This window comes from Streptomyces sp. UC4497 (assembly GCF_054871485.1).
In genome coordinates this window covers 1-55118 of record NZ_JBTYHB010000047.1, presented here as the reverse complement: position 1 = coordinate 55118, position 55118 = coordinate 1, and the positions used below count along the sequence as shown (strand labels likewise).

General features: G+C 70.9%; 55 protein-coding genes and 2 pseudogenes (1 of these 57 running past the window's edge). 15 read left to right on the top strand and 42 right to left on the bottom strand.

The annotated features are described in order from the left end of the window. The 3 genes in view from ACYSUO_RS38080 to ACYSUO_RS38070 are tightly spaced (each overlapping or abutting the next) and all read left to right on the top strand, a layout consistent with a single transcriptional unit that may run on beyond the window. Positions 1-1107: the 3' portion of a xanthine dehydrogenase family protein molybdopterin-binding subunit gene (locus ACYSUO_RS38080; protein ID WP_461780782.1), read on the top strand. It extends 1287 nt beyond the left edge of the window; only the last 1107 of its 2394 coding nucleotides appear in the window; the start codon falls outside the window, past its left edge; it ends in the stop codon at positions 1105-1107. Beyond that, complete coding sequence (locus ACYSUO_RS38075; RefSeq protein WP_461780781.1) at positions 1104-1652, top strand: (2Fe-2S)-binding protein; 549 nt, start codon at positions 1104-1106, stop codon at positions 1650-1652. The genes ACYSUO_RS38080 and ACYSUO_RS38075 overlap by 4 nt, the downstream gene beginning before the upstream one ends. Further along, complete coding sequence (locus tag ACYSUO_RS38070; protein WP_461780780.1) at positions 1643-2332, top strand: SRPBCC family protein; 690 nt, start codon at positions 1643-1645, stop codon at positions 2330-2332. The genes ACYSUO_RS38075 and ACYSUO_RS38070 overlap by 10 nt, the downstream gene beginning before the upstream one ends. A gap of 12 nt (positions 2333-2344) precedes the next feature. Here ACYSUO_RS38070 and ACYSUO_RS38065 read toward each other — a convergent pair whose 3' ends face one another. Further along, a complete protein-coding gene (locus tag ACYSUO_RS38065; RefSeq protein WP_461780779.1) occupies positions 2345-3097 on the bottom strand; it encodes an IclR family transcriptional regulator in 753 nt (250 codons plus the stop codon). A 63-nt stretch (positions 3098-3160) separates the two neighbouring features. After that, a complete protein-coding gene (locus ACYSUO_RS38060) occupies positions 3161-4477 on the bottom strand; it encodes an MFS transporter (protein ID WP_461780778.1) in 1317 nt (438 codons plus the stop codon). 182 nt (positions 4478-4659) lie between these two features. Between ACYSUO_RS38060 and ACYSUO_RS38055 the strand changes: the two genes are divergently transcribed. Further along, positions 4660-5631, top strand: a complete 972-nt coding sequence (locus tag ACYSUO_RS38055; protein ID WP_461780777.1) for a 2-hydroxyacid dehydrogenase — start codon at positions 4660-4662, stop codon at positions 5629-5631. 15 nt (positions 5632-5646) lie between these two features. Here ACYSUO_RS38055 and ACYSUO_RS38050 read toward each other — a convergent pair whose 3' ends face one another. The 3 genes from ACYSUO_RS38050 to ACYSUO_RS38040 are packed head-to-tail and all read right to left on the bottom strand — an operon-like array spanning position 5647 to position 7274. After that, positions 5647-6057 (bottom strand): (R)-mandelonitrile lyase, encoded by a 411-nt coding sequence (locus ACYSUO_RS38050; RefSeq protein WP_461780776.1) that lies wholly within the window; start codon positions 6055-6057, stop codon positions 5647-5649. 33 nt (positions 6058-6090) lie between these two features. Further along, a complete protein-coding gene (locus tag ACYSUO_RS38045) occupies positions 6091-6927 on the bottom strand; it encodes an SDR family oxidoreductase (protein WP_327658112.1) in 837 nt (278 codons plus the stop codon). 32 nt (positions 6928-6959) lie between these two features. After that, positions 6960-7274, bottom strand: coding sequence for a carboxymuconolactone decarboxylase family protein (locus tag ACYSUO_RS38040; protein WP_461780775.1), 315 nt, complete (start codon positions 7272-7274; stop codon positions 6960-6962). A 134-nt stretch (positions 7275-7408) separates the two neighbouring features. Between ACYSUO_RS38040 and ACYSUO_RS38035 the strand changes: the two genes are divergently transcribed. Continuing rightward, a complete protein-coding gene (locus ACYSUO_RS38035) occupies positions 7409-8275 on the top strand; it encodes a helix-turn-helix transcriptional regulator (protein WP_461780774.1) in 867 nt (288 codons plus the stop codon). Between the two features lie 44 nt (positions 8276-8319). On the opposite strand, the gene ACYSUO_RS38030 is transcribed toward ACYSUO_RS38035, so the two are convergent. Genes ACYSUO_RS38030 through ACYSUO_RS38020 form a run of 3 tightly spaced genes read right to left on the bottom strand, consistent with a single transcriptional unit; the run spans position 8320 to position 11882 of the window. Next, on the bottom strand, positions 8320-9822 hold the full coding sequence (locus tag ACYSUO_RS38030; protein ID WP_461780773.1) for a peptide MFS transporter: 1503 nt from the start codon (positions 9820-9822) through the stop codon (positions 8320-8322). After that, complete coding sequence (locus ACYSUO_RS38025; protein WP_461780772.1) at positions 9819-11258, bottom strand: NAD(P)/FAD-dependent oxidoreductase; 1440 nt, start codon at positions 11256-11258, stop codon at positions 9819-9821. The genes ACYSUO_RS38030 and ACYSUO_RS38025 overlap by 4 nt, the downstream gene beginning before the upstream one ends. A gap of 51 nt (positions 11259-11309) precedes the next feature. After that, positions 11310-11882, bottom strand: coding sequence for a helix-turn-helix domain-containing protein (locus tag ACYSUO_RS38020; protein ID WP_461780771.1), 573 nt, complete (start codon positions 11880-11882; stop codon positions 11310-11312). A 187-nt stretch (positions 11883-12069) separates the two neighbouring features. On the opposite strand from ACYSUO_RS38020, the gene ACYSUO_RS38015 reads away from it, so the two are divergent. Genes ACYSUO_RS38015 through ACYSUO_RS38000 form a run of 4 tightly spaced genes read left to right on the top strand, consistent with a single transcriptional unit; the run spans position 12070 to position 14682 of the window. Continuing rightward, positions 12070-12582, top strand: coding sequence for a hypothetical protein (locus tag ACYSUO_RS38015; RefSeq protein ID WP_461780770.1), 513 nt, complete (start codon positions 12070-12072; stop codon positions 12580-12582). Further along, a complete protein-coding gene (locus ACYSUO_RS38010; protein ID WP_461780769.1) occupies positions 12579-12908 on the top strand; it encodes a transcriptional regulator in 330 nt (109 codons plus the stop codon). Before ACYSUO_RS38015 ends, ACYSUO_RS38010 begins: the two co-directional genes overlap by 4 nt. Further along, the gene (locus tag ACYSUO_RS38005; RefSeq protein WP_461780768.1) at positions 12905-13831 is read left to right on the top strand and encodes an ABC transporter ATP-binding protein; all 927 of its coding nucleotides are present in this window, start codon (positions 12905-12907) and stop codon (positions 13829-13831) included. The genes ACYSUO_RS38010 and ACYSUO_RS38005 overlap by 4 nt, the downstream gene beginning before the upstream one ends. After that, on the top strand, positions 13828-14682 hold the full coding sequence (locus ACYSUO_RS38000) for an ABC transporter permease (RefSeq protein WP_461780767.1): 855 nt from the start codon (positions 13828-13830) through the stop codon (positions 14680-14682). The genes ACYSUO_RS38005 and ACYSUO_RS38000 overlap by 4 nt, the downstream gene beginning before the upstream one ends. 197 nt (positions 14683-14879) lie before the next feature. Here ACYSUO_RS38000 and ACYSUO_RS37995 read toward each other — a convergent pair whose 3' ends face one another. The 3 genes from ACYSUO_RS37995 to ACYSUO_RS37985 all read right to left on the bottom strand — a co-directional run bounded on the left by ACYSUO_RS37995 (position 14880) and on the right by ACYSUO_RS37985 (position 17336). Next, positions 14880-15695 carry an SAM-dependent methyltransferase gene (locus ACYSUO_RS37995; protein WP_461780766.1) on the bottom strand — a complete coding sequence of 272 codons (816 nt, stop codon included), beginning with the start codon at positions 15693-15695 and terminating at the stop codon, positions 14880-14882. 116 nt (positions 15696-15811) lie between these two features. Continuing rightward, on the bottom strand, positions 15812-16378 hold the full coding sequence (locus ACYSUO_RS37990) for a DinB family protein (RefSeq protein ID WP_461780765.1): 567 nt from the start codon (positions 16376-16378) through the stop codon (positions 15812-15814). 79 nt (positions 16379-16457) lie between these two features. After that, positions 16458-17336: an NADP-dependent oxidoreductase gene (locus tag ACYSUO_RS37985; protein ID WP_461780764.1), complete on the bottom strand. Its 879-nt coding sequence runs from the start codon at positions 17334-17336 to the stop codon at positions 16458-16460. Positions 17337-17486: 150 nt separating this feature from the next. Between ACYSUO_RS37985 and ACYSUO_RS37980 the strand changes: the two genes are divergently transcribed. Further along, positions 17487-17879, top strand: coding sequence for a MerR family transcriptional regulator (locus ACYSUO_RS37980; protein WP_461780763.1), 393 nt, complete (start codon positions 17487-17489; stop codon positions 17877-17879). Between the two features lie 3 nt (positions 17880-17882). Here the strand turns inward: ACYSUO_RS37980 and ssuE are convergent, their stop codons facing one another. From ssuE to ACYSUO_RS37930, 10 genes are all read right to left on the bottom strand, one after another. Next, complete coding sequence (gene ssuE / locus ACYSUO_RS37975) at positions 17883-18440, bottom strand: NADPH-dependent FMN reductase (RefSeq protein WP_461780762.1); 558 nt, start codon at positions 18438-18440, stop codon at positions 17883-17885. Between the two features lie 65 nt (positions 18441-18505). Further along, a complete protein-coding gene (locus ACYSUO_RS37970; RefSeq protein ID WP_461780761.1) occupies positions 18506-19282 on the bottom strand; it encodes an alpha/beta hydrolase in 777 nt (258 codons plus the stop codon). Next, a complete protein-coding gene (locus ACYSUO_RS37965) occupies positions 19279-20628 on the bottom strand; it encodes an LLM class flavin-dependent oxidoreductase (protein ID WP_461780760.1) in 1350 nt (449 codons plus the stop codon). Before ACYSUO_RS37965 ends, ACYSUO_RS37970 begins: the two co-directional genes overlap by 4 nt. A 37-nt stretch (positions 20629-20665) precedes the next feature. After that, on the bottom strand, positions 20666-21514 hold the full coding sequence (locus ACYSUO_RS37960) for an ABC transporter ATP-binding protein (RefSeq protein ID WP_461780759.1): 849 nt from the start codon (positions 21512-21514) through the stop codon (positions 20666-20668). Next, positions 21511-22401, bottom strand: a complete 891-nt coding sequence (locus tag ACYSUO_RS37955) for an ABC transporter ATP-binding protein (RefSeq protein WP_461780758.1) — start codon at positions 22399-22401, stop codon at positions 21511-21513. Before ACYSUO_RS37955 ends, ACYSUO_RS37960 begins: the two co-directional genes overlap by 4 nt. Continuing rightward, positions 22398-23273 carry an ABC transporter permease gene (locus tag ACYSUO_RS37950; RefSeq protein ID WP_461780757.1) on the bottom strand — a complete coding sequence of 292 codons (876 nt, stop codon included), beginning with the start codon at positions 23271-23273 and terminating at the stop codon, positions 22398-22400. Before ACYSUO_RS37950 ends, ACYSUO_RS37955 begins: the two co-directional genes overlap by 4 nt. Before the next feature lie 6 nt (positions 23274-23279). Next, complete coding sequence (locus ACYSUO_RS37945; RefSeq protein WP_461780796.1) at positions 23280-24311, bottom strand: ABC transporter permease; 1032 nt, start codon at positions 24309-24311, stop codon at positions 23280-23282. Between the two features lie 5 nt (positions 24312-24316). Then, on the bottom strand, positions 24317-25843 hold the full coding sequence (locus ACYSUO_RS37940) for an ABC transporter substrate-binding protein (protein ID WP_461780756.1): 1527 nt from the start codon (positions 25841-25843) through the stop codon (positions 24317-24319). 436 nt (positions 25844-26279) lie between these two features. Then, positions 26280-27239, bottom strand: a complete 960-nt coding sequence (locus tag ACYSUO_RS37935) for a DsbA family oxidoreductase (protein WP_461780755.1) — start codon at positions 27237-27239, stop codon at positions 26280-26282. Beyond that, a complete protein-coding gene (locus ACYSUO_RS37930) occupies positions 27236-27688 on the bottom strand; it encodes an RrF2 family transcriptional regulator (protein ID WP_461780754.1) in 453 nt (150 codons plus the stop codon). The genes ACYSUO_RS37935 and ACYSUO_RS37930 overlap by 4 nt, the downstream gene beginning before the upstream one ends. Before the next feature lie 138 nt (positions 27689-27826). On the opposite strand from ACYSUO_RS37930, the gene ACYSUO_RS37925 reads away from it, so the two are divergent. Then, positions 27827-28351, top strand: a complete 525-nt coding sequence (locus tag ACYSUO_RS37925; RefSeq protein ID WP_461780753.1) for a cupin domain-containing protein — start codon at positions 27827-27829, stop codon at positions 28349-28351. A 46-nt stretch (positions 28352-28397) separates the two neighbouring features. Further along, complete coding sequence (locus ACYSUO_RS37920) at positions 28398-29327, top strand: aldo/keto reductase (RefSeq protein ID WP_461780752.1); 930 nt, start codon at positions 28398-28400, stop codon at positions 29325-29327. A 66-nt stretch (positions 29328-29393) separates the two neighbouring features. On the opposite strand, the gene ACYSUO_RS37915 is transcribed toward ACYSUO_RS37920, so the two are convergent. From ACYSUO_RS37915 to ACYSUO_RS37900, 4 genes and pseudogenes are all read right to left on the bottom strand, one after another. Then, positions 29394-30623: an MFS transporter gene (locus tag ACYSUO_RS37915; protein ID WP_461780751.1), complete on the bottom strand. Its 1230-nt coding sequence runs from the start codon at positions 30621-30623 to the stop codon at positions 29394-29396. Positions 30624-30822: 199 nt separating this feature from the next. Continuing rightward, positions 30823-31689 (bottom strand): MSCRAMM family protein, encoded by an 867-nt coding sequence (locus tag ACYSUO_RS37910; protein ID WP_461780795.1) that lies wholly within the window; start codon positions 31687-31689, stop codon positions 30823-30825. Next, a pseudogene (locus ACYSUO_RS37905) lies at positions 31681-33966 on the bottom strand (MMPL family transporter); the annotation flags it as partial. The gene ACYSUO_RS37910 and the pseudogene ACYSUO_RS37905, both read right to left, overlap by 9 nt. A gap of 114 nt (positions 33967-34080) precedes the next feature. Next, complete coding sequence (locus tag ACYSUO_RS37900) at positions 34081-34671, bottom strand: TetR/AcrR family transcriptional regulator (protein ID WP_461780750.1); 591 nt, start codon at positions 34669-34671, stop codon at positions 34081-34083. A gap of 144 nt (positions 34672-34815) precedes the next feature. Here ACYSUO_RS37900 and ACYSUO_RS37895 point away from each other — a divergent pair, with 144 nt between their 5' ends. Continuing rightward, positions 34816-35220, top strand: coding sequence for a GNAT family N-acetyltransferase (locus ACYSUO_RS37895; protein ID WP_461780749.1), 405 nt, complete (start codon positions 34816-34818; stop codon positions 35218-35220). 20 nt (positions 35221-35240) lie between these two features. Here the strand turns inward: ACYSUO_RS37895 and ACYSUO_RS37890 are convergent, their stop codons facing one another. Genes ACYSUO_RS37890 through ureA form a run of 5 tightly spaced genes read right to left on the bottom strand, consistent with a single transcriptional unit; the run spans position 35241 to position 42275 of the window. After that, a complete protein-coding gene (locus tag ACYSUO_RS37890; protein WP_461780748.1) occupies positions 35241-36926 on the bottom strand; it encodes a thiamine pyrophosphate-binding protein in 1686 nt (561 codons plus the stop codon). After that, positions 36923-38257, bottom strand: coding sequence for an MFS transporter (locus ACYSUO_RS37885; protein ID WP_461780747.1), 1335 nt, complete (start codon positions 38255-38257; stop codon positions 36923-36925). Before ACYSUO_RS37885 ends, ACYSUO_RS37890 begins: the two co-directional genes overlap by 4 nt. After that, on the bottom strand, positions 38254-39972 hold the full coding sequence (locus tag ACYSUO_RS37880) for an amidohydrolase (protein ID WP_461780746.1): 1719 nt from the start codon (positions 39970-39972) through the stop codon (positions 38254-38256). Before ACYSUO_RS37880 ends, ACYSUO_RS37885 begins: the two co-directional genes overlap by 4 nt. A 21-nt stretch (positions 39973-39993) precedes the next feature. Then, on the bottom strand, positions 39994-41679 hold the full coding sequence (locus tag ACYSUO_RS37875) for an urease subunit alpha (RefSeq protein WP_461780745.1): 1686 nt from the start codon (positions 41677-41679) through the stop codon (positions 39994-39996). After that, complete coding sequence (ureA, locus tag ACYSUO_RS37870; RefSeq protein ID WP_461780744.1) at positions 41676-42275, bottom strand: urease subunit gamma; 600 nt, start codon at positions 42273-42275, stop codon at positions 41676-41678. The genes ACYSUO_RS37875 and ureA overlap by 4 nt, the downstream gene beginning before the upstream one ends. A gap of 124 nt (positions 42276-42399) precedes the next feature. Here ureA and ACYSUO_RS37865 point away from each other — a divergent pair, with 124 nt between their 5' ends. Further along, a complete protein-coding gene (locus ACYSUO_RS37865) occupies positions 42400-43584 on the top strand; it encodes a PucR family transcriptional regulator (RefSeq protein WP_461780743.1) in 1185 nt (394 codons plus the stop codon). A 36-nt stretch (positions 43585-43620) separates the two neighbouring features. Beyond that, positions 43621-44463: an endolytic transglycosylase MltG gene (mltG, locus tag ACYSUO_RS37860; protein WP_461780794.1), complete on the top strand. Its 843-nt coding sequence runs from the start codon at positions 43621-43623 to the stop codon at positions 44461-44463. Here the strand turns inward: mltG and ACYSUO_RS37855 are convergent. From ACYSUO_RS37855 to ACYSUO_RS37800, 12 genes and pseudogenes are all read right to left on the bottom strand, one after another. Continuing rightward, on the bottom strand, positions 44442-45152 hold the full coding sequence (locus tag ACYSUO_RS37855) for a glutathione S-transferase C-terminal domain-containing protein (RefSeq protein WP_461780742.1): 711 nt from the start codon (positions 45150-45152) through the stop codon (positions 44442-44444). The genes mltG and ACYSUO_RS37855 overlap by 22 nt on opposite strands. A gap of 53 nt (positions 45153-45205) precedes the next feature. Next, on the bottom strand, positions 45206-45361 hold the full coding sequence (locus ACYSUO_RS37850; protein WP_461780741.1) for a hypothetical protein: 156 nt from the start codon (positions 45359-45361) through the stop codon (positions 45206-45208). 60 nt (positions 45362-45421) lie between these two features. Then, complete coding sequence (locus ACYSUO_RS37845) at positions 45422-46549, bottom strand: MsnO8 family LLM class oxidoreductase (RefSeq protein WP_461780740.1); 1128 nt, start codon at positions 46547-46549, stop codon at positions 45422-45424. Beyond that, the gene (locus ACYSUO_RS37840; protein ID WP_461780739.1) at positions 46542-47924 is read right to left on the bottom strand and encodes an NtaA/DmoA family FMN-dependent monooxygenase; all 1383 of its coding nucleotides are present in this window, start codon (positions 47922-47924) and stop codon (positions 46542-46544) included. Before ACYSUO_RS37840 ends, ACYSUO_RS37845 begins: the two co-directional genes overlap by 8 nt. Positions 47925-47940: 16 nt before the next feature. After that, positions 47941-49143, bottom strand: coding sequence for an LLM class flavin-dependent oxidoreductase (locus ACYSUO_RS37835; RefSeq protein WP_461780738.1), 1203 nt, complete (start codon positions 49141-49143; stop codon positions 47941-47943). 52 nt (positions 49144-49195) lie between these two features. After that, the gene (locus tag ACYSUO_RS37830) at positions 49196-50185 is read right to left on the bottom strand and encodes an ABC transporter substrate-binding protein (RefSeq protein ID WP_461780737.1); all 990 of its coding nucleotides are present in this window, start codon (positions 50183-50185) and stop codon (positions 49196-49198) included. A gap of 47 nt (positions 50186-50232) precedes the next feature. Next, on the bottom strand, positions 50233-50997 hold the full coding sequence (locus tag ACYSUO_RS37825) for an amino acid ABC transporter ATP-binding protein (protein WP_461780736.1): 765 nt from the start codon (positions 50995-50997) through the stop codon (positions 50233-50235). Then, positions 50994-51911, bottom strand: coding sequence for an amino acid ABC transporter permease (locus ACYSUO_RS37820; RefSeq protein WP_461780793.1), 918 nt, complete (start codon positions 51909-51911; stop codon positions 50994-50996). The genes ACYSUO_RS37825 and ACYSUO_RS37820 overlap by 4 nt, the downstream gene beginning before the upstream one ends. A gap of 45 nt (positions 51912-51956) precedes the next feature. Further along, positions 51957-52388 (bottom strand): annotated as a pseudogene (locus tag ACYSUO_RS37815) (GNAT family N-acetyltransferase); the annotation flags it as partial. Next, entirely contained in the window at positions 52385-53521 is a 1137-nt protein-coding gene (locus ACYSUO_RS37810) for an LLM class flavin-dependent oxidoreductase (protein ID WP_461780735.1), read from the bottom strand. The gene ACYSUO_RS37810 and the pseudogene ACYSUO_RS37815, both read right to left, overlap by 4 nt. Before the next feature lie 505 nt (positions 53522-54026). Then, entirely contained in the window at positions 54027-54515 is a 489-nt protein-coding gene (locus tag ACYSUO_RS37805) for a DinB family protein (RefSeq protein ID WP_461780734.1), read from the bottom strand. 104 nt (positions 54516-54619) lie between these two features. Further along, a partial coding sequence (locus tag ACYSUO_RS37800) for a YdeI/OmpD-associated family protein (protein ID WP_461780733.1) occupies positions 54620-55118 on the bottom strand: 499 nt, incomplete at its 5' end.

Sequence of the window (55118 nt, the reverse complement as noted above, 5' to 3'; positions counted from 1 at the left end):
TCCTACCTGGAGTCGCTCGACCTGTGCGAGCAGCTGGTCAAGGACGAGGGCTGGTACGAGAAGCAGGCGGCCGCGGCCGCCGGGGGCCGGTACCTCGGCATCGGCTACTCCTGCTTCAGCGAGCGCACCGGATACGGGTCCACGGCCTTCGCCCAGCGCAAGATGCAGGTCGTCCCCGGCTTCGACATCTCCGAGGTGCGGATGGACACCAGCGGAGCGGTCACCGTCACCAGCGGCACGATGAGCCACGGGCAGAGCCACGAGACGACGTTCGCGCAGATCGTCGCCGACGAACTCGGCCTGGAACTCGGCAAGGTGAAGCTCCATCAGGGCGACACCGACCGCGTCACGTACGGCTACGGCACCTTCGCCAGCCGCTCCGTCACCATCGGCGGCAGCGCGGTGAGGATCGCCGCGGCCAAGCTCGGCGAGAAGCTGTGCCGGATCGCGGCGGCGCTCTGGGAGACCGAGCCGGCCGAGGTGGAGCTGACGCGCGGCGGCGTGCGGCGCAAGGACAGCAGTGACCCCGCGTACCTCACGTACGAGGAACTGGCCGACATCGCGTATCTCCGCGCCCACCTGCTGCCCCGTGACATCGAGCCGGGACTGAGCGCCACCGCCACCTTCGACGTGTTCAACGACGGCACCTTCTCCAACGCCACGCACGCCGTCGTCGTCGAACTCCACCAGGGCACCGGGCAGGTGGAGATCCTGCGGTACGTGTGCGTCGAGGACTGCGGCATCGCCATCAACCCGCAGGTCGTGGAGGGGCAGTGCCGTGGTGGCATCGCCCAGGGCATCGCGGGCGCGCTCTTCGAGCAGGTGACGTACGACGCGCAGGGCGAACCGTCGGCGACCAGTTTCATGGACTACAAGGTGCCGACCGCCCACGAGATCCCCGACGTGCTCATCCACCACCTCGAGACACCGTGCACGTTCAACGAGACCGGCGCCAAGGGCGCGGGCGAGGGCGGCACCATCGGCGCGCCCGCCGCGGTCCTCAACGCCGTCAACGACGCGCTGCGCCCCACCGGCACCGAACTCGACCACACCCCGATCACCCCGGAGACGGTGCACCGCGCCCTGAACCTGGAGCCCTCCACATGACCAGCCCCATGACCAGCTCCGACAACCTGCTGCTGCTCACCCTGAACGTCAACGGCGAGGAGCACGAGGTGATCACCGAGCCGCGCCGCACCCTCGTCGACGTACTCCGCCACGACCTGCGTCTGACCGGTACACACGTCGGCTGCGAGCACGGCATCTGCGGGGCCTGCACGGTCCTGGTCGACGACCGGCCGGCACGGGCCTGCCTGATGTTCGCCGCACAGGCCGAGGGCGCCCGGATACGTACCGTCGAGTCCCTCGCGGATCCGGCGACCGGTGAACTCAGCGATCTGCAACGGTCGTTCACCGAACACCACGGCCTGCAGTGCGGCTTCTGCACACCCGGATTCCTGATGCTCGCGGACGGGTTCCTCGCCGAGCGTCCGGAGGCCACCAAGGAGGAGATCCGGGAGGTCGTGGCCGCCAACCTGTGCCGGTGCACCGGCTACCAGACCATCGTCGAGGCGATCGACTCCTGCGCCACGGCCCGCCGCGCCGACTGCGCCAAGACCTGTACCGCGACCGAGGAGACAGCATGCAGCTGAGCAACACCGTCGTCGTAGGCGCCGCTCCGGACGCGGTGTTCGCGCTCGTCAGCGACGTGGAGAAGGTGGCGTCCTGCATGCCGGGCGCGACCCTCGAAGGCCGGGACGGCGATGCCTGGCGGGGCGCGGTCAAGGTCAAGGTGGGGCCGATCAGCGCCGCGTACGCGGGCACGGTGCGGTTCCTGGAGGTCGACGCCGAGAAGCGCCGGCTGCGTGTGCACGCAAGTGGCGCCGACACGCACGGCAACGGTGACGCCGAGGCCGAGGTGGTCCTGGACATCGGCGAGGCCCCGGAGGGCGCGCGTCTTGAGCTCAGTACGGATCTGCTGATCCGCGGCAAGCTGGCCCAGTTCGGCAAGGGCGCGATCGCCACGGTCTCGGACCGGATCCTGCAGCAGTTCGCGCAGAACCTCGGGAACCTGCTGCTCGACCAGGGGTCTGCCACGGGCGCCGCCCCTATCTCGACGGCACAGCCCAAGGCCGCGACCACCGGGACTCCCACCGCGCCCGCCGAACTCGACGGTCTGTCGCTCGTCGCGGGGCCGCTCCTGGCCAAGTACGGCCCGGTCGCCGCGGGTCTCGCCGTCGGGCTCGTCCAGGGGTGGCTGTTCGGCAAGCTGCGGGCACAGTCGGCCCAGCTGAAGGACCTGCGCCTGAAGGACCTGCGCCGGCAAGGGTGACCCGTACGGCGGTCACCTGCCGTACGCCGCCGCCTCCCGCGCCGCCGTCTGCAACAGCGGCACCATGTCGTGGAGTTCCTCGCGGCCCGTGAGGACGACGGTGGCACCGAGGGAGAGGGCGAGCTGCGGCGGCCCACCGTCGGGGTCGGCGGCGGGGACGCACACGGCGATGGAGCGGACCCCGCGCTCGTTCTCCTCCTCGGCCTCCGCCCACCCGAGTTTCCGGACGCGGGCCAGTTCGGCGCGCAGCTCGTCCGGGTCGCTGAGCGTGTTGGGCGCGCTGCGCGGCAGCGGACCGGCCAGCAGGCGCTCCTGGTCGGTCTCGGGCCGGGCGGCGACGAGCGCCTTGCCCAGCGAGGTGGCGTGCCAGGGGTTGCGGGTGCCCTCGTCGCTGCGCAGTTGCAGGTGCTGGCTGCCCTGCACGGAGCGGACGAGGAGGACCTGGTCGCCGTCGAGGATGCCCGCGATGACGACGAGGCCCGTGCGCTCCGCCAACTGCCGCATGGGGCCGAGGAGATGGTTGAACCCGGCCGGCGTCCGGTGGAAGCCGTGCGCCAGCTCCAGGGCGCGCAGCCCCAGGGCATAGGTGCGTGCGCTGGAGTCGTGGACGACGAAGCCCTCTTCGGTCATCCGGGCGAGCAGACGGTGGGCGCTGCTCACCGGCAGCTGCGCGGCGCGCGCGGCGGCGCTGACACCGAGCCCCTCGGGGTGCCGGGAGAGCGTGGTCAGCAGCCTGAGCCCGCGGCCGAGCATGTCATCGCTCATGGTTCACGCCCGCCCCCACCTGTGCCTTCGTCTCCGAGTTGCTTGGTTGTTCGCTGCCGAAGCTTACGTGGCGTGCTGTTCGGCGACCTTGGCAGCCGGTGCCTCGAGCTCCGCGGGCCGTCGTACGAAGGCCATCAGCGCGGCCGAGATCAGCGTGCCGATGGCCATGACGGCGAAGGCGCCCATGTCACCCATGGAGCTGCCGCGGATCCAGCCGACGAGGTACGTGCCGACGAACGAGCCGAGCGCGCCGAAGGAGTTGACGAGGGCGACGGCCGCTCCGGAGACGTTCTTGGGCGCCTGGTCGGCGACGAGCGCGAAGTACGGACCGTAGGGCGCGTACAGGCACAGTCCTGCGACGATCAGGAGCACGAACGACATCGCGAAGGAGGAGTGCGCGAGGTACGAGCCGTAGAGCGTGAGGGCCGCGACCACCAGCCAGGGCCAGATCGCGACGCGGCGCCTGCCGCTGCGGTCGGAGAGCTGGGAGTTGACGAGCATCGCGATCGAGGCGAAGAGGTACGGGACCGCCGAGAGCAGGCCGGTGGCGCCGATGCCCTGGCCCGACGCCTCCTTGATGATCGAGGGCAGCCAGAACACGAACCCGTACACGCCGATCGACCAGCAGAAGTACTGGGCGGCCAGGATGAGCACCGGACGCGAGGAGAGCACCTTGCGGTACTCGGCGGTGCGGGCCACGGCGACCGTGGGCTCCTTCGCCAACTCCGCGTCCAGCTCGGCCCGTTCACTCTCGGGCAGCCACGTGGCCTCCGCCGGGTGATCCTTGATCATCTTGAGGCAGAGCAGGCCCCACAGCACGGCCGGCAGGCCCTCGATGATGAACATCTCGCGCCAGCTGGTGGCCTCGATGATCAGTCCGGAGACGGCGGACAGCCACATCACGGTGACCGGGTTGCCCAGGATCAGGAAGGTGTTGGCACGCCCGCGCTCGCGCTGCGTGAACCAGCGCCCGAGCAGCATCACCATCGACGGCATGACCGCGCCCTCGACCACGCCGAGCAGAAAACGGACGGCCACCAGCAGGGCGGGGCTGTGCAGCAGTCCCTGGACGGCGGCGAGCACCCCCCAGGCGATGGTCGAGTACGCGACGAGGCGGCGGGCGCTGCGGCGCTCGGCGTAGATGGTGCCGGGGATCTGGAAGAAGAAGTAGCCCAGGAAGAAGGAGGCGGCGACCAGCGCGTCCATGCCGCTGGACATGTTGAGGTCCTCGGCCATGCCGCCCGCCGAGCCGAGCGAATAGTTGGACCGGTCCAGATACGCCAGCGAGTACGTGACGAACGCGATCGGGATCATGTGCTTGGTCCGCGTGGACGACCAGAATCCACTGCCGCGTGCGGCGCGGGACGACGTCGCTGTCATCCGTCACACCTCCTGCTTTCCGTGAGGGTTCTCCGAGACACTTTCCCGAAGCATTTTTCCGTGGGGCGGAAAGTGTTCTGTGGGACGGAAAGACGTTAGGGTCGACGCGTCGCCAGGTCAACAGCCTTGGCGCATCAATGATTTGCCGCGCTTCGGCCGAAGCCGCCCGGAAAGGTGCATGTATGCCCAGCCATGACTCCAGCCGCATCCCCGACCGGACCGGACCCGATTCCGAGGCGCCCGACGTGCTGGTGCCCTGGTCCGGTCTCGACCGCGCGCACGGCCCCTGGCCTGACGGGGTGCGCGTCCACGTGTGGGACGGGGTGGCGCCGGTCGGGCTCGACACGGAGCAGCTCGCCCGGATCGGCTACTGGGTCATGCCTTACGCGACGCCCGAGGCCACGAAGCTGCTCCCCGAGCTTTCGGGGCTGCGCGCCGTGCAGTCGTTGAGCGCGGGCGTGGAGAAGCTGCGGCCGCTGCTGCCCGAGGGCGTGGCGCTGCACAACGGGCGCGGGCTGCACGACGCGAGCGCCGCCGAGCACGCCCTCGCGCTGATCCTCGCCGCGCAGCGCGAGCTGCCGCGGTGGGTGCGCGACCAGGACGGGGGCCGCTGGGAGCCGCACTTCACGCGCTCCCTCGCGGACTCGCGGGTGGCGATCGTGGGCTACGGGTCCATCGGCGCGGCGCTCGAACAGCGCCTGCTCGCGTGCGAGGCCACCGTCGTGCGCGTGGCCCGCCGCGCCCGCCCCGACAGCGACGTCCACGCGGTCACGGATCTGCCGGAGCTCCTTCCGCACGTGGACATCGCGGTGCTCGTGCTGCCCGAGAACCCGTCCACGGTGGGCCTGTTCGGCGCGGCCGAGCTCGCCGCGCTCCCCGACGACGCGCTCGTCGTCAACATCGGCCGCGGCCGCACCCTGGACCCCGACGCGCTGCTCGCCGAGACCCGCACCGGCCGGCTCCGTGCGGCCCTCGACGTCACGTCCCCCGAACCGCTCCCCGCCGACCACCCGCTGCGCGCGCTGCCGGGCGTCCTCATCACTCCGCACGTGGGCGGCGGTTCGGCGACGTTCCGGCCGCGCGCCGAGCGCCTGATCGTCGACCAGGTACGCCGCTGGGCGAGCGGCGAACCCCTGGTCAACGCGATGGAGTAGGGCCTGTCGATTGGATCAGGCGGTGGCTGCCAGCGCGCTCTCGTACTGCTCGTCGGTGACCGGCTCCAGCCAGGTGGTGCCGTCGCCATCCGCGTCACCGACGACGATGGCGATGTGCGCCATGAACGTGGTATCGGTGGCGCCGTGCCAGTGTTCCTCGCCTGCCGGGCACTTGATGGTCTCGCCCGCGCTCGCGCGCACCACGTGGCCTTCGCGGGTGCCGACGAGGCCGACACCGTCGATGATGTGCAGGGTCTGGCCGTTCGCGTGGGAGTGCCAGTTGGTGCGGGCGCCGGGCGTGAACCGGACGTGACCCACGGCGAGGTGGGCCGGCGCGGCGGGGGCCTCGATGAGGTTGAGGTACACGTCGCCGGTGAAGCGTTCGGCGGGGGTCTTCACGGTGGGCGTGCTGGTGATGTGTTCCATGGCGCGTTTCCTAGAGGTAGGGGGTAGCGGTCGTCAGGAGGTGTGGTCGAGACCCGAGCCCAGCTCGCGGGAGGCCGCCACCTGGGCGAGCAGCTCGTTCGCCTTGGCCTCGACGGCGGCGAGGCAGTCGTCGCCCGCGACGAAGCGCAGCGGCGGCTCCTCCAGATCGGCCACCTTGAGCAGGGCATCCGCCAGCTTCGCAGGGTCGCCGGACTGCTGCCCGTTCATGGACTCCCACTGCTTCTTCGTGGCGGCGGTGCGCTCGGCGTAGTCGTCGATGGAGCCCTCCGCGTACGTGGTGGAGGCGTCGACGAGCAGCTCGGTGCGGAAGAAGCCCGGTTCGACGATGGTGGTGCGAATGCCGAACGGCTCCACGTCGTGGCGCAGGCTCTCCATGAAGCCCTCGACGCCGAACTTCGCGGCGGAGTACGCCACGCAGAAGTCGACCCCGATCGCGCCCGCGAGCGACGAGATGGTGATGACATGCCCGGAGCGCTGGGCGCGCAGCACGGGCAGGGCGGCGCGGGTGACATTCATCGGGCCGAACAGGTTGGTCTCGATCTGCGCGCGGACCTGCGCGTCGCTGAGCTCCTCGAAGAACCCGGCGTAGAAATTCGCCGCATTGTTGATCAGTACGTCGATGCGCCCGAAGCGTTCCACGGCGGCGCGGACGGCGCGCTCGGCGGCCTCGGGGTCGGTGATGTCGAGGGCGGTGGCCAGCAGGTTGTCCTGCTCCCCGCCGAGCGCCTCGACGACGCGCTCGGGCCGGCGTCCCGTGGCCACGACCTGGTGTCCCGCGGCGAGGGCCCGGCGCGCGATGTCGGCGCCGAGGCCACGGCCCGCGCCGGTGATGAAGAAGACCCTGGTCATGCTGGTGCTCCTGCGGCTGTTCGTGGGGCTGCTCATGCGGTTTCGGTGATCTGCTTGAGCTGGTTGATGGCGGTCATCGCGTTGGGCCAGCCCGCGTAGAACGCGAGGTGGGTGATGGCCTCGGACAGCTCCTCGACGGTCAGCCCGTTCTCCAGGGCGACACGGAGGTGGTAGCCGAGCTGCTCGCCGCGGTAGAGCGCCGCGAGCACACTGACGGTGACCAGGCTGCGGTCGCGGGGCGAGAGACCCGGCCGTTCCCAGACGTCACCGAACAGGACGTCATTGGTGACCTCGACCAGCTTCGGCGCGATCTCCGCGAGCTCCTGCGGGGCGGACTGCTTCGGCATGATGCTTCTCCTCGTTCTTCCGGCTTGGCTGCCGATATCGAGGAAACCGCAGGTCACCGGCGCGGAGAAGGGTCTGCCGTTACAGGTACTGACAGGACCCCCCACATGCGCACATCCCGCCTTAGCCTGGAAACGTGAGCACCGAGAGCGACATCCGCGAGTTCCTGGCCTCCCGCCGCGCCAAGATCACCCCGCAGCAGGCGGGCCTGCCCGCGTACGGCGGGAACCGGCGCGTGCCGGGGCTGCGGCGCGAGGAGGTCGCGCTGCTCGCGGGCGTGAGCATCGACTACTACGTGCGCCTGGAGCGCGGCCACCTGGCCGGTGCTTCCGAGGAGGTCCTCGACTCCGTCGCGGGCGCGCTCCAGCTCGACGACGCCGAGCGCGCGCACCTGTACGACCTGGCGCGCGCCGCCGCGAAGCGCCCCGCCCGGCGTACCAAGCGCAGCCGCGGCCCGCTGCCGGACAGCGTGGTGCGTGTAGTGAACTCGATGAGCGACTGCCCGGCCTTCATCCGCAACGGCCGCCTGGACATCCTCGCCACGAACCCGCTGTGCCGGGCCCTGTACAGCCCCCTCTACGCCGACGAGTCCCGGCAGCCGGTCAACATCGCCCGCTTCCAGTTCCTCGACCCGGCCGGGCGCGAGTTCTTCCCCGAGTGGGAGGAGTCCGTGAACACCACCGTGTCCCTGCTGCGCACCGAGGCAGGGCGGGCCCCCGGCGACAGCGACCTGACCGGCCTGATCGGCGAGCTCGTCACCCGCAGCGACGAGTTCCGCGTGGCGTGGGCGAAGCACAACGTCCGCCTGCACCGCACCGGCCGCAAGTCCTTCCGGCACCCCGTCGTGGGCGAGCTCGCCCTCGACTTCGACGCCATGGAGCTCCCCGCCCAGCCGGGCCTCACCCTCACCGCATACAGCAGCCCGCCGAACACCCCGGACCACGACAAGCTCCAGCTGCTCGCGGCGTGGGCGGCGACGCCGGAGACGTCCATCGAGCAGTAGACGCCGGAGACGTCCGTCGAGTCATAGGGACACCGGCGCGCCGGTCAGCTCTCCAGACCCGCGTTCAGCAGCCGGCCCAGCGGCTTGCGGGTGGCGATCAGCGCGAGCCCGATGCCGATGCCACACACGGCCGTGATGGTGAAGTACGAAGCGTTGTCGATCGCCGTGAACAGCTGGCCGAGCAGGCCCGCGAGGGATGAACCCAGGGCCAGTGTAAGGAAGTTGAGGCCGACCATCTGGGAGCGGAAGGTGCTCGGGCCGATCCGGGTGGCCAGGGATAGGCCGATGGGTCCGACGAAGACCTCCGAAGAACCGGCCGCTGCCATGAAGACGAGGATGAGGAACAGCGGGATCTGCGCGTTTCCTGTGGCCTCCGACAGCACCAGCAGGAACAGATAGGCACAGCCGATCTGCGTCAGTCCGATGGCGACCTTGGTGACCGGACCGGGCTGGCGCTCTCCCAGCCTGGTCCACAGCCGGGCGATCAGCGGCGTGATGAGCACCGCCGCGAGCGGGCTGACCGTCGTGATCCAGGCGACGGGGAAGGTCCAGCCACCGATGTGCAGGTCGATGCGCTCGGTGATGAGGATGGAGATCGCCGTGAACTTCTGGAAGAGGAACCCGAAGTAGATCCCGGAGGCCAGGAACAGCGGCAGATAGCCGAGGACGCGGCGGCGCTCGTCGCGGCTGACCGTCTTCGAGGTGGTCATGGTCAGGAAGTAGACGGCCGCGGCCACGAGCGCGGCGACGGTCACCACCGTGGACAGGTTCTCCGCCCGCAGCAGCCCGGCGCCTACGGCGCCGCCCACCACCGCGAGGAAGCCGACCGCCACGAGTGCGGCCAGGGGCCGACGGCCGGCCGGGAGCGGGTTGTTGACGGTGTGGGCCCGCGCGGGCAGGTGCTTCATCGACAGGAGGTACTGGACGAGCGCGCCGGCCATCCCGATCGCGGCGAGGCCGAAGCCGTAGTGGAACCCGAGTTCGTTCTGCGCGAGGCCCGTGGTGAGCGGGCCGACCACCGCGCCGATGTTGATGGCCATGTAGAAGTACGTGAATCCGGCGTCGCGGTAGCGTTCGTCGGGGTGCTGGTCCAGGACGAAGCCCACGATCGAGGTGATGTTCGTCTTCAGCGCGCCGGTGCCGAGCACGATGCACACCAGTCCGGCCGCGAGTCCCGTCAGGCCCGGGGCGAACGCGAGCACCACATGTCCGGCGGTGATGACCACGGCGCCGTACAGCACCATGTTCCGGGGGCTGACGAGCCGGTCCCCCAGCCAGGATCCCAGGATCTGCGACAGGTACACGGCGCCGCCGTACGCGCCGACGATGCCCGAGGCGACGGCCGGGTCGAGGGCGAGGCCGCCGTCGGCCACCTTGTACAGCAGGTAGAAGGAGAGGATGCCCTGCAGTCCGTAGAACGAATAGCGTTCCCACAGCTCGGTGAAGGCCATGCTCCACAGGCCGCGCCGCAGGGACCGCTCGTCGGCCGCTTCCCGGCGGGTTCCGTCTTCGCGAAGTGCCGTGTCCGGCACGGGAGTTCCGGTCATTCGCTGAGTCCTGCCAATCTCGATCCGACGCGGGCGATGAGCGAGGTGCTGTGGGAGTGCCGCTTCTCCTCCCAGCGGTCGGCGACGCCGAACAGCCGGTACATCGCGTGGACGCCGATCCAGCGCAGCGGTTCGGGTTCCCAGCGGCCCGAGTCGTGGTCGTTCCACGGCAGCCGCGTGAGGTCGGTGTCCCGGCCTTCGGCGCGGTCCAGGAGGGTGCGCGCGGCGAGTTGGGTGGCGGTGACCCCGTGTCCTGCGAAGCCGCGGACCACGCCGATGCGGGTGGCCGGGTCGAAGGTGACTCCGGCACACCAGTCGCGGGTCACGCCGATCGCGCCGCGCCATGCGTGGTCGACGGTGAACCGCACGTCGGGGAAGAAGAGTTGGATCCGCTCGCTCAGGGTGCGCACCGTGCGGGCGTCCACGCGGCCCTCGCCGGGCGTGCCGGAGTTGAACGCGTAGGGCGTGCCACGGCCGCCGATGGCGATGCGGCCGTCCTCGGTGCGCTGGGCGTAGACGAAGGTGTGGGCGGCGTCGCCCAGGCACTCCCGCCCCTCCCAGCCGATCCGCTCCCACACGTCGTCCGGGAGCCGATTGGTCACGATCATTGAGGAGTTGACCGGGATGACCTCGCGGGCGCCGAGCGCGGGGACGTCGCTCTCGACCTGTCCCGAATACGCTTCCAGGCACGTCAGGACGGTGGTGGCGCGCACGGTGCCGCGCGGTGTGGTGACGGCGCCGGGTGCGATGCGGGTGGCGCGGGTGTGCTCCAGGATGCGTACGCCCTTGGCGGTCACGACGTCGGCGAGCCCGTGGACGAGCTTGGCCGGGTCGACGCGCGCCGTGGTGCGGGTGTGCAGGCCGCCGAGCGCGGGGCCGATGGCGATGCGCTTCTTGACGGCTTCGGCGTCGAGGAGTTGCAGGTCGTCGGCGCGGTAGCCGTTCGCGAGGTCGGCGGCGTGGGTGAGTTCGAGGCGCTTCATCGCGGCGGGGGTGGTAGCGACGCGCAGGTGTCCGCCGCGCTGCTGGTCCGCCTTGATGCCCTCCTCGTCGAGGACGCGGAGGACGTCGTCGACGGCTCCGTCCATCGCGCGCTGGAACGCGGCGACGGCGGCGGCGCCGTCCTGGCCCCGCTTGCGGGCGGCCTTCGCGTAGACGGCGCGGTTGCCGGGGATGAGCGGGGAGAGCCAGCCGCCGTTGCGGCCGGAGGCCCCGTAGCCGACCTCTTCGGCCTCGAGGACGGTGATCTTCGCGGTGGGGTGTTCCAGGACAGCGTGATAGGCGGCCCAGAGGCCGGTGAGACCGCCGCCGACGATGACGAAATCCTGTGTCCCGTCGGGTAGTTGGTCGTCGCGTTCAGGCGGGGTGCCCGCGGTCCGGGAAGGCCGGGAGGCCTGCATCCAGTGCGATATCTCGCCGTTGCGGTAGACGGTCATCGGTGACTCCTTAGTGCACATGCGTACGCCCAGCAGGCGCTGAATGGGCGCTCAGTAGGTGGGAGGTGCCATCGCCCACAGGACCCTGGCCTCGCCGGTGCCCGTGGCCTCGGCGACGCGGTGGGGGTCACTGCTGCGGTAGTGGATGGAGTCGAGGGCGGACAGCCGGTGGTGCTGGCCGCGTACCCATACGTCCACCTCGCCGGTCAGGACGAGCAGCAACTCCTCCGAGCTGCCGTGCGTGTACGGCTCGACGCCCGTGGAGCCACCGGACGCGAAGTGGCCGAGGAGGACTTCGAGATGGTCGAAGGTCCCGGGGGTGAGCTTGATCTTCGTGGCGCCTTCGCCGAACGACATCCCGTGGGTGTCGCGGAACCGCAGGACGGGCCCGGCGGCGCTCCCCGCCTGGTCGAACAGGTCGCCCACCGTCAGTTTCAGTACCTCGCACAGCCGTTGAAGCGTGCGCACGCTCGCGTTCGCCTGATCGCGCTCGACCTGCGAGAGGTACCCCTCCGTGAGCCCTGTCTGCTCGGCCACTTCCTTCAGGGTGAGTTGGAGAGCTTTCCTGCGGCGGCGCAGCCGTGCGCCGACCTCGGCCGGAGGGCCGGAGTGATCGTTCGCCATGGCCGGAACCTAACAAGGCTGTGGCCAGACAACAATGGGTTGTGCTGCCATCAATTTTTTCTTTACTGGCGGGCGACCGCGGCGCCGACCACCTCAGGTGCCACCACGACCTTTACTTGCCTACCAGGAAAGTCGCGCGTAACTTTCCTCCTGGGAAAGTGGAGCGGGGAACGGGAGGGCGAGACGCGTGAGCACGTCGGTGGATGCCGAACAGGCCTGGAGGGACCTGCAGCGCATTCGTGTGCCGCAGGAGCGGGTGTACGACGAGGTGGAGCGGTCCGCGGCGGCCGGCTCGGGCAGCCCGTGGGCCACGGCCGCGATCATGTGGCTGTTCCTGGCCGGCCTGGGGCTTGAGCTGCCCGGATGGGGCGTGGGCCTGGTCATGGCGGCGTACGTCGCGCTGCTGGGCGGACTTGCCGTGCGCCATCAGCGGCGCAGCCGGGTGCGGCTGCACCACACGCGACACACATCACGGATGTTCGCCACCTTCATGGCGGGCGGGGTGGTGACCGGCGCGACGGTGCTGCTCTCCGGGCATCTGGTCGATTCGCTGGAGCCGCTGCACGGCAGCCTGATCCAGGCCACCGTCTCGGCAGCCGTGTTCGTGCTGTTCGTGGGGCCGACGAGCCGCTGGGCGGCCAGGTCCGCGCGGAACCACGAGGACCGTACGCCGGGCGCCAGGACGGAGGCCGGGCGATGAGTGTTCCCGCAGGTTTCGACGAGCTGATCCATCCCGCCACCCGGCTTTCGGTGGTCTCGCTGCTCGCCGCCACGGAGTGGGCGGAGTTCTCCTTCGTCCGCGACAGCCTCTCGCTCAGCGACTCCGCGCTCTCCAAGCAGCTGCACACCCTTGAGGAGGCGGAGTATCTGGAGCTCCGCAAGGAGGGCGGCGGCCGGGGCCGCCGCACCCGGGTGCGGTTGACGGCCCGTGGGCGCACCGCCTTCGAGGGACATGTCGCGGCACTCCGGGCGATCGTCGAGGGCGCCGGTTCCGCGGCCCCCGCAGCCTCGGGGGCACAGCGATGACGACGCGGCACACCACATCCGAAGGACCCGTCGTCCACGCCCGGGACATCACGATGACGTACGGCGACATCGACGTCCTGCACGGCGTGGACCTCGACATCCACCGCGGCGAGGTCTTCGCGCTGCTCGGCCCCAACGGGGCGGGGAAGACGACCACCGTCGAGATCCTGGAGGGCTTCCGGCGCCGGTCCGCCGGGGACGTGAGCGTGCTCGGTACGGACCCGGAGCGCGGCGACGACGCGTGGCGGGCGCGGATCGGCCTGGTCCTGCAGTCCTGGCGCGACCACGGCCGCTGGCGGGTCGGCGAGCTGCTGAGGCACTTCGCGACGTACTACCCCGACCCGCGCGACCCGGCCGAGCTGCTGGCCCTCGTCGGTCTCACCAACCAGGCCGACCGGCAGGTGGCCCGGCTCTCCGGCGGACAGCGTCGACGCCTCGACGTGGCGCTCGGCATCGTCGGGCGTCCCCGGCTCCTCTTCCTGGACGAGCCGACGACCGGTTTCGACCCGGAGGCGCGGTACGAGTTCCATGCCCTGGTCGAGCGGCTGGCCCGGGACGAAGGTGTCACCATCCTGCTCACGACCCACGACCTGGTGGAGGCCGAGCGGCTCGCGGACCGGATCGCCATGCTGGTCGGCGGCCGGATCCGGGCCTCGGGCACACCCGCGGAGCTGGCCCTGCGGGCAGCCGCCCGCGCCGAGGTCCGCTGGACGTCCGAGGACGGGACACCGCGCCGCGAGCGCACCGCGGACCCCTCGCAGCTCGTGTGGGAACTGCACCGCGACGCCCCCGGCCCGATCGCCGACCTGGAGGTACGGCGGCCGACGCTCGAGGACACGTATCTGCACATGGTGAACCTGGCGGCCGACGGCGCGGACCTGGGCGCGGAGCCGGACGAGGACGAGGAGGCACGGGCCGCATGAGGACGACACCCATGACGAACAGCTGGCGTGCCGGGATCCAGCGCGGCGGCATCGAGCTGCGGCACCTCGTGCGCAACGGCAAGGAGATGTCCGGCCACGTGACGAACGTCGTCGTGGCGCTGGTCATCGCCGCGTACATCAGCAGCAACGTACCCGGCACCGCGACACCCATGTCCCACCTGGTGGTGGCGGGCTTCGCCGCGTATCTCCTCTTCCAGGTCGGTCTTGTCACGCTGCCGCAGATCCTCGTGACGGAGCGGGAGGAGGGCGCTCTGCTGCGGCTGCGTGCCACGCCTGGCGGGATACCGGCGTATCTGGTCGCCAAGTGCCTGCTGATCGTGGTCGTTTCGGTCGCCACCCTGGCCCTGCTCCTGGCGGCCGCCGCGCTGCTGGCCGACGGGCCATTGCCGCAGGGGCCGGGCGGGTGGCTGACGCTGGCGTGGGTCACGACGCTCGGGCTGCTTGCCGTCGTGCCGCTCGGCGCCGCGATCGGCGCGGTGCTGCCCAACCCGCGTGAGGCGCTGGCCCTGATCATGCTGCCGGTGATGGGACTCCTCGTCACCTCCGGGGCGGTGTTCCCGATCACCGTGCTGCCCGTTCCCTTGCAGCAGGTGGCGTCGGTCTTCCCGCTCAAGTGGATGGCGCAGGGCCTGCGTTCGGCGCTCCTGCCGGATGCGGCACGGGCCGCCGAGCCGGCCGGATCCTGGGAACTGCCCATGGTCGCCCTGGTCCTGACCGCCTGGGCCGCCCTCGGCTTCCTCCTCGCGATCCCGCTGCTGCGCCGCGCCGCCCGCCGCGAATCCGGCTCCCGCCTGACGGAGCGCCACCGGAAGGCGGCGCTCCAGAGCTGAGGCGGCGGGCCCTAGGGTCCTTCTGACGGATCAGGCTGGATGCGGGCAGCCGTGAATGACCGGCTCCGCGAGCGGGGTCTGGTGCGTGCAGCTGCAAGGCGGAGGAGGGCGTCAACGCGGAGCGTTGGCAACCGACGACAACGCCGCAGATGGGCGTGCCAGGGCCCGCGACTGCAGCAAGATCCGTCAGAAGGGCCCTAAGCCTTCCGCCCGACCCCACCGAACATCGCGACCTCCGCGAGCTTCTCCGGGTCGCCCGACTCCGGACGCCAGCGCGTGCAGGAGACGACGCCCGGTTCCAGCAGCTCAAGACCGTCGAAGAACCGGGCGATCCGCTCCGGCGTGCGCTGGTTCAGCTTGGGGGTGCCGTTCTCGTTCCAGAACGCGACGGCCGCGTCCACGTCGGGCATGGTCGGGCTGGTGACGGTGTGCGAGAGCACGAGGTGGCTGCCCGAGGGCAGCGCGTCGAGGAGGCGTCGCACGAATCCGTACGGGTCCTCGTCGTCGCCGACGAAAATGATCACGCCAAGGAGCATCAGACCCACAGGACGGGTGAGGTCGAGGGTCTTGGCTGCCTGTTCGAGGATCTGGTCGACATCGCGCAGGTCGGCGTCGAGGTAGTCCGTGCGGCCCTCCGGCGTGCTCTTCAGCAGGGCCTGGGCGTGGCGCAGGACGATCGGGTCGTTGTCGACGTAGACGACCCGGGTGTCCGGGGCGATCCGCTGGGCGACCTCGTGGGTGTTGTCGACGGTGGGCAGTCCGGTGCCGATGTCGAGGAACTGGCGTATCCCCACGTCCTCGGTCAGGTTGCGCACGGCCCGCCCCAGGAACGCGCGGTCCGCGCGGGCGTACTCGGCGATCCCCGGGTGCAGCTTCCGGATCTGCTCGCCCGCGGCCTCGTCGACGGGGTAGAAGTCCTTGCCGCCCAGCCAGTAGTTCCAGATCCGGGCGGTGTGCGGCCTGCTGGTGTCGATACGGGTACGCAGGTTGTCGGGCTGCGCGGTGTCGGTCACGAGATGCGTCTCCCAGCGTGGGTGTGATCAGGCACGGGGCACTCACCCTAATTCGCGACGTGCAGGGAACGAACACGGGGCGGGACAACCCTCGCGCGACGAGGCACAGTTGGCCGCTACTGCCCGACCCTCCCGTCGACACACTCGCGCAGCAGATCGGCGTGCCCGCAGTGCCGGGCGTACTCCTCCACCCTGTGCACCATCAGCTCGCGGACGGCGATCCGTTCCCTGCCGACCTTCGCGCCCAGGTCCGCGTGCTCGGCCAAGGCCGCGTCGGTCGCGGCCTGTTCGCGTTCCAGGTCGGCGAACGCCGCGTCCACCACGGCCGGTTCGGCGACGGCGCCTTCGAAGTCCGTGTCCTTCTTGCCGTACAGCCTGGGCAGCGGTTCGCCCTCGGTGATCCAGTTGTGCCAGTCGCGTTCCACCTCGGCGAGGTGGCGCACCAGGCCGAGCAGCGACATCGTCGACGGTGGGACGGAACGCCGGGCGAGCTGTTCCGGGGTCAGGCCCGCGCACTTCAACCGCAGGGTGAGGCGATAGTTCGTCAGGAAGTCCACCAGCGTGGCGAGTTCGCCTTCGGGGCTGCTGTCGTTCTCGCGTGGGTCGTCGTCCGGGTCCGCCCACATGTCCGGGTAGACGGTGGCCTCGGTCCAGCGCGCGGGTTCGTCGGTCATGGGCTGCATGGTGGTCGGTGGCGGCCCCTGACCGCCACCGATATTGCGGCCCGGGACTGCCTGAGGCCGCCCCGGGCCGCCCCAGCGCTCAGAACGTGACCAGGATCTTCCCGAGCACTCCGCCCGCCTCGAAGCGTTCGTGGGCGGCCCTGATGTCCGCCAGCGGGTAGCGGGCGGCGACGCGCACACGGAGTTCCTCGCCGTCGACCAGCTTGGCGATCCACGCGAGGTCGGCCACGCTCTCCTGCACGTAGCTCTTGCGCGCTCCCGGCACGTCGGGCAACGGCTCGTCGGAGATCGACACGTAGCGGCCCGCGGCGGCGAGGGCGGCGGACGCGTCGAGCCCCGCGGTGTCGAGGACGACCGGATAGTGGGCGCGGGGCAGATCGGCCGCACGGTGCCAGACGTGTTCGGCGCCCAACTCCACCACCGACGACTCGTGTTCGGGGCGGGACACCAGGCCGTCGACGTGGGCGCCCATCGTACGGGCCAGTTGGACCGCCAGACCGCCGACCGCCCCGGCGGCTCCGACGACCAGGACCCGCTCCCCGCCCGCCAGTTCGGCGTTGCGCAGGGCCTGCAAGGCGGTCACTCCGGCCAGCGGCAGCGCCGCCGCGTCCGCCAGAGGGACGCCGGACGGCGCTGCCGTCACCAGGTGTCCCGGCAGGGCGACCAGGTCGGCCCATGTGCCCCGGCCCGTGGCGATCTGGGCGGACATCGCGAACACCTCGTCACCCACGTGGAACGACGCGTCGTTGCTGGCGACCACCCGGCCGGAGACGTCCCAGCCGAGCGTGGCCGGCAGCGGCGGTCCGACCTCCCAGGCCCGGGTCTTCCAGTCGACCGGGTTCAGACTGGTGGCGGTGGTACGGATGAGGACCTCGTCGACAGCGAGGACGGGCTCGGCGATGTCGTCGACGGTCAGGACGTCGGGGCCGCCGTGGCGGTCGATCCGGATGGCGCGCATGGCGTGAAGACCCTTCCAGGGATACGGGGTTGGACCACGTGACCGAGGAAGCTGCCGTCAGGCGGCCTCCCCCGCTCACACCCGGAACGGTAAAGTCTCACATCAATGTCAGAGTCAAGCTGAGAGCCAAGTCGCATCGAGGAGGATCACGTGCGGATCGGTGAGCTGTCCCGCAGGACGGGCGTCCACGAGCGGCTGCTGCGCTACTACGAAGAGCAGCAGCTCCTCGATCCCGTGCGCCGCCCCAGCGGATACCGCGAATACGACGAGGCCGACGTGCACACCGTGCGCCGTATCCGCAGCCTGCTCGCCGCGGGCCTGACCACGGCCACCATCGCCACGATCCTGCCCTGCCTGCGCGACGAGGACGAGCGTCTGGTGCCGACCTGCCCCGACCTCGTCGGCGATCTACTGAAAGAGCGGGACCGCATCTCCCGGGCCATCGACGACCTGCGGTCCTCCCGTTCCGCGCTCGACGACGTCATCGCCGCCGCCCCCGCCGACGTCGCCGAGCGCGCACGAGCTGCCCTCACCACGGGCTGAGCGTCACCCTGCCTGCGCCAGTGCCACCGTCCGCCCACCGAGCGCCGCGGAGAACCGGTCCGTGACCTCGGCGAGCGCCTCGGCGGACGGCTCGGCGACGACCAGCTCACCGCCCTCACCGACCGTGACATCACGGTCGAGGGTGAACCAACCCGGCAGGATGTGGTGCGGCCCCATCGAGTTCAGGACGGGACGCAGGGCGTAGTCGAGGGCCAGGACGTGGGCCGTGGTGCCGCCCGTGGCCAGGGGCAGCACGGTCTTTCCGGCCAGGGCGTACTGCGGGAGCAGGTCGAGGAGAGACTTCAACAGCCCCGAGTAGGCGGCCTTATAGACGGGCGTACCGATGACGATGCCGTCCGCCCGCTCGAACCGGGCGATGGCGTCGACGATGGCCGGGTGCCCGAACTCCGCGCCCAGCAGCGCGTCGGCCGGCAGGGTGCGTACCTGCAACGAGGTCACCTCGTGCCCCTGGTCGCGCAGCCGTTCGTCGAGATGTTCCAGGAGTCGCGCGGTGCGCGACGTGGCGGAGGGGCTGCCGGACACGGAAAGGATGGTGGCCATGGTGGGGCCTTTCGTGAGAGGTGAGAGGAGGGCGGGCGGCTACGGGCGCCGCCGGGCAGCGCGGTTCACCACGCGCTCGACACGACCGTGACCGCGGGCGTCAGGCCTTCGCGCAGCGCTTCGAGGAACGTCACGACCTCCGCGGCCACCGAACGGTGCTGCTTGTCGTTGAGTACGTCGTGGTGGGCGCCGTGGACCACGGCGAGCCGCGCCGAGGCCGACTTCTCCACCGTGAGCGCGAGGGCGTCGCGGTCCGCCAGCGGGTCGGCGTCACCGAAGAGGAACAGCCGCGGGAGGTCCCCCGCGCTGTCGTGGGCCAGCTCCAGGACCGGCGCCGGAACGGGTGTGTTCAGCTCTCCGCGGCGTACAAGGGTGTCGTCCGTGAGCACGCCACGGTGTGTCGGGCAGGAGGTGCGGACGTCGAGTTCCTCGTCCCACGCCTCGGTGCCGGCGGCCGCCCTGCCCGGCAGTCCCGCGAGGACCACGGCGTCCGCGCCAAGGCGGCGCGCCCGGGCCGGGTCCGCGACGAGGGCGGCGACCGCCGCGGCGCCGCTGTCGGAGCCCACCAGGACCAGCGGGGCGGCCGGGGCGCCGCCGGATTCGGACACTGTGCCGTCGGCCGCTTCGGCGAGCCGCGCCACCAGGGTGTCGAGGGTGGCGGCGAGGTCGTCGCCGCTCAGGTCCGGGGTGTCCACGACCCGTACGCGGTAGGCGTCCGCGGCGAGCCGCCTGCCGAACCGCTCGTACACGGCACGGCTCTCGCCGCGTCCGGGCACCACGATGACGGTGCCGCGGGTGAGCAGGCCCTCGGGGGCGAGGTGGTCGGTGTACTGGCTGGTCATCGCGGGGCTCCCAGGGAGGCGGTTTCGATGGTGTGGCGGTTGGCCGGGATCGGCAGGCCGAGGTGGCCGCGCAGGGTGTCGGCCTCGTACGCGGTGCGGAACAGGTCGCGCTTCTGGAGGATCGGTACGACGCCGTCGACGAAGAGCTCGAGTTCCTCCTCGGTGCGGAAGGCGAGGTTGATGCCGTCGAAGGTGCCGGCGTCGAACCACTCCTCGATCCGGTCGGCGACGGTCTCCGGCGCGCCGACGAACGGCGAGCGGCGGAACTCGGCCAGGGACTGGGCGACTTGACGGAGCGTGAGGTTTTCCGTCCGGGCCCGTTCGATGATCTTCGCGGCCCCCGTCCTGCCGCCCTTCTCGGCGAGGTGGGCGACGTCGGGGAAGGGCGCGTCGAGGTCGTGGACACTGAAGTCGTACGCGCCGAAGGAGCGGCCGAGCAGGGCGAGGTGGCGGTCGAAGTCGTTGTCCTCCTCGAAGATCTCGCGTTCACGGCGGCGGGCGGCCTCGTCGGTGGCGGCGACGACCGGGCCGCCGTGGATGAAGATCTTGATGTGTTCGGGGTCGCGGCCGTGGGCGGCGGTGCGGCGCTTGATGTCGGCGTAGTACTCCTGGGCCTGCTGGAGGGAGCCGCCGGGCGCGTAGATGCCCTCGGCGACGCGGGCGGCCAGGTCGCGGCCCTCCTCGGAGACACCGGCCTGGAAGATCACCGGCTGACCCTGCGGGGAGCGCGACAGGTTGAGCGGGCCCGCGACCCTGAAGTGCTCGCCCACGTGGTTCAGTTCGTGCAGCTTGGCCGGGTCGAGGAACACGTTCCGCTCGACGTCGGCGGGGAACGCGTCGTCCTCGTACGAGTCCCACAGGCCGCGTGCGACCTCGACGAACTCCAGGGCCCTGCCGTAGCGGGTGGCGTAGTCGAGGTGTTCCTCGAACCCGTAGTTGCGCGAGGTGCCGGTGTCGAAGCTGGTGACGACGTTCCAGCCGGCCCGGCCGCCACTGATGTGGTCGAGGGAGGCGAAGCGGCGGGCCAGGTTGAACGGCGAGTTGTACGTCGAGCTGGCCGTGCCCACGAGACCGACGTGCCGGGTGTGCGTCGCCACGGCGGAGAGCAGGGTGAGCGGTTCGAGCCGGTTGAGGTAGTGGGAGGGGTAGGTGGCGTTGATGAACTGGCTGTCGACGACGAACAGGGCGTCGAACAGGGCGTGTTCGGCGGCCTGGGCCTGGCGTATGTAGTAGTTGATGTCGATGCTGGCGTTGTTCGCGACGCGCGGGTCCTTCCACAGGCCGTGCTGGCCGGGGCCGCCGACGCCGTAGGGATGCAGCGCGAGGTGGATCTTCTTGCGGGGCATGGGTGTGCCTCTCTGTGGGAGCGGGGCGGCGGGTGGCTCAGGCGGGCAGCAGGGCGCGCAGCGCCTCGCGTTCGGCCCGGGTGGCCGGGGCGCCGTGCAGGGTGGGTGCGGAGCCGAGCAGGAGGCGCGTGTAGGGGTGCTGCGGCTCGTTGACGACGGAGTCCGTCGTACCGGTCTCGACTAGTTCGCCGCGGTACAGGACGGCGACACGGTCGGCGACGCCGGCGACGGAGCCGAGGTCGTGGGAGATGAAGACCAGGGCCGTGCCGTCCGCTCGCAGTTCCTTGAGGATCTCCAGGATCTGGACACGGTTGGCGGAGTCGAGGGCACTGACGGGCTCGTCGAGGATGACGAGGCGGGGGCGCGTCACCAACGCCCGCGCCACGGCGACGCGTTGACGCTGACCGCCGGAGAGCTCGCCGGGCAGTCGGCTCAGCAACTCCTCGCTCAGCCGCACCCGTTCGAGGTACTCGCGGATCCGCTCGGCCGCCTCCGCGCGCGGTACGCCCCCGACACGCAGTGGCTCGCTCAGGGACTCTTCGATGGTCAGGTCCGGGTCGAGGCTGCGCAGCGGGTCCTGGAAGACGTACTGGATGACGCCCCGGCGGCGCAGGCCGCGCCACTGGCGGCGGCTGTGGCCGGTGACGTCCGCTCCCCCGAAAGTGATGGTGCCGGATGTGGCGGGCACGAGGCCGAGGACGGCGCGGGCGAGCGTGGACTTCCCCGATCCCGTCTCGCCGATGAGACCGAGCGTCTCACCGGGCGCCACGCTGAGCGAGACCCCGTGCAGGGCTTGGCGGCGGCGCCTGCGGGGGCCGTAGTGGACGTCGAGCGAGGCGATGTCGAGGACCGACGTCGCCTTCTCCGTACGGTCGTTGTCACTCACACGTCCCCCTTGGCGGAAGCGGTCGACGTCCCCGTGCGGAATCTTTCGATGCCGTACAGCTCGTGTTCGGCGATGAGCAGCCGGGTGTACTCGTGCCGCGGGGCGTGCAGCACCTCGCTCGTAGGGCCCTGTTCGACGACCGTGCCCTCCCTCATCACCAGTACCTCGTCGCAGAGTTGGGCCACCACGGCGAGGTCGTGGGAGACGACCACGAGGGCCAGGCCCGCACGGTCGCGCAGGTCCGCCAGGAGGTCGAGGATCTCCGCCTGGACCGTGACGTCCAGTGCCGTCGTGGCCTCGTCGGCGATGAGGATGCGGGGCTCGGCGGCGATCGCGGTGGCGATCAGGACGCGTTGCAGCATGCCGCCGGAGAGTTCGTGGGGGTACTGGCCGTAGCTGAGTTCCGGGTCGCGCAGGTGCACGGTGCGCAGCAGCTCGATCGCCTTCACCCGTGCCTCGCGCCTGCTCAGACCCTTCTTCACTCGGAGCACCTCGGCGAGCTGTGCGCCGACGCGGATCGAGGGGTTGAGGTAGGAGGCCGGGTCCTGGAAGACGGCGGCGATGGTGGTGCCGCGCAGCCGGGTCCACTGCTTCGCGGTCAGGGTGGCGGTGTCGGTGCCGTCGAGTTCGACGTGGCCGCCGGTGATCTCGAAGTGCGGTGGCAGGATGCCGAGCGCGGCGCGGCAGGTGAGGGTCTTTCCGCTGCCGGACTCGCCGACGATGCCGACCGTCGTGCCGGGCCTGAGCTCGAAGCCGACGCCGTGCACGATCTCCCGGTCGGTGGCCGTGTCGGCGATGCGCACATCCCGCAGGGACATCACGGGCGCGGCCCGGACGCCGTCGTCGCGGTCCTGCTCGCGGGCGAGGTCGGTGGGCGCTGTGGTCATGTCGTACCTCCGGCGGGGGCGGTCTCGTCGAGGCGGTTCCGGCCGGCGGGGGCCCGGCCGCTCGTGGCCGTTCCGGACACGTCGCGGATCGCGTCGGCGAGCAGGTTCGCGGCCCACACCGTCGCCATGATCAGGAGGGCGGGCGGGAGCGGGGCCCAGGGCTGCTGGCCGAGGTAGCCGAGGTCGGAGGCGAGCAGCCCGCCCCAGGTGGGTTCGGGCGGCTGGACGCCGATGCCGAGGAACGTCAGGCTCGACACGATCACGAAGCCGGTGCCGATGGTCTGCGCGAGAGCGACCGCGAGTGGCGGCAGCACCTTCGCCCAGACATGGCGTCGCACGATCCAGCCGATCGAGGCCCCGGAGATCAACGCGGCCTCTACGTAAGGGGATCGGGCCACGGCCAGCGTGGCGGCGCGGGACACCCGGTAGAACAGCGGGGACACCAGCGCGCCGGTCACGAGCATCGCCTGTGTGATGCCGTTGCCGAGCAGCGCGATCACCGCGACGGCGAACAGGAGGAACGGCAGCGCGACGAGTGTGTCGGCGAGGCGCAGTGTCAGCCACTCGAAGACGCGGCCGAGGTACACCGACAGGATGCCCGGGATCGACCCCACGACCAGTGCGGTCAGGGCGACTTCGAGTGAGCCGAGGACGCTGACCCGGGACCCGTCGAGGAGCCGGCTGAGCACGTCGCGGCCGAGGTAGTCGGCGCCCAGCCAGTGCTCCCCGGAGGCGGCGGCGAGGGTGTCACCGCTCGTCGCCAGGGGGTTCTGCGGGGCAAGGAGGGGTCCGAGGAGCGCGAGCAGGGCGACGACGGTGAGGATGACGACGGCGATGCGGCCCGTGGTGAGGGCGAGGATGCGGCGCATCATGGTGGCTCACACTCCCCTCTGCGCGGCCGGCGTCACGCGCGCCAGGACCAGGTTGACGATCAGGTTGAAGCCGACGACGAGGACGATCGACACCACGAGCACTCCCTGGACGGCGGGTACGTCGCCGGCCTGCGCGGCGTCGTTGGCGAACCGGCCGAAGCCCTGCAGGCCGAAGATCCATTCGGTGACGACGGAGGCACCCACGAGGGCCGGGAACTTGAGGCCGAGGGTGGCGAGCGTCGGCCCGAGGGCGTTGCGCAGGACGTGTCCGAGGAAGATCCGCCGGGGGCTGAGGCCCCGGACCACGGCCCCGGTGACGTAGTTCTCGCGGGAGGCGGCGATCAGGCTCGTGCGCAGTTGGCGTGCCACGTCGGCGACGACGTCGCAGCTGAGCGCGAGGGCCGGCAGCAGGATGTGCAGGGCCCACGGCCCGAACCCCTGCGCCAGTGGCACATATCCGGCGGACGGGAACCAGCCGAGCCCGACGGCGAACACGGTGACCAGGACGATGCCGACGACGAACGCCGGCATCACCGAGATCACGGTGACGAAGCCGGTGACCGCCCGGTCGATCCAGGTGGTCCGGCGCAGCGCGGCCACGGTGCCGAGGACGAAGCCCAGGACCACGCCGATGACGAGCGCGGCGCCCGCAACGGACAGGCTCACGCCGAGGCCGGTGCCGATGAGGGTCGAGATGTCGGAGCCGTTGGTCCAGCTGGTGCCCAACTGCCCGTGCAGGACGCCGTTGAACCAGTCGCCGTACTGGGCGAGGAAGGGCCGGTCGAGGCCCCACTGGGCCTCGACGCGGGCGATGGCCTCCGGGGTCGCCTTCTCCCCCAACTGGATGCGGGCCGGGCTGAGTCCGCTCATCGAGCGCAGCGCGAACGTCACGAACGTCGCCACGACGAAGACGGGGATGAAGATGGCGACGGAGCGTCCGACGGTGGCCAGGACGCGGCCCAGTACATGCGCGGTTCTGCTCCGCGTGTGAGGGCTGCCGCTCACGGTGTCAGGTACGCCGCTCACGATGTCTGGCATGCCGCTCACGCCCCGGGTTTGATGGTGACGCCGGTCCAGTCGATGTGGGCCGGGTTCTTCGGGAGGTCGGATACCGTCTTGCTCTTGGCGATGAGGTTCGGCTGGGAGTACGTGAAGACCAGCGCCTTGCTGTGCAGGCCCGCGCGGGTCGCGGCCCGGAGGACCTTCGGGTAGTCGGGATCGTCGATGCGGGTCTCGCGGACCTTCGCGACGGCGTCCTCGAAGCCCTTCGGCTCGTACGGGGTGCTGAGGTTGAGCGGTCCGTCGGGACCGAAGTGCGCGGTGAGGGTCTGCGCGGCGGAGTCGCGGCCGGTCGTCGAGTACAGGGAGAACGTCAGGTCCTTGGCGAAGAACGGGGTCGCCCAGTTCTTGTCGATCTTGATGTTGACCTTGATGCCGACCTTGGCGAGCTGCGACTGGACGATCTCGGCCTCGGGCTGCTCTTCCGGGATGACGAGGTCGAGCTTGATGTCACCTGCCTTGTAGCCGGCCTGGGCGAGCAGCTTCTTCGACTTCGCCGGGTCGTACGGGTAGGCGTTCGCCGACGCGGGGTCGTAGGCCGTGTACCCCTTGGGGAACGGCTGGTCGGTCTCCTCGCCGTAGCCGAACGTCAGCTTGTCCACGAACTCCTGACGGTCGATCGCATGGCGGACCGCGTCGACGACCTTGTCGTTGTCAAAGGGCTTCTTGTTGACGTTCAGGCTGATGTTGGAGGCGTTGAAGCCGGGCTGGACGAAGACGTCGAGTCCGGCCTTCTTGGCGGCGTCGGCCTGGCTGGGCTCGATGTCGGCGAAGTTGTAGACGCCGGTCTGGAGGCCGGACACGACGGTGGAGGCGTCGGGCGCCGAGGTCAGTTCGACCTGGTCGATGTGGATGTTCTTGGCGTCCCAGTACTTCGGGTTCTTCTTCAGGACGGCCTTGGTGCCGGGGATGAGCTGGGTGACGGTGAACGGTCCGGCACCGACGGGCTGCTGGTCGAGCTTCGCGGGGGACTTCGCCGCCTTGGGGCTGGCTATCTGGAGGACGCGCTGGCCCAGCAACTGCGGTATCTGGTAGTCGACTTGCTTGAGTTCGACGACCGCGTCGAGGCCCTTCGCCCGCACCGACTCGATCGAGGTGAGGTCACCGAAGAGGGCCGAGTTCTTCTGCTTCTTGGCCCGGTCGATCGCCGCCTTGACCGCTGCCCCGTCTACGGGTTCGCCATCGCTGAACTTCTGTCCCGCGCGCAGATGGAAGGTGATCCGGTCGCCGCGCTTGTTGTAGTCCCAGCTCTTGGCGAGGTCGGGGACCGCGTCGCCCTTCTCGTCGGTGCGCGTCAACGAGGCGTAGACCATGGAGAGTTCACGGAACTGGGCGCCGCTCCCGCCGACCACCGGGTCCCAGTGGGTCGGGAAGTAGGTGGAGGTCCACTTCAAGGTGGCGCCCCCGCCCGCCGCCGAGGCGCCGTCGCCACCGCATCCGCTGAGGGTGGAGACGAGGAGGAGGGCGGCCCCCGCGGCCGGGGCGGCGGCCTTCAGGGATCGTCGGCGCATTCTGGGCATGGGGCGTCCGGACATGTGTGTCTCTCTGCGACGGCTCCCGCGCATCGAGGGCAGCGCGAAGGAGCGAAGGACAAGGCACGCGCAGCCACCCCGCGGCATGCGCCGGGGCACACCGATGGGCAGGGTGGAACGCGGTGAAGGAGGCATGACGGATGAGCGGCTCGAAGAGCCGGCCGTCAGGAAAGAGCGCCCGGGACGTCCTGGGCTCCCGGGAATTCCCAGGGAGAGCGTTCAGGCACGCGGGAGGCTACGTGGAGGGAGAGGAAGTCAGCGACAGAGTGCGCTACACGTGCGCCGCAGGTCCACGTAGCGGCACACCACGCCGGGGTGCGTCGTCAGCATGCTGCACATCCTGACCCGCCCGGCCCCCGGCTGTCAATGGACACCAATTGGTGTCTCATTACGCGGGACGCCTCGATGTCGCTGGTCAACGCGGTGCCAGGGGGCCGGAGTTGTCGTCGAGGCGGGTCGCCGGATGTGCCTCGGCCTCGCTCGGGCAGAGCCACAGCGGGCCGTTCGCGGTGTCGGCGCGGACCGCGTCCGGGGGCGGCCAGGGTCCGCACACCAGGGCCGAACGCTCGGGTTCGGTCAGGGTGCGGTGGCGGCGCAGCGCCTCGTCGGCGGGCAGCGGCCGCACCGGTGCCGTCAGGCCGGGGCTCAACTCCTCCACGGCCGCGACGTACTCGTCGTACGGCCGCCATCCCGGCACCACCCGATACCCCGCCTCCCCACGCACCAGCACCGTGGGCAGGGCGTACCGCAGCCCCGTCCCGTCGTCCGTCTCCTTGGCCGCGCCGGGGTGCGGCGAGTCACCGGGCGGTGGCGCGAGCACCTCCGCGACCGGCCGCCGGGCCTCGGCGCGATCCGCAAGGACCTTCGCCCGTACGGCTTCTGATGTGGCGTCACGCCGCAGGCGGTCGGAGTCGAGTCCGGGGACGTCACGTACCGCACTCAGGGCGAGGTCGAGCGTGTCGGCCGGCTCCCCGAGGACGAAAACGGTCTCCCGCAAGCGGCGCAGCGCCCACGCGGACACCTCCTCACCCTGGGACTCCGCCGCCTTCGCCACCAGGGACGAGGGCCAGGAGCTCGCGGCGACCCGGCTCAGGCGGGCGGCGTACGGGGCCCGGGTGTGCGCGCCGATCTCCTCGATGTAGCGCGCGTACCAGGCGGTCTCCGCGGCGGCGTCGGGGGCCGGGTCATCGTCGTCGTCGAAGAGGATGCAGTACACCCGACGCCAGCGGACCCGCCCCTCCAGCGCCTGCCGCAGCCTGCGGAGGGTCGGCTCGGAGCCCCAGGACCAGGGGCACAACGGGTCGGTGTACTCGACGACTTCGAGCCGCGGCGCCACTGGGACTTCGAGCCGCGAAGCCACCGGATCGCCGGTCACGCGGCGCCCTGCGCGGGGACGGGATCCGCCCCGCTCTCCACCCCGTCCTCGGCCTCCGCCAGCAGCGCCGCCACGGTCACCCCGCCCAGCACGGCCGCGGCGTCCGCCTCGATCCGCCGCCACACCCCCGGTAGCCCGCGCGCGGCGCCGGAGTAGCCGAGGCCGGACAGTGGCTCGCCGCGCAGGGTGATCAGCTCGCCGTCGACAGCGCGGGTGACATCGAGGAGCGTGATCGTGTCGGCCGGCACACCGAGCCAGTACCCGCCCACGCAGCCGCGCTGGCTGCGTACGAGTCCGGCCCTGCGCAGCTCGCCCACCACCGATTTGAGGAACCGGAACGGAATCCCCTGGGCGTCGGCGATGGCCTCGCAGGTGAGCGGTTGTTCGGGGGCGCGGGCGAGCTCGAGGAGCGCGCGCGTGGCGTAGTCCGCCTTCGCGGAGATATGCATGGCCACATGATGCCCGAAGACGGCCTTGGGGCAAGGTCCGTGCCTCCCCCTCCTCGAACATTGCGGGAACATTGCCGCAGGTGAGAGCCAATGGACACCTCTTGACATCTTTTCTCTCACCGCTCTAGCGTCGCCACCATGACCGAGCCGTTGACGACACCCGGTGAGGGCTTCCACCCCCATCTCCACGACGCCCCGAACTCCCCTTCCGCTTCCCTGCGTTCGCGGCTGCACCACGTCCGCGCCGACGCCCTGGACGGCGACACCGCGCAGAGCGGCGGCATGCGGCGCTTCGCCGCCGTCAGCGGGAACACTGTGGGGTCCGAGAAGCTGTGGATGGGCCAGACGCATGTCGCCCCGTCGACCGCGTCCTCCGATCACCACCACGGCGAGTCCGAGACCGCCATCTATGTGGTGAGCGGGCACCCGGAGTTCGTGTTCCTCGACGACTCGGGCGCCGGCGAGGAGGAGGTCAGGCTCCGCACCTCCCCCGGCGACTACATCTTCGTCCCGCCCTACGTGCCTCACCGCGAGGAGAACCCCGACCCCGCCGACGAGGCCGTGGTCGTCATCGCCCGCAGCACGCAGGAGGCCATCGTGGTCAACCTGCCGAAGCTGTACGCGCTTTCGGACACGGACACCGACACGGGCCAGGAAGCGTAGTCGCGGACACTGGCATCGGGGCGGGCCACTCGGACAGGATGGCCCCATGAAATCGATCTCTTTCCCCGGTGCCAAGGCGCCGTCCTCGAACGTCGTCCTGGGCCTGATGCGCGTCGCGGAGCTCGACGACAAGGACATCCGCGTCCTCTACGACAGCGCCCGCGACGCCGGGATCAACAGCTTCGACCACGCCGACATCTACGGGCCCACCCGGCACGCCTGCGAGGAGCGCTTCGGGCAGGCGGTCACGCTGAGCGCCGCGGAGCGCGAGTCGATCGTCATCCAGAGCAAGGTCGGCATCCGGTCCGGCTTCTTCGACTTCTCCCGTGAGCACATCGTGCGCACCGTCGACGAGTCGCTCGCGGCACTGCGCACCGACTACCTCGATGTCCTTCTCCTGCACCGCCCGGACACCCTCGTGGAGCCGGAGGAGGTCGCTGCGGCCTTCGACGAGCTGCACGCGGCGGGCAAGGTCGTGAACTTCGGTGTCTCCAACCACACGCCGGGGCAGGTCGAGCTGCTGAAGACGGCGGTGCGTCAGCCGCTGGTGGCCAACCAGGTCCAACTGAGCATCACGCACGCCCCGTTGATCGCCTCCGGTGTCGCCGCGAACATGGCCGGGCTCGACCAGTCGGTGAGCCGCGACAACGGGCTGCTCGACTACTCGCGTCTGCACAAGATGACCCTGCAGGCGTGGTCGCCGTTCCAGAAGGGCTTCTTCGACGGTGTCTTCATCGGCGACCGTGAGAACTACGCGGAGCTGAACACCGCGCTCGACGAGCTGGCCGCCAAGTACGAGGTGACCCCGACCGGCATCGCGGTCGCCTGGATCACCCGGCACCCGGCCGACATGCAGGTCGTGCTCGGCACCACCAACCCGGGCCGGGTCGCCGAGTCCGCGGCGGGCTCGGAGATCCCGCTGACCCGCGAGGAGTGGTACCGCCTGTTCCGCGCGGCGGGGCACACGCTGCCGTAGGGCCTGCCGTTCGGATCGGACCCTGGGCGCACCGGGCCCCGCCTCCACGGGCGGGGCCCACCGCGGTCATTCGCAGTGCTGCCGCGACCGCTCGTCATCGCTCTTCGAGGCCACCGTCGCCGAGGAGCGCGCCCCCACCGCCGGGGCCAGGAAGACGGCCGTCGTCGTGAACGCGAGCACGACCACCATGGCCGTCCGCAGTCCGTAGTGGTCGCCGAGGAAGCCCAGGCACGGCGGTCCGACGAGGAACGCGATGTAGCCGAGCATGGCCACCAGACTCACCCGCGCCGCCGGGTTCTCGCCCGAGTCGCCGGCCGCCGAGAGCGCGACGGGGAAGCCGAGCGAGGCACCGAGCCCCCAGAACAGCACGGCCGCGCTGGCGAGGGCGGCGGAGTCGGAGAAGACGACCAGGGCGATACCGAGCGTCGCCGACACGGCGCTGGCGCGCACGACGGGCTTGCGGCCGAGGCGTCCGATGAAGAACCCGCCGACGAACCGGCCGATCGTCATCGCGGCGGCGAAGCCGGTGTAGACGGCCGAACCGAGCGCGGGGTCCATGTCGTGACCATCGACCATGAGCAGCGGCAGCCAGTCGTTCGCGGCTCCCTCGGCGAGCGCCATCGCGAGGATGATGCCCCCGAGGAGCAGCAACTGCCGGTCCCGCCACACCTTCGCCTTGGACGCGCTGTCCGCGGCGCCCGCCTTCGACGCGCCGCCCGTCGTCTTGCCGACGCCCGCGGGGATGGCCCGGATCGCGTAGCCGAACATGACGGTGGTGACCACGGCGACGACGATCAGGTGCCACTGCACGGGGAACTCGACCGCCGTGCACAGGATGCCGACCGCCGCGCCCACGACCGTTCCCAGGCTGAAGAAGCCGTGCAGCGTCGGCAGGATGGTGCGCGCGGTGATCCGTTCCACCTCGGCGCCGTCGATGTTGATGGCGACCTCTCCCCCGCCCATTCCGGCGCCGAAGAGGAGCAGTCCCGCGGTGACGAGGGGCGCGGAGGACGCCATCGCGCCGAGGCCGATGACCGCCATGCTGATGGTGATCAGCACCGTCGCCACGCCCATCACGGGCCGCGAGCCGAACCGGCCGACGAGCGTGCCCGAGCACAGGATGCCGATCATCGAGCCGACCGAGAGCCCGAAGAGGATGAGCCCCATCTGTGCGGTCGATGCGCCCAGTTGGTCCCGTACGTCGGGTGTACGGGTCACCCATGACGACATCGACAGGCCGGGTATCAGGAAGAAGAGGAACAGGGCCGTCCGTCTGCGGCGGGTGTCCAGGTCCATCGGCAACGGGCTCTCTCTTGCGTGGAGTTCAGGCACTTGCGTGGCGTTCGGGAACGTGCGTGGAGTTCGGGAAAAGGATCATCACCACGCTCCCACATCTGGGGAGGCGGCGGGCCCGTACTGCTGTACTGCGCATCAGTAAAGGCGGCACCCGCCGACGATGGCGGGTGCCGCCTCAGGGACAGCTACTGGAAACGGGTCACGCCTCCGGGTGCGCCAGCCTGATGTCCAGATCACCCGGCTCCGCGTCGCCCACCCGCAGCGTCTGCGCGGCCGGCGGGTAGCCGGTGGCGATGACCGAGTAGTCGCCCGCGTCCAGGTCGGTGAAGGCGTACGCGCCGTCCTCGCCGGTCGTCGTCGTGGCGATCACATTGCCCGCCCCGTCGACCAGCGTGACCCGCGCGTCGGCCAGCGGGCCGTCCTCCGTACCCGCGCGCACCACGCCCTGGACCCGCTTGCCGACCCCGAGCACGAGCTCGACCTGGGTCACGCCCTGCGCGCCGGTCTCCACCTGCTGCGCCGTGGGCCGGAAGCCCGGCGCGTTGACGGCGAGCGTGAACAGGCCGTTCACCAGGCCGCCGCAGGCGAAGTCGCCGTGCAGTCCGGTGCGCGCGGTGGCCACGACCTCGCCGCGGACGTCCGTCACGACGACCAGCGCCTCGGGCACCGGGCGGCCGCCGGATTCGCGCACCAGACCCGCGAGTCCGCCGGTGCCGGTGAGCACGATGTCGTGGGAGAGGAGTTCCCCGTCCACGGTGACCGTCGAGGCCTGCGGCTGGTGCCCGTCGGCCGCGACGATCAGCACGTACGTGCCCGCGCCGGGTACGTCGAGGCTGTAGGAACCGCCGGAGTCGGTGACGGAGCGGCTGATCTGCCGACCACCCGTCGAGATCAGCGTGATCGCGGCGCGCGCCACGGCGTCACCGCCGCCCGTGCGGACGGCGCCGAGGATGCCGTTGCCGCTCGGGGTGAACGAGCGCTCGCCGCCGCCGACTTCGGCGGCCGAAGCCGTCGCGAGGTGCTTCTGCGGCTGCGCCGCGCCCTGCGCGCCGACCGAGGCCGACACGAGCTCGCGCTCCGGCTCGGTCGGGTGCGGAACGGCGCCGCCCCGCACCTCGTCGGCGGGCCGCGCCGCGCCGGCCTCGTCGAGCTCGCGCAGGCCCTCGCCCTCGACGTCGACGTTCGGCAGCGCGCGGTCCAGCCACTTGGGCAGCCACCAGGCGCCGCGCCCGATGAGCGCGAGGACCGCCGGGACGATGGCCATGCGCACGATGAACGCGTCGAAGAAGACGGCGACGGCGAGACCGAAGCCGATCATCTTGATCATGGATTCGGTCGAGCCGATGAAGCCCGCGAACACGGCCATCATGATGACCGCGGCCGCCGTGACCACGCGGGCGCTGTAGCGGAACCCGGTGACGATCGCGTCCTTGGCCGTCTCGCCGTGGACGTACGCCTCGCGCATCCGCGTCACGAGGAAGACCTCGTAGTCCATCGCGAGTCCGAAGACGACACCCACCATGAAGATCGGCATCATCGACATCACGGGCCCGGTCTCCTCGACCCCCATGAGGTCGGCGAGCCAGCCCCACTGGAACACGGCGACGACGGCGCCGAGCGCGGCGAGGACGGAGAGCAGGAAGCCGAGCGCGGCCTTCAGCGGCACCAGGATCGAGCGGAAGACGACGATCAGGAGCAGGAAGGCGAGGCCGACGACGAGCGCGAGGTACGGAAGCAGCGCGTCGTTGAGCTTCTGCGACACGTCGATGTTCATCGCGGTGGTGCCGGTGACCATCAGCTCGGCGCCCGAGTCGGCCTTGATGCCGTCACCCGCGTCGCGGATGTTCTGCACCAGGTCCTCGGTGTCCGTCGAGGTCGGCTTCGACTTCGGGACGACGCTGAGCATCGCGGTGTCGCCGGACTTGTTGAACGTCGCCGGGGTCACCACGGCGACGTCGTCGAGTCCCTTGACGGTCTTGGTGACATCGGCGACGGCGGACTTCGGGGAGTCGCTGTCCTTGGCGTCGACGACGACCATGAGCGGCCCGTTGAAGCCGGGGCCGAAGCCCTCGGACAGCAGGTCGTACGCCTTGCGCTGTGTGGTGTCGGTGGGCTGCGAACCGTCGTCGGGCAGGCCGAGTTCGAGGTCCATCGCCGGTACGGCGGCCGTGCCCAGGGCGATCACGCCGAGCAGCAGCACGGCGACCGGGTGCTTCACGACGAGGCGCGCCCAGCGGGTGCCCAGGGCGGGCTTGGGCTCGGCGTGCTCCCCGTGGGCCCCGTGGGTGTGGCCCTGTTCCTGCGCCTTGCGTTCCTTGCGCTTGCTCTTGGCCCCGGCGGGGCGCACCCGGCTGCGGGCGATGCCGAGCAGGGCGGGGATCAGGGTGAGCGCGACGAGGACGGCCACGACGACGGTTCCCGCGGCGGCGAAGCCCATCTTCGTCAGCATCGGGATGTTCACGACGGCGAGGCCGACGAGGGCGATGACGACGGTCAGGCCGGCGAAGACGACGGCGGAGCCGGCGGTACCCGCGGCCCGCCCGGCGGCTTCTTCGCGCTCGCGCCCCTCGGCCAGTTCGGCCCGATACCGGGACACGATGAACAACGCGTAGTCGATGCCGACCGCGAGGCCGATCATCATCGCGAGCGTCGACGTCGTGGAGTCCAGGTCGAGCGGCTTGGCGAGCGCGGTGATGGCGGAGACACCGATGCCGACGCCGAACAGCGCGGAGACCAGCGGCAGTCCGGCCGCGATCAGCGAGCCCAGGGTGATCACGAGGACGACGGCGGCGACCACGACGCCGATGACCTCGGTCGAGCCGGTCTCGGGCACGGCCTGCAGCGCGTCGCCGCCGACCTCGACGGTGAGGCCGGAGTCACGGGCGTCCTGCGCGGCGTCCTTCAGCGCGTCGCGCGAGGAGTCCTCCAGCTCCATGCCGGAGACCTTGTACGACACCTGCGCGTACGCGATGGTGCCGTCGCGGCTGACCGCCTTGGCCTTGAACGGGTCGGTCGCGCTCTGGACCTCGGAGCCGCCGCCGAGCTCCTTGACGGTGTCGCGGACCACGCTCTGGTTGGCGGCGGAGGTGATCTTCTCCCCGTCCGGCGCCTTGAACACGACGCGCGCGGTGGCGCCGTCGGCACTGGCGCCGGGGAAGCGCTGCTCGAGCAGGTCGAAGGCCTTCTGGGCCTCGGTGCCCGGGATCGAGAAGGAGGAGGATGCGGCCGTGGGGGCCTGGGAGGCTCCCACGCCCACGGCGGCGAGGACCACCGTCCAGAAGAGGGCGACGAAGTACCGTCGCCGGAAGGCGAATCGGCCCATTTTGTAGAGGAATCGAGCCACGAGGGCGTACTCCCGGTCAGGTCGTGTTGTGTTGCTGGGCATGGGACTTCGGCCCGACGACGGTGAGCGGTGGCGTCAGGTGCGGGGAGAGTCGGTGGTGTGTGTGGGGGGGGATCAGGCGCAGAGGGCGGGGAGGACCACTGCGTCGATGTATGAGATCAAGTACTCCTGGGTGGGCGGCAGTTCGTCGATCACGCCGCGGGTCGCCATGGCTCCGACCATCAGGTGCAGCGTGTAGTCCATCGCCGGGTTGCCCTCGCGGATCTCGCCCCGGGCGACGGCTCTCTGGAGGACCTGGTCCAGCTCCTCCAGCTCCGGTTCGATCAGCAACTCCCGGAACGCGCGCAGCAGATCCGGGTCGCTGTGCATCGCCATGGCGAGCCCCCGCATCAGCGCCGTCGACTCCGCGACCGAGCAGTCGTCGTGCCTGTTGGCGAGCGTGTGGAGGTCTCCGCGCAGGGTGCCGGTGTCGATCTGGGCGATGTCGACCGGCTTGTGGTGCCGCATCGCCCTGACGACGAGCGCGGCCTTGCCGCCCCACTGGCGGTAGAGCGTGGCCTTGCTGGACCGGGTGCGGGCCGCGACGGCGTCCATGGTCAGCGCGTCGTAACCGACTTCACGCAGCAGCCCGAGCACGGCGTCGTACAACTCCGCCTCGCGCTCCGCCGTCATACGTCTGCGCCGCACGGTGCCGGTCTCGGGCACGCAGCATCACGTCCAGGTCTCTCACGCACGGCACCCGTGCCGAACGAAACGGTTTCGTACGTCGGCAGGTTATCGCGCCGGTGAGATGAAACGAAACCGTTTCGTACGTGGCGGGGATCACGCCCTGTGCCAGGGTGGGGCCCCATGAACGATGCGATCACCTACACATGGCGCGATCCGGTGTCCGACGAGGAGATGGTCGACCTCGTCCGGTCCCACGGCGGCAACGATGTCGCCGGCTGGTGGGCCAAGGTCCGGAAGTACAGCCTCGGCTGGGTGGCGGCCCGCGATGGGGACGGGCTCCTGGTCGGCTTCGTGAACGTGGCGTGGGACGGCGGCGACCACGCCTTCCTGATCGACACCAAGACCCGGGGCACACACCAGCACCGTGGCATCGGCACGGCGGTGGTGCGCCTCGCGGCGTCCCGTGCGCGGGAGTCGGGCTGCGAGTGGCTCCACGTCGACTTCGAGCCCGAACTCCGCGACTTCTACTTCGAGGCGTGCGGATTCCGGCCCACCGAGGCGGGCCTGATCCATCTGCGTCCCTGATCCATCTACGCCCCTGAGCCTCAGCCCTTGGCGCGTCCCCTCTCGCGCAGCGAGTCGACAGTGACGCCGGGCGACAGCCGCCCCTCCGTCACCTTGAGTTGGATGATCGCCGCGCGGCCGCACTCCAGCGCACGGTCGAGGGCCGGAGCGAACTCCTCGGTCGTGGTGACCGTTTCACCGTGGGCGCCGAAGGCCTGGGCGTACACGGCGAAGTCCGGGTTACCGAGGGCCGTGCCGCTCACACGGCCGGGATACTCCCGCTCCTGGTGCACGCGGATCGTGCCGTACTGGGCGTTGTCCAGGACGAGGATCAGCGGCGCCGCGCCCTCGGCCATCGCGGTGGCGAGCTCCGATCCGTTCATCAGGAAGCAGCCGTCACCCGCGACGGAGACGACACGGCGGTCCGGGTGCGCGATGGCGGCCGACACGGCGGCGGGGATGCCGTAGCCCATCGAGCCGTTGCGCGGCCCGAGTTGGCGCATGCCGTCGCGGTACGTCAGGAAGCGCTGCGCCCAGATCGCGTGGTTGCCCGCGCCGAACGTGACGATGGTGTCTTCCGGGAGCCGGCTGTCGAGGTGGGCGAAGACCGCGCCGAGGTCGAGCGGGTCGCCGTCCGGCTCCGGTGTACGGGCGGTCAGGTGCGCGGCCCTGGCCTGCTTGGTGCGCTCCGCCCAGGGCACGGGCGCGGCAGGGCTCAGGGTGCGTATCGCGGTGCCGAACGCCTCGGGGGCGGCGAGCAGGGAGAGTTCGGCGCGGTGGACGACGCCGGGCGGCTGTGCCTCGGGCAGCACCTGCACCAGCCGCGGGCCCACTCCGTCGCCGCCGACCGTGGGCAGCATCCGGTACCCGTCCGTCGAGACGTCCCCCGGCGCCGCGCCGACGCTCACCAGCAGGTCCGCCTCGCGCACCAGCTCGGCGAGCGGCTTGGCGCGCCCGTAGCCGAGGTTGCCCACGTAGACCTCGGCCTCGTTGTCCATCAGGTCCTGGCAGCGGAAGTCCACGGCGACGGGCAGCGACCAGGCCTCGGCCCATGCACGTACGTCGGCGCGCGCCCGGTCCGTCCAGCGGCTGCCGCCGAGCAGCACCACGGGCCGCTCGGCCTCCGCCAACAGGCCTTCCAGTACGGCCAGTTCCTCGGCCGACACGCCGCCCTGCGGCACCGGCAGCGGCCTGGCATCGGCCACCTCGACGACATCCGTCAGCATGTCCTCCGGCAGCCCGACGACGACGGGCCCCGGCCGGCCGCTGCTCGCGACGGCGAAGGCGCGGGCCACGTACTCCGGTATGCGGGCCGCATCCTCGATCGTCTCGACGAGCTTCGCGTTCGTGCCGAACGTGCCCCGCAGGTCCAGCTCCTGGAACGCGTGCCGGTGGGTGTGATCACGCGGCACGAGGCCGACGAAGAGGACCAGCGGGGTGGCGTCCTGGTGGGCGGTGTGCAGGGCGACGAGCGCGTTGGTGGCGCCTGGCCCCCGCGTCGTGAAGCACACGCCGGGGCGCCCGGTGAGTTTGCCGGAGGCCTCGGCCATGTACCCGGCGCCGCCTTCGTGGCGGCACACCACCATGCGGACCGGCGCGTCGTACAGGGCGTCGAGGACGGCGAGATAGCTCTCGCCGGGCACACCGTAGACGGTGTCGACGTCGTGGGCCCGGAGCTGGTCGACGAGGACCTGGCCGCCGGTGCGGGCAGGATGATGCACGGTCATGCTGCAACCTTTGCGTTCAGTGTGTCGCTGGAGGGAAGGGCGCCGTGTCGGCGCAGCACCGTACCGGCCGCGACGGACCCGGCGACAGTGCAGGCGGCCACGAGGACGAGGAGCAGCGCGGCACCCCAGGACGCGCCGCCCGCCGCGCCGGTGACCGAGGCCGCGACGAGCGGGATGAAGCCGCCGAGGACGCCGGCGAGGTTGTACGACATGGCGACGGCGCTGTAGCGGAACTCCTCGGGGAAGAGCGAGGCGACGACCGCGCCGATCGGGCCGTACGGGATGGAGAGCGCGCCGATGCCGAGCGCGACGCCGAGGTACACCAGCGGGGTCTGCTTGGTGTCGACGAGCCAGAAGGCGGGGAACGCGGCCAGCATCGTGACGGCGGCGCCGATGGCACACACCTTCCACGAGCCGATGCGGTCGGCGAGGCGTCCGCCGGCGATGATGACCACGATCTCGACGACGGCGCCGACGACCGTCGCGTTGAGCATCGTCTGTTTGTCGATGCCGAGTTCGCCGGTGCCGTAGCTGATGATGAACGTGGTCATGAGGAAGAAGCCGCCGACTCCGAGGAGCGCGGCCACGACGCCGACGATCATGCGGCCCCAGGTACGGCGGAACGCCTCGACGAGCGGCGCGGGCGGCGGCCCGTCGCGCTCCGCGTCCTCCTGCATGGCGCGGAAGACCGGGGACTCCTCAATGCGTACGCGCAGGTAGAGCGCGAAGCCGAGCAGCGGGAACGCGGCGAGGAACGGCAGGCGCCAGCCCCAGGAGTAGAAGGCGTCGTCAGGCAGCATGCCGACGAGGGCGAAGGCGCCGCTGGACATCAACGTGCCGACCGGCGAGCCGAGTTGGGGCACCGAGGAGTAGCTGCCGTGCTTCTCCTTCGGGGTGTGCTCGAGCGTGAGCAGCATCGCGCCCGACCACTCACCGCCGACGGAGATGCCCTGCACGAAGCGGAGCACGGTGAGCAGGATCGGCGCCCAGATGCCGATGGTGCCGTATGTGGGCAGCAGGCCGATACAGCCGGTGGTGGCGCCCATCATGACGACGGTGATGATGAGGGACACCTTGCGCCCGTAGCGGTCGCCGACGTGGCCGAAGATCGCGGCGCCGATGGGCCGGGCCACGAAGCCGACGGCGAAGGTGCCGAAGGAGGCGAGGGTGCCCGCGGCCGCGTTCAGGTCGGTGAAGAACAGCTTGTTGAAGACGAGCGCGGCGGCGGTGCCGTAGAGGAAGTAGTCGTACCACTCCAGGGCGGTGCCGCTGAACGCGCCGAACAACAGCCTTCTGATGTCTTTCAGCGGGGGCGTGGATGTCGTGCTCACGGGGTCTCCTGGGGAGGGGCGGCCGGGGTGGCCGGAGCGGAAGGGGGACCGTGGCGTGCGGGGGTGCGGGTGAGCTGGTGCGGGTCGTAGGCGGGGTCGCCGCCCACGACGGTGGCGAGGACGCCGATCGCGCCGATGCGGTCGGGGTCCGTGCGGACGGGGTCGCCGTCCAGGACGGTGAGGTCGGCCAGATACCCGGGGGCGAGCCGCCCCTTGCGCCCGCCGAAGCCGGTGGCGAGGGCCGAGCCCTCGGTCCAGGCGCGCAGCGCGGCAAGGACCGGAACACCTTCGTCCGGACCGTACGGCACCTTTGTTTCGGTCAGGCGCACGACCATCGACTGGATCACGGGCAGCGGCGCGCCCGGTGCGACGGGCCGGTCGGAGCTGCCGGGGACGGGCAGGCCGAGGTCGGTGAAGGAGCGCATCCGGTACGACCATGCGGTGCGCTCGGGGCCGAGTGCGGCGGCCATGGCATCACCGAAGGTGTGCAGGAAGTTGTGCTGCGGGACGGGCACGACGCCGAGTTCGGCGAAGCGGGCGAGCTGCTCGGGTCGGACGATGCCGGCGTGCTCGATACGGTGGCGGACGCCGGGCCGTGGCCGTTCCTTGTGGGCGCGGGCGAAGGCGTCGAGGGCCAGGTCGACGGCGCGGTCGCCGATGGCGTGCGCGGCCACCGTCCAGCCGGAGCGGTGCGCTGCGACGACGAGGTCGGTCATGGAGCCGGCGTCGCCCTGGAAGTAGCCGATGGGCCGGTCTTCGTTGTGGGGGCAGCCGCAGAACGGTTCGGTGACGGCGGCCGTGCGACCCAGCAGCGAGCCGTCCAGGAAGATCTTGACCGGGCCGAGGGAGAGCGTGTCGTCGCCGAAGCCGGTGCGCATGCCGAGGTCGAGCCCGAGGGTGATGTCGTCGTCGGTGTGCGCGGTCAGTGGGTGCAGTACGTCGGAGGCGGCCATCAGCTGGGCGCGGGTGTGCAACCGGCCGGTCTCGCGGGCGAGTTGGTACGCGGCCAGTTCGACCGGCGTCTGGCCGATCCAGCCGCCGCCGATCCCGGCCTCGGTGAAGCTGGTGACGCCTTCGGTGAGGTAGTGCCGGGTCGCCGCGTCGACGGCGTCGGCGACGGTCTCCACCGGGTACGGAAGCACCTGGCGCTGCGCGAGGCTCTGGGCGGTCTCCTCCAACAGGCCGTCGGGGCGGCCGTGTTCGTCGCGGGAGACGACTCCGCCGTCCGGGTCGCGGAACCCGTCCTCCAGCGCTCCGGCGGCATGCAGCACGGGCGTGTTGACGACGCAGGCGTGCCCCGAGGTGTGCTTGATCCAGACGGGCCGGCCGCCCGCCGCGCGGTCGAGGGCGTCGCGGTGCGGCCAGTGGCCCCCGCAGTTGTTGTGGTCGAGCCCGGCGCCCAGCACCCAGGCGTCCGGGGCGAGCCCTTCGGCGTGCGCGGCCACGGCGGCGTACACGTCGTCGACCGAACGGGCGGTGGAGACGTCGAGCTGGGTGAGGTTCAGGCCGAACCAGGCGGTGTGGCAGTGCGCGTCGTTGAAGCCGGGGACGACGGTGGCGCCGCCCGCGTCAAGGACTCGACGAGCGCCGAGGCCGACCACGTCCTCGTCGAGTCCTACGACAACGCCGTTGAGGACGCCCAGAGTTGTGGCGGTGGGCCGTTCGGGGTCGAGGCTGCGGATGTGCGCGTTGCGGACGAGCAGATCGAGCTGCATGTGACGGTTGCCCCCTCGGGATCAGGCGAAGTGGTGCAGCTGCGCGAGCGGCACCACGGTGGCGGCCGGAGTCCCCGTCTCGACCCCGTCGACGAGGACCGGTCCGGGCTCGCGCGGCACCACGACCCGTGGCGTCGCCGTGTTGTGCAGCATGTCGGAGCGGGTCAGGCCGCGGCTGTCACGGATCGGGGCGTACGAGAGTCCCCTCGGCAGGGCCGCCCGCGCGGCGCGGTCGGTGAGCGCGGCCTCGGCGACGAAGACCTTGGCGAGCCGGGCGGGCGCGGCGCCGAGGGACCCGAAGTAGGGCTTGTAGGAACGTGGTTGGGTGAGCCGGGTCGAGCCCGACCCCGAGCCCGTGTTGCCCCACGCCACGAACCCGGACTTGATGACCAACTCGGGCTTGCTGCCGAACCACTTGGGGTCCCACAGCACCAGGTCCGCCATCCGCCCGGCCTGCACGGTGCCCACTTCATGGGAGAGGCCGTGCGCGAGCGCCGGGTTGAGGGTGATCTTCGCGAGGTAGCGCAACACCCGCGCGTTGTCCGGGTGTTCCACTCCCCCTCCACCGTTCGCGAGCGCCTGCACGTGGGCGAGCTGCCACGTCCTGCGCACCGTCTCGGCGATCCGGCCCATGCCCATGGAGTCGGAGTTGACGATGGAGATGGCGCCGAGGTCGTGCAGGGCGTTCTCGGCGGCGATGGCGTGCTCGCGGATCCGCCCCTTGGAGATGGCGACATCGCTCGCGGAGGCGTGGTTCTGCCGGTGCACGGTCATCGTCATCGGGAACAGCTCGCCGACCGTGTTGGGGGTGTACGGCACGGTGGGTGTCGTCGACGAGGGCAGGATGTTCGGCTCGGAGAGGATCTCCAGGAGGTCGGGGTGACCGCCGCCGCCCTCCACGTGATACGCGTGCACGGTGCGGCCGCGGGTGGCGCCGAGGGTGTCCCTCAAGTACCCCGACTCGTTCATGGAGTCGGTGTGCAGCGCGACCGGCAGGTCGGCCTGTTCCGCGGTGTCGAGGCAGGTATCGATGATGCGCGGCGTCGCCCCGAAGTCCTCGTGGATCTTGAAGCCGCCGGCCCCTGCCAGGGTGATCTCGTCGAGCAGCGCCCGCGAACTGGACGAACCGCGGGCCAGGAAGGCGATGTTGAGCGGGGTGTCCTGCCAGGCGCTCATCAGGGTGTGCAGGTTGTGGGTGGGGTTGCAGCCGATCTCCCAGACGCCGCCGAGGCCCATGCCGACGAGCGTGGTGACTCCGGCCGACAGCGCGGCGGGCGCGACCTCGGGCGAGGACAGGTGGACGTGGCTGTCGACGACGCCCGGGGTGGCGATGAGCCCCTCCCCCGGCACCACGGAGGTGTGCGAGTCGATGGCGTACTCGACGTCCATCACGTCCGGGTTGCCGACCCCGCCGACGGCGACGATCCGGCCGTCCTTGATGCCGATGTCGGTCTTGCGCACACCGAGCACCGGGTCCATCAGGACGACCCCGGCGACGACCATGTCGAGGGCGGACTCGCGGTCCGAGCGCGGCGAGGCGAGGAGCCCGTCGCGGACCGTCTTGCCGCAGCCGCCGAGGAGTTCGTCGCCGGGGGTGCCGTCGTCGGCCTCGACCTCCACCCACAGGCAGGTGTCGCCGAGCCGGATCCGGTCGCCGGTCGTGGGCCCGTACAGGGCGTGGTACGTGCGGCGGTCGACGCTGGTCATGCGCGCTCCTCGGTCGTACGGGTCTTGCGGCTTGCGGGGATGACGACGACTTCGCGCTTCTCGCCGGGTTCGAAGGCGAGGGCGGTGCCGGCGGCGATGTCGAGCCGCAGCCCGCGGGCGGCCTCGCGGTCGAGTTCCAGCGCCTGGTTGGCCTCGTGCAGCGGGTAGTGCGAGGAGATGTAGACGACACGGTCGCCGGTGTTGCGGAGGGTGAGGGTGGTGCGCGGCCGCCCCACGTTGATCTCGATGGGAGTCTCGGCGGTCCGCACGGCGCCCGGGCCCTCCGCACTGGCGGGCCCGATGGGCCGGTCGACGGCGACCAGGGACGTGCCGCTCGGGAACAGCGCCTCCACCTGCACCGTCGTCACGATGTCGGCGACCCCGTCCAGCACGTCGTCGACGGTGAGCACCCGCTCCGCCGCCTCGATCACCTCGTCCAGGGTCAGCCCGTCCCAGGCGGCCTCCAGGATCTCGTCGCAGATCAGGGCGATCGCCTCGGGGGCGTTGAGCCGTCGTCCGCGCGCGCGGCGCCTACGGGCGAGTTCGGCGACGGTGAACAGCTGGAGCCGTTCCTGTTCTCGAGGGGTCAAGTGCACGGTCGGATGGCCCTCCTGGTCGGCGGGCCCCGGACGCTCCGCCCAGGGATCGCACCAGGATCCTCGGCTCCGGGCACGGAACCAACGTTGAAACATCGCCCTCGCACCACCGAGAATTGGTCACATGCACAATTCCGAAGGTCAGGGCCGCCCCGGCCTGCCCCCGACCTCGCCGCGCATCGCGGAACTCGCCGGGCAGTGCCTGGACAATGTGGACGACCTGATCGGCGAGTGGCTGGGGATGGTCGGCCCGGTGCGCACCGCGTACGCGACCCAGGTGCCGGACGTCCAGTTCCGCGATTCGGCCTGGCAGGCCTTCGAGCTGCTGCTGCGCACGGTGGCGCGGCTGCCGGTGCCGCCGCACATCTCGGACGTCTCACGGCGGGTGGGCGAGGAGCGGGCCCGGCAGGGCGTCCCGCTCGACGCGCTCCTGGAGGCGGCGCGGCTCGACTTCCGGGTGGTGTGGCAGGCGCTCGTGAACCGGGCGCGTCCCGAGGACATGGCCGATCTGGCGGGCTCGGCGTACCACGTGTGGGAGGCGGTCGAACGGCACGTCACCGGGATCATGACGGCGTATCAGCGCACGGTCCTGGAGATGGGGCGCCGCGAGGAGGACGAGCGGCGCATGTGGTTCGCCCGGCTCCTGGAGACGGAGGGCCGCAACCCGACCGTCGTACGCGACGCGGGCCGCGCCCTGGGTCTCGCGGACGACGGCCGTTTCCTGTGCGCGGCGTCGTCCGCGGCGGCCGGGCCAGGGCTGCACCGTGCGGGCCTGACACTGCGCGGGGCGGGGGCGGCGGTGCAGCAGCAGATGGTCGGCGGGGACGCGGTCCTGGTGGTGCAGCTCAGCGGCCGCATCACCCGCCCGTACGTCCTGGACCAGCTCCAGGACTCGCCGTGCGGGGTGGCCCCGCAGGCGGCCGGGCTCGCCGCCGTGCCGCGGGCCACGGTGCTCGCGGTGGCGACGGCGCAGGTGCTGCCCGCCGACACGCGCTCGCCGCGCCTCCTGGAGGACAGCTGGCTGGACGTCCTCGCGCACCGCGCTGGTGACTTCGGCCGCGACCTGGCGGCGGATGTGCTGGGCGCACTGCACGGTCCCGGTGTCACCAGCAGCGAGGCGGACCGTCTGCTGCACACCGTCCGGGTCCATTTGTCGGGTTCCGGCTCCATCGCGGACACGGCCGACGCGCTCTACTGCCACCGCAACACGGTGCAGCACCGCTTCAACCGGTTCCACGAGCTGACCGGGCGGGATCTGCGGAGGCCGGCGGACGCGGCGCTGTTGGCGGTGGCGCTGCGGGTGAGGTGAGCGGGAATTGGTTAGCGTTCCGGTGTGCCAGACGATATGAACACCCCCGCCGACCAGGGGACAGAGAAGAAGCGCCGGCTCGGTCGACGCGGCAGGCTGATCGCGCTTGCCGTCGTGGGCCTTGCCGTCGTCGCCGCCGTTGTCGTGACGTTGGTGGTGGTCCTCGGCGGGAAGGAGACCACCCGGTCCAAGAAGCTCGTGATCCCCGAGGGGTACCGCGCGACCCAGGTGTACGAGGCCGTGGACAAGGCGCTCGCCGTCGACGACGGGACCACGAAGAAGGCCGCGGCGAAGGCGCACTTCACCCTGCCGGCCGCGGCGGACGGCAACCCGGAGGGCTATCTTTTCCCGGCCACGTACCCCGTGGACAAGGACACCACCCCGGCGTCGCTCCTCTCGTACCTGAACAACACCGCCAATCAGCGGCTGAAGGCCGACCACGTCACCGAGGGCGCGGACACCAACGGCGTATCCGTGTACGAGACGGTCGTCATCGCGAGCATCGTGCAGGCGGAGGCCGACACCCACGAGGACATGGGGAAGGTCGCCCGGGTCATCTACAACCGACTCGACCAGGGCATGAAGCTCCAGATGGACTCCACGATCAACTACGCCCTGAACCGCTCTACCCTCGACACCAGCCATGCCGACACCAGGACCGACAGCCCGTACAACACGTACGAGCACAAGGGCCTGCCGCCCACGCCCATCGGCAATCCCGGGGAGGACGCACTCGACGCGGCGATCGCCCCGCCCAAGGGCGACTGGCTGTACTTCGTGACGGTCGCGCCCGGGGACACCCGGTTCACGGACAGCTATGAGGAGCAGAAAAAGAACGTCGAGGAATTCAACTCACGTCAGGCCAGCGCCAAGGAGTAGCTCGCGAGGTGCGGCGCGAAGGCGGGGTGCTCGGAGAGGCGGCGCAGGTACGCCGAGAGCCGGGGATGGCCGATGGTCCGGTGCGCGGTGTCCGGGTGTACGAGGGTCGACCACAACCGCACGTCGGCGAGCGTGAGTTGGCCGCCAAGGACGAACTCCCTGCCCGCGAGCCGCCGTTCGAGGACGTTCAGCGCGCGCAGCAGCGTGGCGAGCCCGGTGTCGTCGCCGCGCCGGGCGGACGCGGTGATGCCCCGCTCGCAGAGCCGGCCCACCGCGTCGATCGCGTCCTCGGCGCCGCGCGGGAGGAGGTCGGGGCCGTGCTCCCCGAAGTGCCGGGCGAGGTCGCGCAGGATGTCCCCGGGGTGGGTGCTGACGATCCGCCCGGTCCAGTCGTCGCTGAGCACCGGCACCAGGGCCGGTCCGGGGTACTGGTGGGACGTGGCCTCGTACAGGGGAGCCAGGGCCCGGTGCCCGCCGCCGGGTGTGTCGGACGCGGCGGGCAGCAGGGTCACCGGGAGGGTGTCGTCGAGCCGGAGCAGGCTGTGGGTGACGGCGATCTGCAGACAGTGCGGGCAGGACGGCGACAGGTGGAGGCGGTAGCGGTGCGGGGCGGCGTAGTAGCCGCTGCGCGCGTCGCAGCCGATCCTGCTCCGGAAGGTGGGCACGGTGGACGGGGCCGGTGCGGACATGCGTCTCCCTGGGGGTGCTCGATCACGGGCGTACGGGCATGCGTACGGAAGTGTCAGGCGTGGGCGGCGAGTTGGCCTCCGCCGTGGGGAGAACTCGCCGCGCTGCACACCCGCGCGAGATCGATGTGACGGCGGGACGTGAGCCGGGGCAGGGCCCCGACGGCGGCGCGGGCGGCCTCGTCGCCGAGCTCGCGCGCCGCACCACCCATGATTCCCTACCAATTCACTAGGATTCCCTTAGAGGAGTGTGTGGCCGCCGGGACTTCGCGTCAAGAGCGGTTCCACTCCTCGGCCAGCAGCTCGTAGGAGCGGACCCGGTCGGCGTGGTCGTGGGTGATCGTCGTGATGAGCAGCTCGTCGGCGCCGGTGGCCTCCTGGAGCTGGGCGAGGCGGCGGGCCACGGTGGTCGGCGAGCCGACGAACTGGGTGTCGAGGCGGTCCTGCACGAGCGCCCGGTCGGCGTCGCTCCACTCGTACTCGCGCGCTTCGTCCGGCGTCGGGAAGTCGATGGCACCCTCGGCGTTGCGGATGCTGCGCACCCACAGGCCGTAGCCGGTGGCGAGTTCGCGGGCTGTGGCGTCGTCGTCGGCGACGACGACGTCGGCGGAGACACTGACGTACGGCTTGTCGAGGGTGTCGGAGGGCTTGAAGAAGGACCGGTAGCCCTCCACCGCCTCCAGCACCGTGGCGGGGCTGACGTGGTAGTTCGCGGCGAACGGCAGTCCGCGCGCGCCCGCCACCTCGGCGCTCTCGCCGCCGCTGCTGCCCAGGATCCACACGTCGACGTCGGCCCCCTCCCCCGGCACGACATGTGCCTCGACCCCGTCGGGGGATATGTAGGCGCCGGCGAACAGGGCGAGGATGTCGTCGATCTGCTCGGCGTAGTCCTGCGCCTGCGCGCCCGGCTGCTGGAGCAGCTTGCGTTGCAGCGCGACGCGCGGCGAGCCGAGGAGGTGCTCGAAGGAGAAGCGCGGCGGGATGACGAGGCCGCCCGGGGCGACGCCGTCGACGACTGGGGTTGCGGTCGGCGTCGGCGACGCGGGCTGCGCGGGCGGCCGTCCGCCCGAGCGGCCGAGTCCCAGGTCGATGCGCCCGGGGTGCAGCGCGTCGAGGAGGCCGAACTCCTCCACCGTGGACAGCGCGGTGCGGTGTCCGAGCTGTACGGCGCCGGAGCCGAGCCGGATGGTCTCGGTGGCGGAGGCGGTCAGGGCGAGGACGACAGCGGGCGACGTGCCGGCGACGCCGGGGTTGAGGTGGTGCTCGGCGAACCAGTAGCGGGCGTAGCCGAACCGCTCGGCCTGCTGGGCGAGGTCGATGGAGTTGCGCAGGGCGTCGCCCGCGGTCGAGCCGGACGGGACCGGGACCAGGTCGAGGACGGCGAGGGGGATGTCAGACACGGGAGAACTCCTCGGTGGTCGCGGGGGCGTCGTCGGGGTGGGCCAGGCCCAGGTGGTCGCGCAGCGTCGTGCCCTCGTACTCCGTACGGAAGACGCCCTGTTCCTGGAGGAGCGGGACCACCTTGTCGGCGAACTCGTCCAGGCCGCCGGGGGTGATGTGCGGGACGAGGATGAAGCCGTCGGAGGCGTCGGCCTGGACGTACTCGTTGATGGTCTTGGCGATGGTGGCCGGGGAGCCGACGAAGTTCTGCCGGTTGCCGGTGTGGATGACGAGGTCGCGGATGGACCACTTGTTGGCGGCGGCGAGCTCGCGCCACTCGCGGGCGGTGGCCAGCGGGTCCCGGTACATGCGGACCTGGGCGCGGCCCTCGGCGATGTGGGTGTCGCCGACGTCCGGGTCGATGTCGGGCAGCGGTCCCTCCGGGTCGTAGGAGGACAGGTCCCGGTTCCAGACGAACTCCAGGTGCTTGAGGGCGGTGGCCCCGCTGACCTGGTGGCGGCGCACCTCGCGGGCGAGTTCCTCGGCCTCCGCGTCGGTGTCGGCGAGGGCGAAGGTGGCGGCGGGCAGGATGAGCAACTGGTCCTTGCCGCGGCCGTACTTGGCGAGGCGGGACTTCACGTCCGCGTAGAACTCCCGACCCGCGTCGAGAGTGCCGTGCCGGCTGAAGATGGCGTCTGCTTCGGCCGCGGCGAACTCGCGGCCCTCGTCGGAGTCGCCGGCCTGGAAGACGACCGGGCGGCCCTGCGGGGAGCGCGGGACGTTGAACTGCCCGTGGATGTCGAAGTGTTGTCCGGTGTGGACGAAGGAGCCCGCCTTGGCGTCGCGCAGGAAGGAGCCGGTCTCCTGGTCGGCGAGGATCTCGTCGGCGTGCCAGGAGTCGAACAGTTCGTTCGCGGTGGCGAGGAACTCACGTGCGCGTGAGTAGCGTTCGTCCTGCGGGAGGAAGCCGCCGCGGCGGAAGTTCTCGCCGGTGAACGCGTCCCAGGAGGTGACGACGTTCCATGCGGAGCGGCCGCCGGAGAGGTGGTCGAGGCTCGCGAACTGGCGGGCCACCTCGTAGGGCTCGTTGAAGGTGGAGTTGATGGTGCCGGTCAGCCCGATGCGCTCGGTGACGGCGGCGAGCGCGGCGAGGACGGTGAACGTGTCGGGGCGGCCGACGACGTCCAAGTCGTAGATCTCACCGCCCTGTTCGCGCAGGCGCAGCCCCTCGGCGAGGAACAGGAAGTCGAACTTGGCGCGTTCGGCGGTGCGCGCGAAGTGGGCGAAGGAGCCGAACTCGATATGGCTGCCTGCCCGCGGGTCGCTCCACACGGTGGTGTTGTTGACGCCGGGGAAATGGGCGGCCAGGTGGATCTGCTTCAGTGGCTTGGTCATGAGGGTTCCCTCCGGCTCACGCGGCGGCATAGCGGTTGGCGGGGCGGTCGAGGCCGAGGAGGCCGCGCAGGGTGTCGGCCTCGTACGCGCGGCGGAAGACACCACGGCGCTGGAGTTCGGGGACGAGGCCCCGGGTGATCGCCGGGAGGTCGTGTCCCGCGACGGCGGGGCGCAGCCGGAAGCCCGTGAGCCCGGCCCCGTTCAACTCCTGGAGCAGGTCGGCGAGTTGGGCGGGGGTGCCCGCGAAGGTCGGGGCGTCGCTCACGTACGGCGCTCCGTCGAGCGCGTCGAGCCGGTCCCGGCGGGCGGTCGCGGCGGCCTGGTCCTCGTCGAGGAACACCACCAGGTCGCCGAAGACATGCAGGGGCTCCCCGGCCCGCCCGGCCGTCTCCTGCTCGGCGCGGATTCGGCCCACGATGGCGCGGGCCTGCTCGGCGTCGCCCGGTGTGACGTATCCGACGTCGGTGGCGCGGGCCACCAGGCGGTACGGGACGGTGTCGTGCGCGAGGGCGGTGACGAGCGGCTGGCCCTGCGGCGGGCGGGGTGTGATGGAGGGGCCCCGGACGCTGAAGTGGCTGCCCTGGAAGTCGATGTAGTGCAGCTTGTCCCGGTCGATGAAGCGGCCCGTCGCGGCGTCCCGGATCTCCGCGCCGTCCTCCCAGCTGTCCCACAGCCGCCGCACGACCTCCACGTAGTCGGCGGCCTCGTCGAAGAGCTCGGTCACCAACTCCTTTGCGTTCGGGCTGTCGTAGGCGTCGATGCGGTCGATGGTGCGGCGGCCGAAGTGGGCGGCCTCGTTCGGGCGGGCGGTGACCTGCACGCGCAGTCCCGCGCGGCCCTCGCTGACGTAGTCGAGGGTGGCGATCGCCTTGGAGAGGTGGAACGGTTCGGTGTGCGTGACCACGGCGGTCGGGACCAGGCCGATGTGCCGGGTCAGCGGGGCGACGCGCGAGGCGATCAGTACGGCGTCGAGGCGGCCGCGGACCTGGTCGGTGCGCTCGTCCGGATCGAGGAAGTGGGCGGACTGCGGGCCGAGTCCGTCCTCGATGGTGACGAAGTCGAGCAGGCCGCGCTCGGCCCCGGCGACGAGCTCCGCCCAGTAGGCGGCGGTGAACAGCTCGCGCGGCCGGGACACCGGCTCGCGCCAGGAAGCGGGGTGCCACCCGGTGCCGTCGAGGGCGACGGCGAGGTGCAGATGAGGAGAGGGCGAGGGAGACACGAAGGTGCCTTTCTGTGAAAGCCGACAGGTCTGCGAGAGCAGACAGGAGTGACTACTTGCCGGTCTTCGGCAGGCCGGGCGGGTTGATCCTCGACTTGGTCACGGCCTCGTCGGACAGCCCCCAGCGCTTGAGGACCTTCGCGTAGCTGCCGTTGTCGATGACGTGGTCGAGCGCTTCGGCGAGCGGCTTCACGAGCCCGCTGTCCTTCTTGGTGGTGGCGGCGATGAGGCCCTGGAGCTTGGCGCCGGCGCCCGAGTACGTGCCGACGACCTCGGTCTTCCCGGTGCTGGCCGCGTGGTAGGCGGCGGTCGGGTTGGGGCCGAGATAGATGTCGATACGACCGGACTGCAGGGCGAGATAGGTGTCGCTGTCGTTCTGGTAGTACTTGATGTCCACCGGCTTGCGGCCGGCCTTCACGTTCGCCTTGCTCCACTCGATGAGCAGCTTCTCCTGGTTGGTGCCGCTGCCCACGGCGACCGTCTTGCCCGCCACGTCCTTCGGTCCCCTGACCTTCAGACCGCTGCCCTCCTTCGCCTCGAACCCCAGGTTGTCCTTGCGGTAGGTGGCGAAGTCGTACTTCTCCTTGCGCTCCTCGGTGACCGTGATGTTGCTGAGGCCCACGTCGTACTTGCCGCTGTCGAGGCCGACGAAGATGTTCTCCCAGGAGGCGGTGGTGCGGTGCACCTTGAGGCCGAGGACGTCGGCGACGAGGTACGCGAGGTCGGGCTCGACACCGATGACGGTCTTGTTGTCGGTGGCGTGGAAGCCGAGCGGCGCGGCGGAGCTGGAGGAGCCGATGACCTCCAGGGTTCCTCTCTTACGGATCCGCTCGGGCACCTCGTCGGCTATGGAGTCGACCTTGCCGGTGGTGACGCGGTGCTGCTCGGGACTGAGGTTGATCTTCGCCTTGGCGCCCGATCCGTCCGCGACCTCGGTGGTGCCGCCGTCGGAGGGGTTGCTGCAGGCGGCGAGGAGCAGGGTGGCCGCGAGCGAGAGCGCGGCGATGGTGGTGCGGCGGCGGCCGGCGAGGGTGGTGGGCATGGTCGTTCTCCTTGCGTGCGAATAAGGGGACGGGCGGAGGAGGCGGGTCACAGGACCTTGGAGAGGAAGGCACGGGTGCGTTCCTGCTGCGGGGCGTCGAGGACGGCCGCGGGTGTCCCCTGCTCCACGACGACACCGCCGTCCATGAACACCACGGTGTCGGCGACCTCGCGGGCGAAGCCGATCTCGTGGGTGACGACGATCATGGTGGTTCCGGTGCTCGCGAGGTCCTTGATGACATCGAGGACCTCACCCACAAGCTCCGGGTCGAGCGCCGATGTGGGCTCGTCGAAGAGCAGCACCTTGGGTTCGAGGGCGAGCGCGCGGGCGATGGCGACGCGCTGCTGCTGGCCGCCGGAGAGCTGGCGCGGATAGGAATCGGCCCGGTCGCCGAGCCCCACCCGTTCGAGCAGTGTCCGTGCGGCGTCTTCCGCCTCCTTGCGCGGGCGGCGCAGGGCGGAGACGGGGGCCTCGATCAGGTTGTCGAGCACGGTCAGGTGCGGGAAGAGGTTGAAGTCCTGGAAGACGAACCCGATGTGGGTGCGCTGCTTCAGGACGTCCCGCTCCCGCAGTTCGTGCAGCTTGTCGCCCGAGCGGCGGTATCCGATGAGTTCGCCGTCGATGCTGATCCAGCCGCTGTTCACCTTCTCCAGGTGGTTGATGGTGCGCAGCAGCGTGGACTTGCCGGAGCCGGACGGGCCGAGGATCACGGTGACCTCACCGGCGTGCACGCGCAGGTCGACGCCGCGCAGCACCTCCAGCGGGCCGAAACTCTTGTGGACGTCCTGGATGTCCACCATGGGCTTGCTCATCGTCGGCCTCCCAGGGCCCGGAGGGTCTTCGGGGCGGCGGCGCCCCGGGCGTATCGGCGTTCCACGTAGTGCTGGGCGATGGAGAGGAGCGAGGTGAGGACCACGTACCAGGCGGTGGCGACGAGGAGCAGCGGGATCACCCGGCCGTTGCGGCCGTAGATGACCTGGGCCTGGTAGAAGAGCTCTCCGATGGACATCACGTAGACCACCGAGGTGCCCTTGAGCAGGCCGATGATCTCGTTGCCCGCCGTGGGCAGGATGGCGCGCATGGCCTGCGGCAGCACGATCCGGCGGATCTGCCGCAGGCGCGGGATGCCGAGCGCCGCGGCGGCCTCCAGTTGGCCCCGGTCGACGGAGATGACACCACCGCGGACGATCTCCGCGGCGTACGCGGCCTGGTGCAGGGTGAGGCCGATGACGGCGGCGCCGATGGTGCCGATGAGGCTGTTGCTGTCGACGGACCAGAACACGGGGCCGAAGGGGATGCCGAGGCCCAACTCCTTGTAGAGCGCGCTGAGATTGAACCAGAAGACGAGCTGGACGATCATCGGGATGGACCGGAAGATCCAGATGTAGGTCCAGGCCACGGTCTGCAGCACGGGACTCTGCGAGAGCCGCATGAAGGCCAGCACCGTACCGAGCAGGAACCCCAACACCGTTGCGTATGCGGTGAGTTGGAGTGTGACCCAGACGGCCTGCACGATCGTCTCGGACAGGACGTAGGCGCGGAAGACGTCCCATTCCCATACGGGGTTGGTCAGCAGGCCGTGCGCGAACTGGGCGACCAGGACGAGCACGGCGGCGGCCGCGACCCAGCGGGCGTAGTGGCGGATCGGGACCACTTTGAGCGAGGCCGGAGGCGTCGGGGCCGGTTCGGTGGGCGCGGCGCCCGGGAGGTGTTTCTCGAACGGCAGCGGGCCGATGGACTCGGGGTCGGCCTCGGTGTCGAAGAGCGGTGTGTACCCGGTGGCCAGGTAGAGGCCGCGGGCTTCCGGCTGGCGGGGCCCGGTGGTGAGGTGGATCCGCCGGTAGCCGCGCTCGCCGGCCTCGCGCTCCAGCTCGTCGACCACGCGGCGGGCGAGCCCGCGGCGTCGGTGGGCGGAGTGCGTCCAGATCCGCTTCAGCTCGGCGGTGTCGTCGTCGTAGCGGCGGAAGGCGCCGCCCGCGACGGGTTCACCGTTCTCGAGGATGAGGAGCAGCAGCCCGCCGTGGGCAGGCGTGAACTCCTCGTCGGGGTAACGGGCGATCTCGGCGTGGGCGTCCTTGCCGTACCGGGTCGAGTACTCGTCGCCGAGCTCGCGCAGCAGCGGCTCGACACGCGGGTCGGACACGGGGACGTGAACGACCGTCACATCCTCGGACGGTGCGGGTGGTTGGGCCAGGGAGGTCATGCGCCCACCGCCGCCTGCGTCTCGGTCCCGCGTGCCGTGCGCTCGGCGTCGCGCTTGGCGACCTCCTCGCGCACGATCGGGATCACGTACCGGCCGAAGTCGATCGCGTCGTCCAGAAGGTCGTAGCCGCGTGCGGAGAGGATGTCGACACCGAGGTCGTAATAGTCGAGGAGCGCCTGGGCCACGGTCTCCGGGGTGCCGACGAGGGCGTTGGAGTTGCCCGCGCCGCCGGTCGCGGCGGCCGTCGGGGTCCACAGGGCGCGGTCGTACCGCTCCCCTGCCTCGGCGATGGCGATGAGCCGCTGAGATCCGGTGTTCTGCGGCTCGGCGTGCCCGTGGTGACGCCTGCCGACGCGCTCGCCCCGCTCCTTCCTGGCCTTGATCGCGCCGACCGTGCGGTGCGCCTTCTCCCAGGCCAGCTCCTCGGTCGGCGCGATGATCGGGCGGAAGGCGACCTGGATGCGCGGGACGTCGGTGCGGCCCGCGGCCTTCGCGGCGGCCTTCACGGTCTCGATCTGCTCGGCGGTCTTCGCCAGCGGCTCGCCCCACAGGCAGTAGATGTCGGCCTCCGCTCCCCCGGCGGCGTACGCGGCGGGCGAGGAACCTCCGAACGAGACGCCGGGCCGCGGCTGTTGGACCGGGAAGACATCACTGACGAAGTCGTGGAAGCGGTAGTGCTCGCCCTCGTGGTCGAAGGGTTCGTGGGTGGTCCAGATCTTCTTGACGAGCTGGATGTACTCGCGGGTGCGGCTGTAGCGCTCGTCCTTGGTGAGGGTGTCGCCCTCGCGACCCTGTTCCTGGTCGTTGCCGCCGGTGATGAAGTGGACGGTGAGCCGACCCTCGCTGATCTGATCAAGGGTGGCGAAGGTCTTGGCGGCGAAGGTGGGGTACGAGACGTTGGGCCGGTGGGCGAGCAGGATCTGCAGGCGGTCGAGGTGGCTCGCGATATAGGCGGCGGCCGGTGCCGGGTCGGGCGACCCTGAGCCGTACGCGAACAGCACCCGGTCCCAGTCGTGGTCCTCATGGGCGCGGGCGAGACGGAGTGTGTACTCCTTGTCGAAGGCGGCGCCGGAACGGGGGGTGGTTTCGGAGCCGTCGTTGGTGGCGGCGATGCCGAGGAATTCCACGGGCATGGGGTGGGCCTTTCTCAGGCGGCGAGAACCGCGTGCGGGCAGGCCGGAACAGCCGTGCGCGCAGGCGGGATTGACGACTCGTCACACAGACGGGTCGATACGGGCGTGACGACGCGGGGCGTCGTGGGATGCGGTGGTGTGGCAGCGCGCGCGAGGCGTCAGAGCTCGGGCCCGGGCGGGGTCACAGAGGGATCCGCCGAGGGTTCACCGAGGAGTCACCAAGAAAGAAAAGGGCCGGTCAGAGGGCCCGCTGCCGATTCAGGCGCAACACGCCGCGGACCACACCCGACCGAAGTCGATGTGGTCACGCGAGACCAAGCGCTGGGCAGTCATGAACCAATTGAGCCGTCCGCAGGGCCGTTTCGTCAAGCCGCGCTCGAATGTCGGACGGCGTCGGGCCGGCTGATGGGCGGTCGCCGGCCCGCTCGGGCGGGGTCGGTGGTGGGGTGGATCGCGGGCAGGACGTAGTGGAGGCCGGGTTCCGGTCCGGGGTGTGGGCCGGTGCTCAGCGCGGTCCAAGTCCCGTTCGCCCGTCGAGTAGTTCGCGGGCGATGTCCAGATGGCCGGCGTGACGCGCGGTCTCTTCGATGACATGCATGATGATCCCGCGCAGGTCGGCGAATTCGTCCCCCAGGGGTTCGGGGTGTCGGCCCCGTGGGGGTGCCGACAACGGCGTGCGGGCGATCACGGCATCGGAACGGCGGCACTGGTCTTCGTAGAAGGCGAAAACCACCTGCGGCTCTCGCGGTGTCGTCAGGGGGGCATGGTCGTCGGGCCATGGCAACGGCTCGGCGGCTCCGGTGACGACCTCTTGGAACCAGTGTCTCTCGGCGTGTCCCAAGTGTTCTATGAGTCCGAGGGGTGTCCAGCCGGAGGGCAGAACCGACGTGTTCAGTGCCTGCGTGTCGAGCCCGTCGACGATGGCCAGCACGCTGGCTCGCTGAGCCGCGAGGAACACCGACAGGGTCTTCTTTTCCGTGCCGTCCGAGTTCATGCGCGCATGGTTGCAGGAGCCACTGACAACCGGCGGCAGCAGCCCGCCCACCACGTGACGCTCACGGTGCTCGACAGGCGGGCCCTGGGGCGACCCACGCTCCGCTAGTCCGTCCGCAGCGACTCCAGTGCCTTCTCGATGCGTCGCGCGCGTGTCTCGGGCTTCTTCGCGGACTCGATGGCGAGGACGTGCTGCCGTTTGCGGCTGTGGGAGAGGCGGTCGTAGGCGGCGCGGGCGGCCGAGTCCGCGTCGAGGGCGTGGGCGAAGTCCTCGGGCTCGGTCACGGTGCGGGGCTCGGTGTCGAGTCGCAGGTCGACCTCGACCTCCTCCCCCGTCTCGATACCCGCGGCCTCCCGGTTGGCCTTGCTCAGGCCGAGCAGGCAGCGGCCGCGCATGATGGCGACCCGGCTGCGCCACGTGTGCCCGTTGACCGTGATGACCACCGGGGGCCGCTTGCCGCCGCCGAGCTCGTCCACGAGCTCCGGAGGGACCTCCAGGCCGTGCATCGGCTCCGGGGGTTCGACGTGGGTCCGGAACTTCATGTGGTGCTCCGTAAGTTGTTGGGCGGCCCGGGAGGGCCGGATGTGGCTGATGTGGGCTTGC

Coding starts and splice junctions, on each gene's coding strand:
- ACYSUO_RS38075 (WP_461780781.1), top strand. CDS start 1,104: ATGACCAGCCCCATGACCAGCTCCGACAACCTGCTGCTGCTCACCCTG.
- ACYSUO_RS38070 (WP_461780780.1), top strand. CDS start 1,643: ATGCAGCTGAGCAACACCGTCGTCGTAGGCGCCGCTCCGGACGCGGTG.
- ACYSUO_RS38065 (WP_461780779.1), bottom strand. CDS start 3,097: ATGAGCGATGACATGCTCGGCCGCGGGCTCAGGCTGCTGACCACGCTC.
- ACYSUO_RS38060 (WP_461780778.1), bottom strand. CDS start 4,477: ATGACAGCGACGTCGTCCCGCGCCGCACGCGGCAGTGGATTCTGGTCG.
- ACYSUO_RS38055 (WP_461780777.1), top strand. CDS start 4,660: ATGCCCAGCCATGACTCCAGCCGCATCCCCGACCGGACCGGACCCGAT.
- ACYSUO_RS38050 (WP_461780776.1), bottom strand. CDS start 6,057: ATGGAACACATCACCAGCACGCCCACCGTGAAGACCCCCGCCGAACGC.
- ACYSUO_RS38045 (WP_327658112.1), bottom strand. CDS start 6,927: ATGACCAGGGTCTTCTTCATCACCGGCGCGGGCCGTGGCCTCGGCGCC.
- ACYSUO_RS38040 (WP_461780775.1), bottom strand. CDS start 7,274: ATGCCGAAGCAGTCCGCCCCGCAGGAGCTCGCGGAGATCGCGCCGAAG.
- ACYSUO_RS38030 (WP_461780773.1), bottom strand. CDS start 9,822: ATGACCGGAACTCCCGTGCCGGACACGGCACTTCGCGAAGACGGAACC.
- ACYSUO_RS38025 (WP_461780772.1), bottom strand. CDS start 11,258: ATGACCGTCTACCGCAACGGCGAGATATCGCACTGGATGCAGGCCTCC.
- ACYSUO_RS38020 (WP_461780771.1), bottom strand. CDS start 11,882: ATGGCGAACGATCACTCCGGCCCTCCGGCCGAGGTCGGCGCACGGCTG.
- ACYSUO_RS38010 (WP_461780769.1), top strand. CDS start 12,579: ATGAGTGTTCCCGCAGGTTTCGACGAGCTGATCCATCCCGCCACCCGG.
- ACYSUO_RS38005 (WP_461780768.1), top strand. CDS start 12,905: ATGACGACGCGGCACACCACATCCGAAGGACCCGTCGTCCACGCCCGG.
- ACYSUO_RS38000 (WP_461780767.1), top strand. CDS start 13,828: ATGAGGACGACACCCATGACGAACAGCTGGCGTGCCGGGATCCAGCGC.
- ACYSUO_RS37990 (WP_461780765.1), bottom strand. CDS start 16,378: ATGCAGCCCATGACCGACGAACCCGCGCGCTGGACCGAGGCCACCGTC.
- ACYSUO_RS37985 (WP_461780764.1), bottom strand. CDS start 17,336: ATGCGCGCCATCCGGATCGACCGCCACGGCGGCCCCGACGTCCTGACC.
- ssuE (WP_461780762.1), bottom strand. CDS start 18,440: ATGGCCACCATCCTTTCCGTGTCCGGCAGCCCCTCCGCCACGTCGCGC.
- ACYSUO_RS37970 (WP_461780761.1), bottom strand. CDS start 19,282: ATGACCAGCCAGTACACCGACCACCTCGCCCCCGAGGGCCTGCTCACC.
- ACYSUO_RS37965 (WP_461780760.1), bottom strand. CDS start 20,628: ATGCCCCGCAAGAAGATCCACCTCGCGCTGCATCCCTACGGCGTCGGC.
- ACYSUO_RS37955 (WP_461780758.1), bottom strand. CDS start 22,401: ATGACCACAGCGCCCACCGACCTCGCCCGCGAGCAGGACCGCGACGAC.
- ACYSUO_RS37950 (WP_461780757.1), bottom strand. CDS start 23,273: ATGATGCGCCGCATCCTCGCCCTCACCACGGGCCGCATCGCCGTCGTC.
- ACYSUO_RS37945 (WP_461780796.1), bottom strand. CDS start 24,311: ATGCCAGACATCGTGAGCGGCGTACCTGACACCGTGAGCGGCAGCCCT.
- ACYSUO_RS37940 (WP_461780756.1), bottom strand. CDS start 25,843: ATGCGCCGACGATCCCTGAAGGCCGCCGCCCCGGCCGCGGGGGCCGCC.
- ACYSUO_RS37930 (WP_461780754.1), bottom strand. CDS start 27,688: ATGCATATCTCCGCGAAGGCGGACTACGCCACGCGCGCGCTCCTCGAG.
- ACYSUO_RS37925 (WP_461780753.1), top strand. CDS start 27,827: ATGACCGAGCCGTTGACGACACCCGGTGAGGGCTTCCACCCCCATCTC.
- ACYSUO_RS37920 (WP_461780752.1), top strand. CDS start 28,398: ATGAAATCGATCTCTTTCCCCGGTGCCAAGGCGCCGTCCTCGAACGTC.
- ACYSUO_RS37915 (WP_461780751.1), bottom strand. CDS start 30,623: ATGGACCTGGACACCCGCCGCAGACGGACGGCCCTGTTCCTCTTCTTC.
- ACYSUO_RS37895 (WP_461780749.1), top strand. CDS start 34,816: ATGAACGATGCGATCACCTACACATGGCGCGATCCGGTGTCCGACGAG.
- ACYSUO_RS37890 (WP_461780748.1), bottom strand. CDS start 36,926: ATGACCGTGCATCATCCTGCCCGCACCGGCGGCCAGGTCCTCGTCGAC.
- ACYSUO_RS37880 (WP_461780746.1), bottom strand. CDS start 39,972: ATGCAGCTCGATCTGCTCGTCCGCAACGCGCACATCCGCAGCCTCGAC.
- ACYSUO_RS37875 (WP_461780745.1), bottom strand. CDS start 41,679: ATGACCAGCGTCGACCGCCGCACGTACCACGCCCTGTACGGGCCCACG.
- ACYSUO_RS37865 (WP_461780743.1), top strand. CDS start 42,400: ATGCACAATTCCGAAGGTCAGGGCCGCCCCGGCCTGCCCCCGACCTCG.
- mltG (WP_461780794.1), top strand. CDS start 43,621: ATGAACACCCCCGCCGACCAGGGGACAGAGAAGAAGCGCCGGCTCGGT.
- ACYSUO_RS37855 (WP_461780742.1), bottom strand. CDS start 45,152: ATGTCCGCACCGGCCCCGTCCACCGTGCCCACCTTCCGGAGCAGGATC.
- ACYSUO_RS37850 (WP_461780741.1), bottom strand. CDS start 45,361: ATGGGTGGTGCGGCGCGCGAGCTCGGCGACGAGGCCGCCCGCGCCGCC.
- ACYSUO_RS37840 (WP_461780739.1), bottom strand. CDS start 47,924: ATGACCAAGCCACTGAAGCAGATCCACCTGGCCGCCCATTTCCCCGGC.
- ACYSUO_RS37830 (WP_461780737.1), bottom strand. CDS start 50,185: ATGCCCACCACCCTCGCCGGCCGCCGCCGCACCACCATCGCCGCGCTC.
- ACYSUO_RS37825 (WP_461780736.1), bottom strand. CDS start 50,997: ATGAGCAAGCCCATGGTGGACATCCAGGACGTCCACAAGAGTTTCGGC.
- ACYSUO_RS37810 (WP_461780735.1), bottom strand. CDS start 53,521: ATGCCCGTGGAATTCCTCGGCATCGCCGCCACCAACGACGGCTCCGAA.
- ACYSUO_RS37805 (WP_461780734.1), bottom strand. CDS start 54,515: ATGAACTCGGACGGCACGGAAAAGAAGACCCTGTCGGTGTTCCTCGCG.